General features: G+C 64.3%; 52 protein-coding genes. 9 read left to right on the plus strand and 43 right to left on the minus strand.

Annotated features, from left to right (window positions below):
• The 3 genes from GJ698_RS27095 to GJ698_RS27105 form a co-directional block, all read right to left on the minus strand.
• Positions 1 to 5,582 (minus strand): two-partner secretion domain-containing protein (locus GJ698_RS27095; protein ID WP_154360982.1); only part of this gene is annotated, 5,582 nt, incomplete at its 3' end.
• A gap of 209 nt (positions 5,583 to 5,791) precedes the next feature.
• On the minus strand, positions 5,792 to 8,056 hold the full coding sequence (locus GJ698_RS27100; RefSeq protein WP_371865451.1) for a CHASE2 domain-containing protein: 2,265 nt from the start codon (positions 8,054 to 8,056) through the stop codon (positions 5,792 to 5,794).
• Positions 8,037 to 9,677, minus strand: coding sequence for an HD family phosphohydrolase (locus GJ698_RS27105; protein ID WP_154360983.1), 1,641 nt, complete (start codon positions 9,675 to 9,677; stop codon positions 8,037 to 8,039). The genes GJ698_RS27100 and GJ698_RS27105 overlap by 20 nt, the downstream gene beginning before the upstream one ends.
• A gap of 221 nt (positions 9,678 to 9,898) precedes the next feature.
• Here GJ698_RS27105 and GJ698_RS27110 point away from each other — a divergent pair, with 221 nt between their 5' ends.
• Entirely contained in the window at positions 9,899 to 10,795 is an 897-nt protein-coding gene (locus tag GJ698_RS27110; protein ID WP_154360984.1) for an MBL fold metallo-hydrolase, read from the plus strand.
• On the opposite strand, the gene GJ698_RS27115 is transcribed toward GJ698_RS27110, so the two are convergent.
• The 19 genes from GJ698_RS27115 to rpsF all read right to left on the minus strand — a co-directional run bounded on the left by GJ698_RS27115 (position 10,787) and on the right by rpsF (position 24,049).
• Positions 10,787 to 11,335, minus strand: coding sequence for a hypothetical protein (locus GJ698_RS27115; protein ID WP_154360985.1), 549 nt, complete (start codon positions 11,333 to 11,335; stop codon positions 10,787 to 10,789). The two genes, GJ698_RS27110 and GJ698_RS27115, sit on opposite strands and share 9 nt — an antisense overlap.
• A gap of 70 nt (positions 11,336 to 11,405) precedes the next feature.
• Positions 11,406 to 12,314, minus strand: coding sequence for an alpha/beta hydrolase (locus GJ698_RS27120; protein WP_154360986.1), 909 nt, complete (start codon positions 12,312 to 12,314; stop codon positions 11,406 to 11,408).
• Positions 12,311 to 12,769, minus strand: a complete 459-nt coding sequence (locus tag GJ698_RS27125; RefSeq protein WP_154360987.1) for a GNAT family N-acetyltransferase — start codon at positions 12,767 to 12,769, stop codon at positions 12,311 to 12,313. Before GJ698_RS27125 ends, GJ698_RS27120 begins: the two co-directional genes overlap by 4 nt.
• 8 nt (positions 12,770 to 12,777) lie before the next feature.
• The gene (locus GJ698_RS27130; RefSeq protein WP_229260193.1) at positions 12,778 to 13,584 is read right to left on the minus strand and encodes a metallophosphoesterase; all 807 of its coding nucleotides are present in this window, start codon (positions 13,582 to 13,584) and stop codon (positions 12,778 to 12,780) included.
• A gap of 114 nt (positions 13,585 to 13,698) precedes the next feature.
• On the minus strand, positions 13,699 to 14,058 hold the full coding sequence (locus GJ698_RS27135) for a DsrE family protein (protein ID WP_154360989.1): 360 nt from the start codon (positions 14,056 to 14,058) through the stop codon (positions 13,699 to 13,701).
• Complete coding sequence (locus GJ698_RS27140; RefSeq protein ID WP_154360990.1) at positions 14,048 to 15,574, minus strand: 5-methyltetrahydropteroyltriglutamate--homocysteine methyltransferase; 1,527 nt, start codon at positions 15,572 to 15,574, stop codon at positions 14,048 to 14,050. Before GJ698_RS27140 ends, GJ698_RS27135 begins: the two co-directional genes overlap by 11 nt.
• Positions 15,575 to 15,591: 17 nt before the next feature.
• A complete protein-coding gene (phnC, locus tag GJ698_RS27145) occupies positions 15,592 to 16,350 on the minus strand; it encodes a phosphonate ABC transporter ATP-binding protein (protein WP_154360991.1) in 759 nt (252 codons plus the stop codon).
• Positions 16,347 to 17,186, minus strand: coding sequence for a phosphonate ABC transporter, permease protein PhnE (phnE, locus tag GJ698_RS27150; RefSeq protein WP_371865452.1), 840 nt, complete (start codon positions 17,184 to 17,186; stop codon positions 16,347 to 16,349). Before phnE ends, phnC begins: the two co-directional genes overlap by 4 nt.
• A gap of 2 nt (positions 17,187 to 17,188) precedes the next feature.
• Positions 17,189 to 18,076, minus strand: coding sequence for a phosphate/phosphite/phosphonate ABC transporter substrate-binding protein (locus GJ698_RS27155; protein WP_154360992.1), 888 nt, complete (start codon positions 18,074 to 18,076; stop codon positions 17,189 to 17,191).
• Between the two features lie 15 nt (positions 18,077 to 18,091).
• Positions 18,092 to 18,457: a DsrE family protein gene (locus tag GJ698_RS27160; RefSeq protein ID WP_154360993.1), complete on the minus strand. Its 366-nt coding sequence runs from the start codon at positions 18,455 to 18,457 to the stop codon at positions 18,092 to 18,094.
• Positions 18,458 to 18,490: 33 nt separating this feature from the next.
• Positions 18,491 to 18,727: a sulfurtransferase TusA family protein gene (locus tag GJ698_RS27165; protein ID WP_154360994.1), complete on the minus strand. Its 237-nt coding sequence runs from the start codon at positions 18,725 to 18,727 to the stop codon at positions 18,491 to 18,493.
• Between the two features lie 95 nt (positions 18,728 to 18,822).
• Entirely contained in the window at positions 18,823 to 19,206 is a 384-nt protein-coding gene (locus tag GJ698_RS27170) for a hypothetical protein (RefSeq protein WP_229260194.1), read from the minus strand.
• Between the two features lie 131 nt (positions 19,207 to 19,337).
• Positions 19,338 to 20,348, minus strand: coding sequence for an inorganic phosphate transporter (locus GJ698_RS27175; protein ID WP_154360996.1), 1,011 nt, complete (start codon positions 20,346 to 20,348; stop codon positions 19,338 to 19,340).
• A gap of 14 nt (positions 20,349 to 20,362) precedes the next feature.
• A complete protein-coding gene (locus tag GJ698_RS27180; RefSeq protein ID WP_154360997.1) occupies positions 20,363 to 20,989 on the minus strand; it encodes a DUF47 domain-containing protein in 627 nt (208 codons plus the stop codon).
• A gap of 57 nt (positions 20,990 to 21,046) precedes the next feature.
• Positions 21,047 to 22,432: a replicative DNA helicase gene (locus GJ698_RS27185; protein ID WP_154360998.1), complete on the minus strand. Its 1,386-nt coding sequence runs from the start codon at positions 22,430 to 22,432 to the stop codon at positions 21,047 to 21,049.
• A 120-nt stretch (positions 22,433 to 22,552) separates the two neighbouring features.
• Positions 22,553 to 23,005 (minus strand): 50S ribosomal protein L9, encoded by a 453-nt coding sequence (rplI, locus tag GJ698_RS27190; protein ID WP_154360999.1) that lies wholly within the window; start codon positions 23,003 to 23,005, stop codon positions 22,553 to 22,555.
• A gap of 27 nt (positions 23,006 to 23,032) precedes the next feature.
• Positions 23,033 to 23,323, minus strand: coding sequence for a 30S ribosomal protein S18 (rpsR, locus tag GJ698_RS27195; RefSeq protein ID WP_090176193.1), 291 nt, complete (start codon positions 23,321 to 23,323; stop codon positions 23,033 to 23,035).
• Between the two features lie 15 nt (positions 23,324 to 23,338).
• Positions 23,339 to 23,644 (minus strand): primosomal replication protein N, encoded by a 306-nt coding sequence (priB, locus tag GJ698_RS27200; protein WP_154361000.1) that lies wholly within the window; start codon positions 23,642 to 23,644, stop codon positions 23,339 to 23,341.
• A 21-nt stretch (positions 23,645 to 23,665) separates the two neighbouring features.
• Positions 23,666 to 24,049 carry a 30S ribosomal protein S6 gene (gene rpsF / locus GJ698_RS27205; protein ID WP_154361001.1) on the minus strand — a complete coding sequence of 128 codons (384 nt, stop codon included), beginning with the start codon at positions 24,047 to 24,049 and terminating at the stop codon, positions 23,666 to 23,668.
• A gap of 160 nt (positions 24,050 to 24,209) precedes the next feature.
• Here rpsF and GJ698_RS27210 point away from each other — a divergent pair, with 160 nt between their 5' ends.
• Together GJ698_RS27210 and lexA are read left to right on the plus strand one after the other, a co-directional pair.
• On the plus strand, positions 24,210 to 25,004 hold the full coding sequence (locus tag GJ698_RS27210) for a DUF5695 domain-containing protein (protein WP_154361002.1): 795 nt from the start codon (positions 24,210 to 24,212) through the stop codon (positions 25,002 to 25,004).
• A gap of 110 nt (positions 25,005 to 25,114) precedes the next feature.
• Positions 25,115 to 25,753, plus strand: a complete 639-nt coding sequence (gene lexA / locus GJ698_RS27215; protein ID WP_154361003.1) for a transcriptional repressor LexA — start codon at positions 25,115 to 25,117, stop codon at positions 25,751 to 25,753.
• On the opposite strand, the gene GJ698_RS27220 is transcribed toward lexA, so the two are convergent.
• The 21 genes from GJ698_RS27220 to GJ698_RS27320 form a co-directional block, all read right to left on the minus strand.
• Positions 25,750 to 26,535 (minus strand): SEL1-like repeat protein, encoded by a 786-nt coding sequence (locus GJ698_RS27220; protein ID WP_154361004.1) that lies wholly within the window; start codon positions 26,533 to 26,535, stop codon positions 25,750 to 25,752. The two genes, lexA and GJ698_RS27220, sit on opposite strands and share 4 nt — an antisense overlap.
• A 105-nt stretch (positions 26,536 to 26,640) precedes the next feature.
• On the minus strand, positions 26,641 to 27,885 hold the full coding sequence (locus GJ698_RS27225; RefSeq protein WP_154361005.1) for a cystathionine gamma-synthase family protein: 1,245 nt from the start codon (positions 27,883 to 27,885) through the stop codon (positions 26,641 to 26,643).
• A 2-nt stretch (positions 27,886 to 27,887) separates the two neighbouring features.
• Positions 27,888 to 29,414 (minus strand): amidophosphoribosyltransferase, encoded by a 1,527-nt coding sequence (gene purF / locus GJ698_RS27230; RefSeq protein ID WP_154361006.1) that lies wholly within the window; start codon positions 29,412 to 29,414, stop codon positions 27,888 to 27,890.
• Between the two features lie 50 nt (positions 29,415 to 29,464).
• Entirely contained in the window at positions 29,465 to 29,953 is a 489-nt protein-coding gene (locus GJ698_RS27235; protein ID WP_371865453.1) for a CvpA family protein, read from the minus strand.
• A gap of 13 nt (positions 29,954 to 29,966) precedes the next feature.
• Complete coding sequence (locus tag GJ698_RS27240; RefSeq protein ID WP_307766674.1) at positions 29,967 to 30,896, minus strand: SPOR domain-containing protein; 930 nt, start codon at positions 30,894 to 30,896, stop codon at positions 29,967 to 29,969.
• Between the two features lie 109 nt (positions 30,897 to 31,005).
• Positions 31,006 to 32,295, minus strand: a complete 1,290-nt coding sequence (gene folC / locus GJ698_RS27245; RefSeq protein ID WP_154361008.1) for a bifunctional tetrahydrofolate synthase/dihydrofolate synthase — start codon at positions 32,293 to 32,295, stop codon at positions 31,006 to 31,008.
• A gap of 80 nt (positions 32,296 to 32,375) precedes the next feature.
• On the minus strand, positions 32,376 to 33,248 hold the full coding sequence (gene accD / locus GJ698_RS27250; RefSeq protein WP_154361009.1) for an acetyl-CoA carboxylase, carboxyltransferase subunit beta: 873 nt from the start codon (positions 33,246 to 33,248) through the stop codon (positions 32,376 to 32,378).
• Between the two features lie 123 nt (positions 33,249 to 33,371).
• Positions 33,372 to 33,653 (minus strand): antitoxin, encoded by a 282-nt coding sequence (locus GJ698_RS30700; RefSeq protein WP_208023889.1) that lies wholly within the window; start codon positions 33,651 to 33,653, stop codon positions 33,372 to 33,374.
• A gap of 5 nt (positions 33,654 to 33,658) precedes the next feature.
• A complete protein-coding gene (locus GJ698_RS27260; RefSeq protein WP_371865454.1) occupies positions 33,659 to 33,937 on the minus strand; it encodes a BrnT family toxin in 279 nt (92 codons plus the stop codon).
• A gap of 69 nt (positions 33,938 to 34,006) precedes the next feature.
• Positions 34,007 to 34,804 (minus strand): tryptophan synthase subunit alpha, encoded by a 798-nt coding sequence (trpA, locus tag GJ698_RS27265; RefSeq protein WP_154361010.1) that lies wholly within the window; start codon positions 34,802 to 34,804, stop codon positions 34,007 to 34,009.
• Between the two features lie 11 nt (positions 34,805 to 34,815).
• Positions 34,816 to 36,036 carry a tryptophan synthase subunit beta gene (gene trpB / locus GJ698_RS27270; RefSeq protein WP_154361011.1) on the minus strand — a complete coding sequence of 407 codons (1,221 nt, stop codon included), beginning with the start codon at positions 36,034 to 36,036 and terminating at the stop codon, positions 34,816 to 34,818.
• Entirely contained in the window at positions 35,996 to 36,715 is a 720-nt protein-coding gene (locus GJ698_RS27275) for a phosphoribosylanthranilate isomerase (protein ID WP_154361012.1), read from the minus strand. The genes trpB and GJ698_RS27275 overlap by 41 nt, the downstream gene beginning before the upstream one ends.
• Positions 36,716 to 36,718: 3 nt before the next feature.
• Positions 36,719 to 37,522: a tRNA pseudouridine(38-40) synthase TruA gene (truA, locus tag GJ698_RS27280; RefSeq protein WP_371865455.1), complete on the minus strand. Its 804-nt coding sequence runs from the start codon at positions 37,520 to 37,522 to the stop codon at positions 36,719 to 36,721.
• Between the two features lie 49 nt (positions 37,523 to 37,571).
• Positions 37,572 to 40,217, minus strand: coding sequence for a motility hub landmark protein FimV (locus tag GJ698_RS27285; protein ID WP_307766675.1), 2,646 nt, complete (start codon positions 40,215 to 40,217; stop codon positions 37,572 to 37,574).
• 228 nt (positions 40,218 to 40,445) lie between these two features.
• Positions 40,446 to 41,573: an aspartate-semialdehyde dehydrogenase gene (gene asd / locus GJ698_RS27290; RefSeq protein ID WP_154361015.1), complete on the minus strand. Its 1,128-nt coding sequence runs from the start codon at positions 41,571 to 41,573 to the stop codon at positions 40,446 to 40,448.
• Between the two features lie 25 nt (positions 41,574 to 41,598).
• Complete coding sequence (gene leuB / locus GJ698_RS27295) at positions 41,599 to 42,669, minus strand: 3-isopropylmalate dehydrogenase (RefSeq protein ID WP_154361016.1); 1,071 nt, start codon at positions 42,667 to 42,669, stop codon at positions 41,599 to 41,601.
• A gap of 11 nt (positions 42,670 to 42,680) precedes the next feature.
• A complete protein-coding gene (leuD, locus tag GJ698_RS27300; protein ID WP_154361017.1) occupies positions 42,681 to 43,328 on the minus strand; it encodes a 3-isopropylmalate dehydratase small subunit in 648 nt (215 codons plus the stop codon).
• 50 nt (positions 43,329 to 43,378) lie between these two features.
• Entirely contained in the window at positions 43,379 to 43,501 is a 123-nt protein-coding gene (locus GJ698_RS27305) for an entericidin A/B family lipoprotein (RefSeq protein ID WP_154361018.1), read from the minus strand.
• Between the two features lie 25 nt (positions 43,502 to 43,526).
• On the minus strand, positions 43,527 to 44,930 hold the full coding sequence (gene leuC, locus GJ698_RS27310) for a 3-isopropylmalate dehydratase large subunit (RefSeq protein ID WP_371865456.1): 1,404 nt from the start codon (positions 44,928 to 44,930) through the stop codon (positions 43,527 to 43,529).
• Positions 44,931 to 45,130: 200 nt separating this feature from the next.
• On the minus strand, positions 45,131 to 46,996 hold the full coding sequence (locus tag GJ698_RS27315) for a chemotaxis protein CheA (RefSeq protein ID WP_154361020.1): 1,866 nt from the start codon (positions 46,994 to 46,996) through the stop codon (positions 45,131 to 45,133).
• Positions 46,996 to 47,829, minus strand: a complete 834-nt coding sequence (locus tag GJ698_RS27320) for a protein phosphatase CheZ (RefSeq protein ID WP_154361021.1) — start codon at positions 47,827 to 47,829, stop codon at positions 46,996 to 46,998. Before GJ698_RS27320 ends, GJ698_RS27315 begins: the two co-directional genes overlap by 1 nt.
• A 266-nt stretch (positions 47,830 to 48,095) precedes the next feature.
• Here GJ698_RS27320 and GJ698_RS27325 point away from each other — a divergent pair, with 266 nt between their 5' ends.
• The 6 genes from GJ698_RS27325 (at position 48,096) to GJ698_RS27350 (ending at position 52,423) form a co-directional block, all read left to right on the plus strand.
• Positions 48,096 to 48,563: a universal stress protein gene (locus tag GJ698_RS27325; RefSeq protein ID WP_154361022.1), complete on the plus strand. Its 468-nt coding sequence runs from the start codon at positions 48,096 to 48,098 to the stop codon at positions 48,561 to 48,563.
• Between the two features lie 90 nt (positions 48,564 to 48,653).
• Complete coding sequence (locus GJ698_RS27330; RefSeq protein WP_090176109.1) at positions 48,654 to 49,298, plus strand: response regulator; 645 nt, start codon at positions 48,654 to 48,656, stop codon at positions 49,296 to 49,298.
• Between the two features lie 202 nt (positions 49,299 to 49,500).
• Complete coding sequence (locus GJ698_RS27335) at positions 49,501 to 50,295, plus strand: Crp/Fnr family transcriptional regulator (RefSeq protein WP_154361029.1); 795 nt, start codon at positions 49,501 to 49,503, stop codon at positions 50,293 to 50,295.
• A gap of 182 nt (positions 50,296 to 50,477) precedes the next feature.
• On the plus strand, positions 50,478 to 50,675 hold the full coding sequence (locus GJ698_RS27340) for a hemin uptake protein HemP (RefSeq protein ID WP_208023386.1): 198 nt from the start codon (positions 50,478 to 50,480) through the stop codon (positions 50,673 to 50,675).
• Positions 50,676 to 50,779: 104 nt separating this feature from the next.
• Entirely contained in the window at positions 50,780 to 51,112 is a 333-nt protein-coding gene (locus tag GJ698_RS27345) for a hypothetical protein (RefSeq protein WP_154361023.1), read from the plus strand.
• Between the two features lie 15 nt (positions 51,113 to 51,127).
• The gene (locus GJ698_RS27350) at positions 51,128 to 52,423 is read left to right on the plus strand and encodes a DUF2325 domain-containing protein (protein WP_154361024.1); all 1,296 of its coding nucleotides are present in this window, start codon (positions 51,128 to 51,130) and stop codon (positions 52,421 to 52,423) included.
• Positions 52,424 to 52,505 lie beyond the last annotated feature (82 nt).

Genomic DNA, 52,505 nt, shown 5'->3' on the forward strand with positions numbered 1-52,505 from the left:
GCCGCCTTGGCGGCCGCATCGGCGGCGGCCTGGGCTGCTGCGGCGGCGGCCGCAGCCGCAGCGGCCGCCGGGCTTTGATTAATCACCGGTACCGTGCCCCCGCCGAACGTACCGCCTTGCGTATTCACCGTACCGTTCGGCGCCGACAGCGACACCGGCGACCCGGCGCTGTTGATCACCGTGCCGTTGCTGGTGGAAATATTGCCGCTGGTGGCCACGGCGCTGATGCTGCCGCCCGACGGCACCGTCAACAGCCCGCCCAGCACAATATTGCTGCCGGCGGTCAAGCCGATCGAGTGGCCGGAAAGCAGCTGCGAGCTGCCGTTCAGCGTGATGTCCGTGCTGGCGGCCAGCTGGATATCGACGCCGCTGATCGTATCGTTGATGGTCACAGGACTGTGCGCGGTGATCGACACCAGCCCGCCGCTCGCAATCGTGCCGGCGGTATGGATGCCGCCGTGATTGTCGATGATGATATTGCCCGACGCAGTCAATGCCCCCAGTTCCAGCTCGCCGCTGAGGACCGTGTTGGTCAGCGCGATATTGCCCGAGTCGGAAGCACCGGCGGAAAACGCGCCAACCTGGTTGCTGTTGGTGAGCGTGATGTCGCCGTGGGCGTTCGCATTCACCGTATCGGCCACCAGCTGGGTGCCGCTGTTCTGCGTGATGGAACCGGTCAGCCCCGTGTTCAGCAACAGGCTGTGCGCATGGATATTGCCGAGCGTGATATTGCCGCTGCTGCCGATACTGACCGCACCGGCGCTGTCGATCACGCCGCCGGTCTGGGTCAGGTTGTTGGTTTCCAGCTGGCTGTAGCTGCCGATGCCTTTCAACACGCCGCTGGTCAATACCAGCGTCTCGGCGCGCAAGTGGCCCACCACATCCAGGCCGCCGCCGTTTTGCGTCAGCGTGCCGGCAAAGCTGGAGAGCGCGTCGCCGCTGCCGGTCAGCGTCAGCTTGCCGCCGGTCAGCGTCAAGGGCGCGCCCGTCGAGGTCAACGTCATCAGCGTGGTGTTGCCGGCCGTGCCATCATAGGTGATCAGGCCGGCGCTGCTGCCCAGCGCGGCCGCCAGCACATTGGCGCCCTCGGGGACGATGCCATTCAGCCAGTTGCTGCTCGCACTCCACAGGCCGGGACCGGTGCCGGTCCAGGTGGCCAGCGGCGCCGCCGTGATGGTGCCGCTGCCCGTGACGCCGCTCAACACGTAATTGCCGTAGTCGTTGTTGGTCAGGACCGCGTCGGTGACCGTGAGCGTTTTGTTGCTGCCGACGTTCTTGTTATCGAATTGGACCTGTCCATGCGCACCCAGCGTGTCCGTACCGACCAGGCCGCTGAAGGTGTAGCTGGCCTGCCCTTCCAGGAAGGTATTGCCGTCGTAGACCTTGCTGGCGCTGACGGTGGCCGTCACCGGGCGTGGATTGATGATCAGCTGCGCCGAGGTCGCGCCGGTGTAGCTGATATCGTAAACCGTGGACCACAGGCCGCCCACGCCATAGGTGCCGACGTTGACGGCGCCATCGAAGCCCACGCTGCCGTTGATGCCGGCCGGCAGCGTGCCGGCCGTGCCACCGAACGCGGCGGATAGACCGTCATAGGTTTTGTTGACGCTGTCGCCGCCGGTCACGGTCACCTGGTACGGCGTCAGGAAATGCTTCAGCAACGGCGTGGTGTGGCCATCGTAAATGCGCCAGGTCGATTCCATGTCGAAGCCGGCATAGCTGCTGCCGAGCTTCATCTGGTCCGAGGTGAGGCCAACGGCGCCGGCCGAGTCGCTGCTGGTGCTGGCCGTGTCGAGGTTGAAGTAGCCATGGGTCAGCGAGCCGCCTTCCTGCGAACCCACCGCGCCATACACGCCGCTGTAGAAGCCGGAGCGGTTGACCACGCCGGTGCTGTAGACATTGCTGACGCTGCCACCAAACAGATCGCCGATCAGGCCACCTATATTCTGATGGTTGACGCTGTAGTCGTTGAAATTGCCGCTGACGTCGCCGGTCGCATAGGCATTGCTGATGGAGGCGGAGTCCGTATTCCGTCCCGCCAGTCCGCCGACATTGCGGCCGCCGACGACGCTGCCGGTGGCATACGACAGGCTGACGCTGGCGTAGTTGTTGTTGTCGCCCACCAGGCCGCCAATGATTTCGCCGGAGCTGTTGACCGAGCCGCTGGCGAACGAGCGCAACACCTGGCCGCTGCCGGTATTGCTGCCCACCAGTCCGCCGGTATAGCCCTGGCCAAGGCTGACGACATCGGCGCTCGACCACGAGTCGGCCACCTGGTTGGTATTGCGGCCCACCAGCCCGCCAATATTGGACGCGCCGTTGGCACTGCTCAGTCCGTTCACGCTGCCGCTGCTGCTGGAACCGGTAATCAGGCCGCCATTGTTGCCGATCAAGCCGCCGGTGTTGCCGATGCCCTTGACCAGGCCGCTGACATTGACGTTGCTGATGGAGCCCACGCCTTGCGACACGTAGCCGGCCAGCGCGCCGACATTGCTGGCGCCGGTAACGTTGACGCCGCTAAGCGTCAGATCGCGGATGGTGCCGGTATCCACTTGCGAGAACAGGCCGACGTTGTTGTCGCCGGAACGGCTGATCTTCAACCCGGAGATGGCATTTCCGGCACCGTCGAACACGCCGGTGTAGCCGCCGGACGTGGCGATCGGCCTGAAGCCCGCGCCGCCGTTCCAGCCGTTGGTGCCGCTGGCGTCGATATCGCCGTTCAGCAGGTAGGACTTGGATGTCAGCAGCGTCGCCGCGCCTTGCAGGCCGTAGATATCGGCCAGCTGGTATGGCAGCGACAGGCTGCCGTCGCCGCCCTGCACGCGCAGGAAGCTGCCGCCGGTCAGGCGGAAATCGGTGGCGCTGAACGCCGGCAGCGTGCCGCTGTTCTGGCTCCAGCTGCCGTTCGCCAGTTCAAACACGCCGCTCACCGCGACGTCGCCGGTGGCGCTGATGCTGCCGGGCGTGCTCAGGCGCAGGCCACCGCTGTTCAGCGACGATTGCAGCGCGATATTGCGTTGCGCCGTCAGGTTGAGATTGGGCGCTACCGAAATCGGCGCGCTGACGACGATGTCGCCCGTCGGGTTGCCGCTGTTGACCGACACGTACAGATTGGATGCGCTGCCGGCGCTGGCCAGGTCGGCGTTGGTCAAGGCCAGCGTATTGGCCGGATTGCCGGTCGCGCCGAGGTTGATCTGGTTGACGCTTTCCAGGCTGACCGAAGGCGCGCTCAGCGCACCGCCGGCCAGCGTCATCGTGCCTGCGAAGATATTGATGCCAGAGTTAGAACTGACCGTACCGGCATTGGTCACGCGATGATCGCCGCTGGTCAGCGTCTGCAAGCTGATGACGCCCGGCACGGTCAGCGCCGCACCGCTATTGATGTTGAGCGCGCCGGACTGGGTTTGCAGCAGCAGCCCGCCGCCGGACAGCGAACTATGCAGATCGAGGCTGCCGTCCACGGTCAGCGTGCCGGTGGCGGCGCTGTTATTGAACGAGGTGCCGATGGACAGCAAGGCGTTCGGCGCCAGGCTGATGTGCTGCAATTCCGTTTCACTCAAGCCCAGCACGCCGCTGCCGTCGGCCGCGCTGCTGCCGATGACGATGTTGACGGAGTCCTGGTTCGGCTGCATTTGTACCGAATGCTGGGTGCTGGCGCTGATGGCGCCGTTCAGCGTCATCTTGTCCGCCACCACCGAGATATTCCCGCCGGACGAACTTACCGCCTGGTTGATGGTCACCGCGCCGCCCGCCTTGTTGGACGACAGCACCACACCGCCGGCGCCGCTGATATTGCCGTTGACGACCAGATCGCCGTTATACGCGTTGGCGGTCAGCGTGCCGGCCGCCGAGCTGGCGCCGAGGTTGACGTTGACCGCCGTCAGGCTGGCGTTGCCGCCATTGCTGACCAGCGTGGCCACGCCGCCGATGGTGTTGCTGTTATTGTTCAGCGTAATATTGCCGGCCGCGATGGCGCTGACGCTGCTGACCGTCAGCGCGTCGATCGGACTGGTGGTTTGCGCGATGGCGCCGCCAGCCGTCATGTTCAGCGCGCCATTCAGACCGGAGATCGCGGACTTGAGCTGGATGTTGCCGTCTGCTTGCAAGTTCAGGTTGCGGTTGGTGACCCACAGCAGCGGGCTGAGTACATTGATGGCGCCGCTACCGGTGCCGCTGGCGTTGGCGGTGCTGACGGTGACATCGGTGGTCAGCAGCGCCGTTTGCAGCACGCTGGTCAGCAGCAGCGAATCCTTGACCGCGCCGGTGTCCAGGAACAGGTTGCCGTTCAGCGACAGGCTGCCGCTGTTCAGCATGCCGTTACTTGTTGCGGTGGAGAGGTCGAGCGCGATATAGACATCGCTCGGGTCCAGCAACAGCGAACCGCTGGCGCCCTTCGGCGCGCGCGTGTCGACCGTACCCTGCATGTTCAGATAATGGCCGGAGGTTTCGACCTGTCCGCCATTGCCGCCGCTGGCGCCGCCGCGCGCGGAGATCGCGCCGAACATCTGGGTAGCCTGGTCGCTCCACACCACCACCTTGCCGCCGTTGCCGCTGTCCGTGGCGTCGGCGCGCAGCACCGCATCCTTGCCCACGTAGGCCTGCTGGGCGTTCATCACCGCCGCGTTCCTGCCCTGGTAGTCGCCGCCGACCAGCACCGTGCCGCCGCCGGCCGCGCCGCTGGCGTCCACCACCGCGTTGCCGGTCACGCCCACCTGCTGGCCGAGCAGCAGGATGTCGCCGCCCGTATTCAGATTGCTGCCGCTGGCGCTGGTCACGCTGCCCGCCTCCACCAGCGTGGTGCCGCTCGACTTCAGCACGATCTTGCCGTTCTCGCCGCGCACCGCGCTGTTGGCATTGATGACGCCACGCTGATTGACCAGCGCGCCATACACGCCCACGCGTCCGCCGGCAGCGACAATGCTGCCCAGGTTCAGCGCCTGATCCGCCGGCGACGACACCACCACCTGCACGTTCGGATCCTTCGAGTCGAACAGCTGCACGCTGTGGCCGGCCGCCAGCACCACGTCGCCGTTCGGCGACGAGATGATGCCGCTGTTTTCCACCGCCGGCGCGATCAGGAAAATCTGCCCGCCGGACGGCGTCGTGATCGTGCCCTGGTTGCTGACCTTGCCCGCGCTGGCGGCGCCATCGAAGTTGTTTTTGCCGGCCAGGAAGTCGGCATTGGAAATATTCAGGCTGGACGCCACCAGGCCGTTGACGTCCACGCGCGCACCGGCGCCGAACACGATGCCGTTCGGATTAATCAGGAACACCTTGCCGTTCGATTGCAGCGAGCCGAGGATCTGCGTCGGGTCCTGTCCGGTGATGCGGTTCAGCACCCTGCTGTCGCTGCTCTGCTGCACGAAGCGCGTGATCTCGTCCGCGCCGATCGAAAAGCCCTGCCAGTTGATGATGGCGTTGGGCGTATTGGTGATCGTGTAGGTCTTGCCCTGCTGATTGAAGGTGGCCTGTCCCGCCACCACCACAGGGTTCACCGGCGCCGCGAAGGCGCTGCCATAACAGGCCGCCACCAGTACGGCGAGGGCTTTACGACGCAAATTGTGAGGGCGATTGGCTTTCATAACAACATCCTCTGGCTGAGACGGATTCTATTGACCGCCGGCGCCTGCGAGACGTCACGGACGGCGAACACTACGTTTTTTATGTGTAAGAAGCACAGGGCCTGGGTGCGGGGAGGCTGAAGTATAGCCGTCAGGAAACTAATGAATGAAGTTTAATCCGTGTTTGTTCAGTTCGCCACGAAAATCCGCTGCTTGTTATTTTTTTAGAATTATTTTGTCTCAAAGGTGGTAACACCGTCCCAGTTTTCGCCCGGCGGATGGGCGCGGTAATAGGCGATGCGTTCGACGTACAGCGTGTACAGGCCGCGCTGCGGCGACAAGGTTTGCAGTTCGGCCAGCAGGCTTTCCGCCTCGTCCCAGCGCTGGGCGCGGACGGCGGCCAGCGCCGCATGCCAGCGCTCCAGTTCGTGCAGCGTGGCGGCGTCGACATCCTGCACCAGCGCCACCGGCTCGAAGATGGCCACCGGCTCGTTCTTGCCCTTGACGCGCACCAGGTCCAGCTCGCGGTAAGCAAATTCCGGCGCCGCCGCACGCGTCACCTCGCCCACCGCGATGCCGACGCCGTAGACCTTGGTGATGCCCTCCAGCCGCGAACCAAGGTTGACGGCGTCGCCCATCACCGTATAGGCGCGGCGGATGTTGGAACCCATGTCGCCCACGTGCATCAGGCCGGAGTTGAGGCCGATGCCGATCTTCAGTTCCGGCCAGCCGCGCGCGATGAAGTCCTCGTTGAGGCGGCGCGCGCTGGCCTGCATCAGCAGCGAGGTGGCGACGCCACGGCGGGCGTGGTCGCTGAAGTGCACCGGCGCGCCCCAGAACGCCATCACGGCGTCGCCGATGTATTTGTCCAGCGTGCCCTGATGCGCGCTGCGGATGTCTTCCGACATGGCGGTCAGGTACAGGTTGATGTATTCGCGCAGCTGCTTCGGCGTCAGCCCTTCCGAGATGGTGGTGAAGCCGCGCACGTCGACGAACATCACGGTCAGTTCGCGGCTCTCGCCGTCCATGTTGTACTGCTCCGGATTCTCGGCCATCTGCGCCACCAGTTCCGGCGCCACATACTCGCCGAAGCGCGACACCAGCCCGCGGTTGCGGCGCACTTCGAAGAAGTAGCCCCAGGCCACGTTCAGCACGAACACGGCGGCGATCAGCACCAGCGTCATCGCCATCTTCAGCACCCAGTCCATCTCGGTATAGGTCCAGTAGTTGAAGCCGAACACGGCGCCCGCCATCGCCGCCGCCAGCAGGATCGACGGCAGCGGCGCCATCACGCCCAGCGCCAGCGCCAGCACCACGCCGACCACGCCGACCTGCAGCACCTCGACGCCGTCGGCATAATCCGGCCGCACCTTGAAGCGGCCGTCGAGGATGGACTTGATCATGTTGGCGTGCACTTCCACACCGGGATAGGCGCTGTTGACCGGCGTGGCGCGCAAGTCCAGCAGGCCCGGCGCAGTGGTGCCGATCAGCACGATGCGGTCGGCCAGCACCTCTTTCCTGACGCGGCCGGCCAGCACGTCGGCCGCCGACACATACGGGAAGGCGCCGCCTTTCGGCCCGCCGACGCCACGGAATTCGATCAGGTTGGACAGGTTTTCGCCGACCGGTATGCGCATCGGCGCTTTCTTCTGGCCGACGAACATCAGCAGCGTATCCAGGCCGCCGTTGGCGCGCTGGCGCGCCGACAGCTCGGCCACATTGGTTTCCCACAGCGGCGTGATGGCGCGCGCCTGCAAGGCCACCGCCGCCGTCGCCAGCGACAGCGTCGGATAGAAGCCGTCGCCGATCCGCATCAGCAGCGCCGTGTGGCGCAGGATGCCGTCCGGATCGGGCAAGGCGGTGAAGATGCCGCCGGTGGCCGCCGCCTCCTGCAGGCGGTCGAGGTTGGCCAGGTAGCCGTTGTAGGTAATGGCCGGCAGCTCGCGGCCGTTCAGCGTGTCGGTATTGAAAAAGGGATCGGGCAGCTTGCCCTTGCGCTGGTCCTCGGCCACGTTATAGCCCAGCACCACCGGCTGGTCTTCCAGCGCCTTGACCAGCAGGCCGTCGTAGTCGAGCGCTTCCTTCATGCCGGCGACGCGGGCGCCGAAGCCGCCGACGTCCTTCATCTCGCGCTGCGCCAGCTGTTCCAGCACGTCGTAACCCGAGGTGTTGTCGGCTTCGGCAAACACCACGTCGAAGCCGGCCGAGGCCACGCCGTAATGCTCGGTCAGCTGCGTGACCAGTTGGGCGACGATCTTGCGGTTCCAGGGAAAGTGACCGACTTCGGCAATGCTTTTTTCATCGATGTCGACCACCACGATGCGCGGGTCCAGCTCCGGCTTGACCAGGCGCATGCGCAGGTCGGCAAAGAAGGTGTCCATGCGCTCGATGGCGTCGATACGCAGCGCGCCCGACACCTGCAACACGGCGACGGCGGTCAGCAGCAAGCCGAGCGCCCAGCGCAGGCCGTACTTTTTAAGTGTTTTGATCCGCACGATAGCCCGGAATCTGGGATTCGTCGATGGCGTCGATCTGTTTTTCGTCCATGTTCTTGTGGGCGAATTCCAGATAGATCTTGTTGCGGATGAAGATGTCGAACAGGTCCGGGTCGATGTGGCCGTTGAGCGAGAAATGGCCGAGGATGCGCAGCGACTCGGACAGCATCTTGCCCTTCTTGTACGGGCGGTCCTTGGCGGTCAGCGCCTCGAAGATGTCGGCGATCGCCATCACCCGCGCCTGCACCGACATCTGGTCCTTGGTCAGGCCGCGCGGATAGCCCTTGCCGTCCATGCGCTCGTGGTGGCCGCCGGCGTATTCCGGCACGTTCTTCAGGTGCTTCGGCCACGGTAGCGCTTCCAGCATCTTGATGGTCATCGAGATGTGGTTGTTGATCTCCTTGCGCTCCGGCTCGGTCAGGGTGCCGAACTTGATGGTCAGGTTGGTCAGCTCGTCGTTGTCGAGGAAGGCTTGTTCGGCGCCGTCCGGGCCGGTCCAGCGATATTGGGCGATCTGGCGCACGCGCTCCTGGTCTTCCGGCTTCATGCCCTCGCCGCCGACGTTGGCATAGCGGATGAAGTCGCGCTCGTCGCGCAGCGCGGCCTGCTGCTGCGCCAGCTCGGCATCAATCGCAGCGATGGCAGAGTGGTCGGCGCCGGCTTCCAGCTTGCGCTTGAGGGCGGCGATTTCGGCGTCGCGCAGCAGCACTTCGAAACGCGTGTCCACCAGCGCGATGCGGTCGAAAATGGTTTCCAGCTTGGTGGCCTTGTCCACCACGTGCACCGGCGTGGTGATCTTGCCGCAGTCGTGCAGCAGGCCGGCCAGCCACAGTTCCTTGCGGTCGGCGTCGGTCATCTGGAAATCGGCCAGCGGGCCGGTGTCCGTGTTGTGCACCGCCTCGGCCAGCATCATGGTCAGCTCGGGCACGAACTGGCAATGGCGGCCGGTGTACGGCGACTTTTCATCGATGCCGATGTTGATCAGGTTGACCAGCGATTCCAGCAGCTCTTCCAACTGGGCGATCAGGCGCTGGTGGGTCAGCGCCACCGCCGCCTGCGCCGCCAGGGCTTCGATGAAGCGCTGGTCGGTCTGGGTGAACGCGCGGATCTGGCCGGTTTCGGTGTCCTTGGAGTTGATCAGCTGCAGCACGCCCACCAGTTCGCCTTCGTGGTCGCTCATCGGCACCGTCAGGAAGGACTGCGAGTGGTAGTTGCGCATCTGGTCGAACTTGACCATGCCGGAGAAGTTGAACACGTCGGCCTTGTACACATCCTCGATGTTGACCGACAGGCCGAAGTGCGCGGCATAGGCCGCCACCGCCGACAGGTTTTTCTCGCCGTTGTCGTTGAACAGCGGCACGCTGCCGGCCGTCACCGGCTGGCCGCTGGAGCCGCCCTGGTGGGTGTTGAGCGTGTCGTTGATGAGGATGTGGAAATTCAGCTGCCGCTTGTCTTCACTCGGGCGGTACAGCGTGCCGCCGTCGGCATTGGTCATGCTCTTGGCGACAATGAGTATGCGCTCCAGCAACGAGTCGGTATCGTGACTGCTGCCCAGCTGGACGCTCAGCTCGGTCAGCTGGTCCAGTCGCTCGGCGATTTGCGTTTGATTCAACTCTTGCATGGTTGTTTTTTCGATACCTGTAGGGACGGAACGCAGCCTTGCACAATTGACAGGCGCAGTGTGGGAGTGTAGCTGTAGTGCAAGCTGTTGTACATCGAGAAATGATGAATGAGACAAAATTGCAGCGGCTTTTTCCCTGTGCCGTGAAAAAAAAGCTATCATCGGCCGTAGGCAATGCGGCAACACACATAGCAATAAAAAGAGCACACCAGGGATCGCGTATGAAATTCAAATTTTGGGGGGTCCGTGGATCCATCCCCTCGCCCGGGCCGCGCACTGCGCGCTACGGCGGCAACACCACCTGCATCGAAGTCCGTACCGACAACGACACCCTGATCATCATCGACGGCGGCACCGGCCTGTTCTCGCTGGCGCAGTCGCTGATCCAGCACAAAACCCGCCCTATCCACGCCAATATTTTCATCACCCACAGTCACTGGGACCATATCCACGGCCTGCCCTTCTTCACGCCGCTGTTCATCCGCGACAGCCGCGTGCGGCTGCACGGCGTGACCGATCCGGTGACCGGCAACGGCATCGAGCACGTGATGGGCGTGCAGCTGCAAAACAGCTACTTCCCGGTCAGCGAGACGCAGATGGACGCGACCATCGAATACCGTACCTTGGAAGTGGATGTGCCGATCGAGGTGGGCGACGCCACCGTCAGCAATGTGGTGATGAACCACCCGGTTACCGACCTCGGCTACCGCGTCGAATGCAACGGCCGCTCGCTGTTCTTCACCGGCGACCATGAGCCGCACTACAACATCCATCCGGCGGATCATCCGGAACATGCGGCCTATGCGGCATGGATGGCCGAGCGCGACGCCGCCATCGACGCCACCGTGCGCGGCGTCGATGCGCTGATCGTCGATTGCTCCTACACGCGCGAGGAATACCCCGCCAAGCAGGGCTGGGGTCATGGCACTTTCGATTCCGCCTTCGCGCTGGCGCTGCGCACCGGCGCCAAGGCGCTGTACTGCACCCACCACGAGCCGACCCGCAGCGACGACGAGCTGGAAGCCGTGTTCGCCGAAGTCATGGCACGCCACGCGCCGCTGCTGGGCGGGCTGCAGGTGTTCCTGGCTTACGAGGGCATGGAGATCGAGTTAGCTTAAGCGCGGCGCCAGGAATGGCGCGGCGAAAGTCCGTTTCGGGATGACGGACGCCAGCAGGGTGCGGGCGGTTTGCATCAGCGTGCCGCGCGGCTTGCTGCGGCGGTCGGCCAGTGCGCGCAGACGCGCCAGGCCGGCCTTGACGTTGAACGAGCGGCCGGCCAGCATGGCGTTGACCAGCTGGGTCGCCATGGCCAGCGTCGGCGCGGCGGCGCTTTGCGCGTTATACGGCAGCACCATGCGATAGCGTCCCGGCATGCCCGGCACCACGCCGACAAAGCCCAGCGTCACTTCATTCAGCGCCAGGCGGCGCAATTCCAGCGCGGTCTGCTGCACCAGTTCCACCACGGCCGGGATTTGGTCGGCTCGCTTGCCGACCAGGCCGTGCAGGCGGCGCAGGCCCGGCAGAGCGGCGTACAGGCGTTGTTGCAATTGTTCAGTTGCCGCTTCGGTCACCGGTTCGAGTTCCAGGATGCCGAGCAGGCATGGTTGGGTGGAGTAGCGGTTGCCGCTGTCCAGATAGCGTTGATCGATGATTTTCATAGGCAGTATTGTGACGCCTGCCGGCCGCGTCCGGAACCAGCGCCGGGCGCGGCTCCTTGTAAGACGATACTTACATGAGTTTCGCCGCGAACACAGCGTCCAGGCTGGCAAGGAAAGTTTCCACAGCACTAGTGTAAGTCCCGGCCTGCCCCAGCGTCGCATTGATTTCACGGTGGCTGAGGTTTTGCGGCAGCACCTGCACCCGCATGCCCAGCGCGTTGGCGCGCGCCGCATAGCCTTCGGCCTGCGAACAGGAATCCTGGCGGCGCGACGAGCACACGGCCAGCAGCGGCATGCCGCCCGCTGTCAGCTGCGCCAGCGGCGACACCGTGCGCCAGTAGGCCGCGTCGCCGCCGAAAACGGCGTCGTAAAACGGAAAATGCCGCTGCGCCATCAGCGCCGGCACATCCATCGCCGCGCTGTCCAGCGCCACCGTGCCCAGCCAGGGCGTGACGCCGGCCGGCACCGGCGCCGACGCCAGCAAGGCCACCAGGTGCGCGCCGGCCGAGTGTCCCATCAGCACGAACTTGCCGCGATCGCCGCCCCAGCCGGCGGCCTTGCCCTGCACCGCCGCCAGCGCGCCGGCAACATCGGCCGCCTGCGCCGCCACGCTGGCGCCGGGCAGCAAGCGGTAATTGACCGACACCACGATGATGCCGCGCGCGGTCCAGCGCCGCACCTTGTTCTGCACCACCGCCGCGCTGGCCTTGTCGCCCGTGCGCCAGGCGCCGCCGTGCACCATGAAGATCACCGGCGCCCGCTCGGCGTTGGCCGGCAGGTAGACGTCATAGCGCTGCTGGCGATGCGCGCCGTAGGGCTGGTCGGCCAGCAGCCTGACGCCGTCCGGCAGCGCGAACGGCGCGGCGCCCTCCTCCTCCATCTCGCTGCGCATGGCGGCGAGGCGGTCGCGCAGCGGACCGGCCGCCGGCAGATTCGACGTCAGCATCAATGCCAAGGTCAGGGCGATATAGCGCTTCATGACAGCTGCTTTTCAAAACAGACGGCCAGCGGGTTGCCGATGTACTTGCCGTAGTTGGCGATCCGCGCGTAGCCGCGCGCCTCGTAAAAGGCCACCGCGCGGCGGTTGACCAGCCGCGTCTCCAGCCAGATGGCCTGGTAGCCCAGCGCCTGCGCCTCGTCCTCCAGGTAGCGCAGCACGGCGCTGCCGACACCCTGGGTGCCGTGGCGCGCATACATGCGCTTGATTTCCGCCACGCCCGGCTCCAGCGGCCGGAACGCGCCGCAGCCAAGCGCCGCGCCGTCGCCGCCGCGCGCCACGACAAAGCAGGCCAGCGGGCCGCGCACGTCATCGACGTCGAACGAGGCCCGGCCGCTGTCGCCGGTGATCGCTTCGAGCGCGGTCGACAGCTCCGCCATCAGCAGGGCCGACTCGGGCGCAGCAGGATCTTCTTCAATCAAATGGATGGGATGCATGGTGCAGATTATTGCACAGTGCAGATGACCAGCTCCGGATCGGCGTTGATGCGTACCGGAATGCCGCCGCAACCGTCGCCACGGCTGACCACCAGATCGCCATTGTCGCTTACCGGGAAGCGGCCGTAGTAGAACGGCCGCGACAGCGGGCCCTGCGGCATCACCAGCGGCGTGCCGTTCGGCAAGGCGATCTGGCCGCCGTGGGTGTGGCCGGCAAAGCCGATGTCGTAGCGCTGGCCATCTAGCATCAGCAGGCCGTCCGGCGCGTGCATCAGCAGCACGCGGGTGGCGGCGGCGCCGGCGAAGGTGGACTTGGCGTCGGGCGCGCCGGTCCACGGATCGTCCATGCCGCAGATGGAAACGCTGTCGAACGGCGCCGGCAGCGTCACGGCGCGGTTGATCAGCGTGCGCACGCCGGCCGAGGCGAACATGCGGATCAGCAGCCCATCGTCGGTGGACAGGTCGTGGTTGCCGAGCACCGCGAACTTGCCCAGCGGCGGCCGGCAGGCCGCCAGACCGGGACACAGCACCGCCGCGTTGCGCGCGTGGCCGGTGACGTAGTCGCCGCCCAGCAGCAGCACGTCCGGCTGCTCTTCCTTGATGCGGGCGAACAGGTCGTCGAAGATGGCCGGATGGGTGGGTCGGCCGGCGTGGAAATCGGAAGCAAAAGCGATCTTCAGCGGCTGCGGCAGGCGCTGCTCGTCAGGCAGCGTCAGCGCGTAGCGCGTCACGCCCATGCGGCCGTGCAACCCGCAGTGGTAGCTCAAGGCGCTCACCAGCCCGCCCAGCATGGCCCAGTCCAGCAGGACCTCCATACCGTGTTGGATTCGGGAGTAACGCTTGTTGCGGGGAGGATTCATGGGACTCGGGAACGACTGAAGAGCCGCGATGATAGCCTATCCCGGCGGCAGCCGGTGAATCCCCGTGCTTCAGAAGACCATGAAGCGGCCGCCCGGCGCCATGCCGGCCGCCAGCAGCGACGCGGCGCCGCGCACGGTGACGCCATCGGCCAGGTCGCCTTCCGTCATGTCGTGCGCCGCCAGCGCCTGCGGACAGGCAAACCACGCCACGCCCAGTTCCAGCGACTGCGCCAGCGCGGCATGCCAGGTGGAATTATCGGCTTCGGCGCCGCGCCGCAGCAGCGCCACCGCGGCGCCGACCGCATGCACTTCCACCGCCATGTCCATGGCGGCGGTCGTGCTGGCGTAGCGCAGCGCCGACAGCACCTCCTGCGCCGTCGCCGCGCGTTCCAGTACCACCACCAGCTTGCCCGCGATGTCAGACGCCATGGCGTTCCCGCAGGATGCGCGCGGCCTGCGCCAGCACCGCCAGCTTGGCTTCCGCCGTGGCGCTGGAATTGAGCGGATTGTCGGCGAAGGTGGCAAAGCCGCAATCCGGCGTCAGCAGCACGCGCTGCGCGCCGAACAGCTGGATCGCGTGTTCGGCGTGCGCCACCACGTGGTCCACGGTTTCCACGTGCGCGTGCTTCTGGTTGCAGGCGCCGACGCCAATGCGGATGTCGTCCGGCAGCGAGCGCAGAATTTCCATCTCGCCGGCGCGCGGCGTGGCCAGTTCCAGGAACAGCGTGCCGACCCGCATCTGGCCCAGCGTGTCGACCAGCGGCTGGTAGTTGCCCGACAGCGCCTTGCTTTCATCGGCGGTCCAGTTGCCGCGGCACATATGCAGGGCAATGCGCTCGCGCGGGAAGCCCTGCGTGACGGCGTTGACCAGGTCGCGCGCGAACGCCAGTTCGGTCGGCGTGTCGCCCTTGGCGCCCAGCGCGCCGCACATGAAGCTGCGCTGGTTGGCCGGACCGCTGAACACCACTTCCGACAGCACCGGCTCGTCCAGCTGCACCAGCGCCGCGCCGGACGCCAGCAGGCAGGCGATTTCCTCGCGCAGTACGCGCACGATGTCGCGCGCCAGGTCTTCGCGGTTCTCGTAGGCGCGGTCGGAGATGCACTCCATCCACATGGTGCGCGTCAGCAGGTAAGGCCCCGGCAGCGCCACCTTGACCGGCGCCGTGGTCAGCGCCCGCGCGTAGTCGACTTCATGCACGGCGATGCCCCGGCTGCGGCCCAGCGGACCGAATACGGCGGGATGGCGCACGTCGCCGGCCGGCACGTCCAGCGCGCGCAGCTCGCGTTCGAATTCCTCGGGATCGTCCACCAGCGGCAGCAGGTCGGTCAGCGGAATCAGCTGGCAATTGTCCAGGCGCGAGGCGACGAAGCTGGAATAGCTGTCACGCCGCTGTTCGCCATCGCTGACCACATCGGCGCCGGCGCGCAGCTGGGCGTTGATGGCCAGGCTGACGGCATCGTCGGCGGTGGCGTGGAAGGCGGCGTCATCGAGCCGGCCCTCCATGTGCTCGTGCACCGCCTGCAGCATCCAGCGCGGACGCGGCCAGCTGCCGATGCCCATCACCGACAGGGGCCGGATCGACGGCGCGGTGGCCGGCGCCGGATACACCGTCAGCGGCTTGACCGCCACCAGCTCGATGCCGCCGCGCTGCTGCGGCGGCTGGGCCGGCGCGGCGCGGCGTTCGGCCAGTTGGCCCTTGCAGACCAGGAAGCTGCGCTGCCTGCCCTCCTTGATGAAGGACACCAGCTCGTTGCCGGTCATCCGGCACCAGGCCGGCAGGTCTTCGTCGACCGAGATTTCGGTGGAGCGGATTTCCAGCAGACCGCCCCGGTCGAGCGGATCGATGTGGCGGCGGATCAGCAGCAACAGGCCGTTGCCGCAGTCGAGATCGCCACCGTCGAAGCTGACGTCGGGCTGCTGCGGGTGGTTGAAGGATGCGGTCATGGTGTTTCTCCGGTGATTCACGCGGCGGGCGCCAGCGGCGCCGCGCCGTACAGTTGCTCCAGCGCGGCGTCGGCGCAGTCGGCGGCCGCCACGTCCAGCACGATGCGGCCCTGGCGCAGACCGACCACGCGGTCGGCGTAGCGGCGCGCCAGTTCCGGCTGGTGCAGGCTGCAGATGACGGCGATGCCGCCCTCGCCTTCGTGGCAGATCGACGACAGCAAGGCCATCACGCCGGCTCCGGTGTGCGGATCGAGGCTGGCCACCGGTTCGTCGGCGATGATCAGGTCAGGCTGCTGCGCCAGCGCGCGGGCGATCGCCACGCGCTGCTGCTGGCCGCCGGACAGCTCATCGGCGCGCTGGTCGGCATGCTCCAGCAGCCCGACCCGTTCCAGGCATTCCAGCGCCAGGCGGATGTCGTCCGGCCCGAAACGGCGCAGCCAGCCGCGCCAGGCCGGCACATGGCCGAGCCGTCCGGCCAGCACGTTGTCCAGCGCGCTCAGGCGGTTGACCAAGTTGAACTGCTGGAACACCACGGCGATCTTGCGGCGCTGGCGGCCGCGCAACTGGGCGACGTCGCCGCCATGCAGCAGCGCGGCGCCGCCGTCGAGCGGCGCCAGGCCGGCCAGGCAGCGGAACAGCGTGCTCTTGCCGGCGCCGCTGGGGCCCAGCACTGCCAGCATCTGGCCGCGCGCGATCTGGAAGCTGGCGTCGTCCAGCGCCACCAGCGCGCCATAGGTCTTGCGCGCGGCGCGCACTGCGAACAGCGGCGCGCTCATACCAGGCGCTTCCGCAGCCAGCCGCTCAGTTGGTCGAGCAGCGTCACCACCACCAGGATCAGCGCGATGATGGTGAACAGACGCGAGAAGTCCAGCAGGTCCATGCTGTTCTTCAGCTCCAGGCCGATGCCCCCGGCGCCGACCACGCCCAGCACGGTGGAGGCGCGCACGTTGAACTCCCACCAGAACAAGGTGGTCGACAGCAGCACCGGCAGCAGGTCCGGCAGCAAGGCGTAGACGATGGCCGTGCCGCGCCCGGCGCCGGTGGTGCGCACCGCTTCCAGCGGGCCGATGCCGGCGTTCTCGATATGGTCGGCAAACAGCTTGGCGGCGCTGCCCCAGGTGTGCAGCGCGATGCCCAGCACGCCGGCGAACGGCCCCAGGCCCACCGCCGCCACGAACAGCAGCGCGAAGACAAAGGAATCGATGCCGCGCAAGGCGTTCAGCAGCCAGCGCGCAGGATAGTAGAGTTTGGGGAACGGCGTGATGTTGCGGCTGGCCAGCACCGCCATCGGCAGCGCCAGCAGCGCGGCGGCCGTGGTGCCCAGCGCCGCCATCGCCATGGTCTCGCCCATGCGCTGCGCGAACAGCGGCAGCTCGGCCAGGTCGGGCGGCCAGGCCTGCGCCAGCCAGTGGCCCAGCTTGGGCAGGCCGTCGGCCAGTTTGACCAGGTCGACCTGCGCCAGTTGCCAGCACAGGCCGTACAACACGATCAGCACCACCACCAGCGCTGCCCGCCGCAGCCGGCGGGCCGGACTGGCGCGGCTGGCCAGCTGGCGCGCCAGCGCGGCCTGCACCGCTGTCACGCTGACACGCGCGCTTGGTGGCGTGCTCACACTTATGCCTTCTTGAGTTTGCCCAGCGTCAGCCCGGCTTTTTCAATCGACGCGTAGTCGGCATGGGTGGCGGCGACGAAACCGGTGTAATGGTTCGGCAGCAGCGTCTTGGCCTGTTCGACCGTGATCGAGGTCAGGATCTTCTGGATCTGCGCCACCAGCGCCGGCGAGGCGCCTTTCGGCACGGCGATGGCGTCGTTCGGCAGCGGCGCCGAGGTCCACAGGATCTTGTTGCTGTCCGGCTTGACCTTGCCCGATTCGATCATGGCGTTGCGGTTGCGGTCGAAGTCGGTGGCCATGTCGGCCTGGCCCGCCTGCACCGCCATTTCATTGGCGGCGTGGGTCGCGCCTTCGCTGTATTTCCAGTAGCTCTTCGGATCGATCTTCCACACTTCCTTGGCGTACCAGCTGGGAATCAGCCAGCCCGAGGTGGAGCCGACGTCGGCGAACGAGATGGTCAGGCCCTTGGTGTCTTCAGGGAACTTGTTGACCTTCAGGTCCGGCTTGCCGATGATGATGGCGTGGTACACCGGCTTCTCGTCGTACTTGACAGTGGCCAGCGCAGTGCAGCCGGTGCTGTTGTTGGCGATGATGTAGCCCCACGGGCCCATCCACGCCAGGTCGAGCTGGCCCGACCCCATGGCGACGGCCATGCCGGCCCAGTCGGTGGTGGCGTGCAATTCGAAATCGGCGTTCAGTTCCTTGGCCAGGTGGGCGAAGAAGGCGTTGTAGGCTTTCTTGGTGTCCTCGGCGGTCGGCAGCAGCGGGCCGACGCCGAAGCGCAGCTTGCGCTTGGTCTGCGCCAGCACCGGGGCGGCGGCGCCCAGCGCCACGGCGCCGGCAGCGAGCGCGCCGGCCTGGATGAGTTGACGGCGTTTAGATGCGGTCATGGGTATCCTTGTTGGTTAGTAGCTGACGCTAGGGCATTCGCTGGTGGTCATGAACTCGACCAGCTTGGCGCCGCCAACCACGGCCGCGCCGGGCACCAGGGCGTTCTCGTCCAGCGCGCGCTTCTTGAAGCACGGCGAGCAGACGAACATGCGGCCGCCGGCGGCGGCGAAGTTGTCCATCAGTTCCTTCAGCGGCGCGAAGCCTTCTTCATGGACCGAGTCGGCCACGCCTTGTTGCGACAGGCGCACGGCTTCGGTGGACAGGAACACGATCACTTCCTTGTCGGAGGCGACGGCGGCGTTGGCGACCACGAACGCGACGGTGGCCTTGTCGGTGTTATCGAGGCCGCTGGTGAGGTTGACGAGGAATTTTCCGGACATGATGGCTCCTTGGTTGAGTACAGCGGTGGTGGATCAGGACTTGGCGCGTATCCAGTAGGTCTGGGCGGCGCTGTCCTGGGCGATAAGTTGGTGGCCGGTCATGCCGCACCAGGCCGGCAGGTCGGCCGGCGCGCCGGGATCGCGGGCGATCAGCTTGAAGACCTTGCCCGGTTCGGCACGCACGCGGCGGCGCAGTTCGAGCACCAGGTCGCCGCAGGCAAGATCGCCGGCGTCCCATTCGAGGTCGTGGGCGGGAGGAGTGTCGGCCATTTATTAGCTGCCAATATTGATAATTGGTTAGTCTAAGGTCGGGACGACAATCACGCAATAGCCGGCGGCCGGCCCCAAGCTTTTGAGGGAGCGCGTTACAGCGCGGCGTCCACCAGCAGCTGCGGCTGCAGGGCGCGGATGCGCACCTCGGTGAAGTAGCCGCCGCCCTCGGTGTAGCGCAGGTAGAGGCGACTGCATTTCACGCAGCGCAGAACCTGGCTCAGATTGGCAGGATAGTAACGCGGCGCGATGGGGGCGTCGTCGCTTTGCAGCCGGGTGCCGGCGGGATGGTATTCCTCGAACGTCGGTTCGTCATACGGATTTTCCACCAGCGTGCCGGTTTCTTCGAACTGATCCAGTTCCAGCGTCAGCGGCATCTGCTGCCAGGACCATGCCTGCGCGTCGTTGCAGCTGCAGGATTGCGTCACAGCGGCGGACTGCTCCGCCATCTGCTTCAGGGTTGCGAAATCGATAGCCATTCTCTCGTTCATCCAAACACGACAAACAGGCACTATACCTAAAGTTTCTTTTCTTCGTGGGCGAGGAGGCTGATCGTTCAATTTGCGCAAGATCAGAAGGAAGAAAAAAGGGAGCCGCAGCTCCCTTGGTGTTACATGATGTGGTGACCGACCCACCAGGCCAGCGCGGCCACGAAGGCCGAGGCGGGGATGGTGAACACCCAGGCCCAGACGATGTTGCCGGCCACGCCCCAGCGCACCGCCGACATCTTCTGCGCCGAACCGACGCCGACGATCGCGCCGGTGATGGTGTGCGTGGTCGAGACCGGTACACCGAAGTGCGAGGCGATCAGCAGGGTGATGGCGCCGCCACTCTCGGCGCAGAAACCGCCCACCGGCTTCAGCTTGGTGATCTTCTGGCCCATGGTCTTGACAATGCGCCAGCCGCCGAACAGCGTGCCGAACGAGATCGCGCCATAGCAGCAGACGATCACCCACAGCGGCGGCGCTTCGCCGCCGGCCGGCACCTGGCCGACCGCGATCAGCAGCATCCAGATGATGCCGATGGTCTTCTGCGCATCATTGCCGCCGTGGCCCAGGCTGTACGACGCGGCAGACACCAGCTGCAGGCGGCGGAACCACTTGTCGACCCGGCGCGGCGTCGAGCGCACGAAGATCCACGACACGATCAGCATGATGATGGAGCCGAACACAAAGCCCATCAGCGGCGAGATGACGATCCACTTGACGGTGCTCCACAGGCCGTCGCCGACCAGCGCGCTGGTGCCGGACTTGGCCACCGCGGCGCCGACCAGGCCGCCGATCAGCGCGTGCGAGGACGACGACGGAATGCCGTAGTACCAGGTAAACAGGTTCCACACGATGGCGCCCACCAGCGCGCCGAAGATGACGTACTGGTCGACGATGCCGGGATCGATGGTGCCCTTGCCCACCGTGCCGGCCACGTGCAGGCCCACCACGAAGATCGCCACGAAGTTGAACAGCGCGGCCATGGCCACCGCCGTCTGCGGCTTCAGCACGCCGGTCGAGACCACGGTCGCGATGGCGTTGGCGGCGTCATGGAAGCCGTTCATGAAGTCAAATATCAACGCCAGGGCGATCAGCAGGCCCAGCACGTAGATACTGATTTGGATGGTATGCATGTCTGGTCTTTGTCTTAAGCGTTTTCGACGATGATGCCTTCGATGATGTTGGCCACATCTTCGCAACGGTCGGTCACAGTTTCCAGGATTTCGTAGATGGCTTTCATCTTGATCAGGTTGCGCACGTCCGGTTCGTCGCGGAACAGCTTGGACATGGCGGCGCGCATCACGTGGTCGGCGTCCGACTCCAGGCGGTCGATCTCTTCGCAGATGGCGACGATCTGGCGCGAGTTGTCCATGTTATGCAGCAGCGCCACCGCTTCCTTGACTTTCTCGGCGCAGGCCAGCACCAGCTCGGCCAGGCGCTTGGCTTCCGGCGTCACCGAATGCAGGTCGTACAGCGACACGGTCTGGGCCGCGTCTTCCAGCAGGTCGAGGATGTCGTCCTGGCGGGTGATCAGCTTGTGGATGTCGTCGCGGTCGATCGGCGTGATGAAGGTCTTGTGCAGCAGGTCGACCGTGGCGTAGGTGATCTTGTCGGCCTGTTTTTCGATGCTCTCGATCGCGTGCACGCGGTTTTCCAGGTCGTCGAAATTGGACATCAGGCCCACCATCTCTTTTGCGCCCTTGACGCACAGCTCGGCGTGCTGGTTGAACAGGTCAAAGAATTTGCCCTCGGAGGGCATCAAACGTCCAAACATATTTTTCTCCGTTTTATTACTACTGCAGATCGCCGGCAGCGTATGCCGGCGCAAAGATTAGTCGCCCTGGTAAATACCCAAGCTACCAGAGTAATTGCCAAACTTGGTGTACTGGCCGATCCAGGTCAGGCGCACCGCGCCGATCGGGCCGTTACGCTGCTTACCGATAATGATTTCAGCGGTTCCCTTGTCGGGCGAGTCCGGATTGTAGACCTCGTCGCGATACAGGAAGATGATGACGTCCGCATCCTGCTCGATAGCGCCGGATTCGCGCAAGTCGGACATGACGGGACGCTTGTTGGGGCGCTGCTCCAGCGAGCGGTTCAGCTGCGACAGCGCGATCACCGGGCAGCCCAGCTCCTTGGCCAGGCCTTTCAGCGAACGCGAAATCTCCGAGATCTCGGAGGCGCGGTTGTCGCCCGGCTTGGAGCCCTGCATCAGCTGCAGGTAGTCGACGATGATCAGGCCGAGCTTGCCGCACTGGCGCGCCAGGCGGCGCGCGCGGGCGCGCATCTCGATCGGGTTCAGCGCCGGGGTTTCGTCGATGAACACCTGGGCGTCGTTCATCTTCTGGATGGCGTGCGTCAGGCGCGGCCAGTCCTCGTCGTTCAGGCGGCCGGTGCGCAGGCGGTGCTGGTCGAGCTGGCCGACCGAACCCAGCATACGCATCGCCAGCTGGGCGCCGCCCATCTCCATCGAGAAGATCGCCACCGGCAGGCCGGCTTCGATGGCGACGTTTTCACCGATATTGACCGAGAACGCGGTCTTGCCCATCGACGGGCGGCCGGCCACGATGACCAGGTCGCCGCCCTGCAGGCCCGAGGTCATGCGGTCGAGGTCGATGAAGCCGGTCGGGACGCCGGTAATTTCCGATTGGTTTTCGCGCGAGTACAGCTCGTCGATACGTTCGACCACCTGGGTCAGCAGCGGCTGCACCGCCAGCCAGCCGGCGGCGCCGCGGGCGCCCTGCTCGGCGATGGCGAAGATGCGCGACTCGGCCTCGTCGAGGATTTCCTTGGTTTCCTTGCCCTGCGGGCTGAACGCCTGACCGGAAATGTCGTCGGCCACCGTGATCAGCTGGCGCAGCACCGAGCGGTCGCGCACGATCTCGGCGTAGCGGCGGATGTTGGCGGCCGACGGCGTGTTCTGCGCCATCGCGTTCAGGTAGGTCAGGCCGCCGACGTCGTCGGCCTTGCCCAGCTGGGTCAGGTTCTCGAAGACGGTGATCACGTCGGCCGGCTTGGAGCCGTTGATCATCTTGACGATCTGCTCGAAGATGATGCGGTGATCGTAGCGGTAGAAGTCTTCCGGCTGCATCATGTCGGCAATACGGTCGAACGCCGCATTATCGCGCAGCAGGCCGCCGATGACGGACTGTTCTGCTTCGATGGAGTGCGGCGGGACGCGGAGCGAATCGACTTGCGGATCGGAGGGGGCGTTCATGGCGCGAATTATACCTGCTTGTGCCGTACTACAAAATTATGACGAGAAAAAAGCCGGGGCTCAGCCCGGCTTTTTTCAAGGGTGTTGCAAACCAGCGGGGCGTTGCCGCCCGACCAGTTCTTAGGCAGCTTCGCCCACAACAGCAACGGTCACTTCCGCCAGCACGTCGGTGTGCAGCGAAACGGTGACTGGGAACTCGCCCGTGGTCTTCAGCGGACCGGTCGGCAGGCGCACGGCAGCTTTTTCCACTGCGAAGCCAGCTTTGGTCAGCGCTTCAGCGATGTCGAAGTTGGTTACCGAGCCGAACAGACGGCCGTCAACGCCGGCTTTCTGCGATACGGTCACGGTCATGCCGTTCAGTTTTTCGCCTTGGGCTTGTGCAGCGGCCAGCTTGGCGGCAGCAGCTTTTTCCAGTTCAGCGCGCTTGGCTTCGAATTCCGCGATAGCCGACGTGGTAGCACGGCGGGCCATTTTTTGCGGGATCAGGAAGTTACGTGCGTAGCCGTCTTTAACTTTAACGACTTCACCCAGGTTGCCCAGATTGACAACTTTTTCCAACAGAATGATTTGCATAGTTCTTCTCCAGTTACTCTGCCGCGATTAAGCGTTGTGCAGATCGGTGTACGGCAGCAGGGCCAGATAGCGAGCGCGCTTGATTGCAGTGTCAACTTGACGCTGGTAGTGCGCTTTGGTGCCGGTCAGACGTGCTGGCATGATTTTGCCGTTTTCCTGGACGAAGTCTTTCAGGGTGTCTACGTCTTTGTAGTCTACTTGCTCAACGCCAGCGGCGGTGAAGCGGCAGAACTTCTTGCGCTTGAACAGTGGGTTTTGTTGCTTGCGCTTTTCTTTCAGCTTGAGCTTGTTTTTGTCGAACTTTTTACCGAATGCCATTTTAGGCTCCTGTATCTAAATTGAGCTGTCTGCGACAGCACTAAAATCAATGATGTGAAACACCAGGCTTTTGCTATTGCGGCTTTTCTTGTTGAGAAAACCGGTGAACTGGTACAGCCCTGCCAGCGGCGTCTGACTGAAGCGGCCTGAAATCTCGCCCGCGGCAATCGCGGAAATTTCAAACTCGCTCAATCGGGCGATGCCCGCCTCCATCTGCTGCGACCGGTGCTGGAGTACAGCATTCACGATCGGCATGCCGGCCGGGGTGTAACGCATGGCGTCCCGTTCGGCGATGAGGGCGATGAACTGGAGCTGGTTCAGCGCGGTTCCTTCTCAGAACAATTAAGCAGCGGCTGGAGCAGCGGCCGGGGCTTCAGTGCGATGCGATTTCGCTGCATCTTCGCGTTGTACCGACTTCATCATTGGCGAAGGAGCGGTTTCCGCTTTCTTCATCTTGACGGTCAGGTGACGCAGAACGGCATCATTGAATTTGAATGCGGTTTCCAGCTCGACCAGGGTCTCGTTGTCGCATTCGATGTTCAGGCAGATGTAGTGTGCTTTGGCCAGTTTCTGGATCGAGTAAGCCATTTGACGACGGCCCCAATCTTCAACACGGTGCACGGCGCCGCCGCGGGTCGTTACGGTGGTTTTGTAACGTTCGATCATCGCGGGCACTTGCTCGCTCTGGTCCGGGTGGACGATAAATACGATTTCGTAGTGACGCATGTATAACTCCCTTAAGGACTTTAAAAAATAGCCCACCCTGGCGTCAAGACAGGTGTGGGAAGAGGTAAGCCCGCGACTATATCAGCTTTTCAAGCGGAACGCCAGCGCGGCGTGGCCGGTGCTACAGTAGGGCTTGCTTGCTTTTACAACAGGATTGCCCATGAAGCCATACATTGCATTCAGCGTGGCGCTGGCCGCCGCCGGCCCCGCCCTCGCCCTCGCCACCGACTACCCCGCCATCCAGACCCGGGCCTACAGCACGCCGCAACTACTGTTCGCGCTGCGCACCGACACCCAGACGCTGGCGCGGCTGACGCCGGTGGCCGATCCCAGCTTCGACTTCACGCCCGGCCCGCGCGAGGCGGAACGGCAGTTCGACGGCTACCGCCACATCGGCGACCTGAGCCTCAAGCTGCGCCTGCCGGGCGGCGCCTGGCAACACTACGACAGCTACTCGGCGCGCCAGCCGGTGCGGGTGCTGCCGGCGGTGCGGGTGCTGGCCGCCGCCGACCTCGGCCCCACCATGGGCGCCGGCCTGCCGCTGACGGTGGAGCGCCGCTGGCTCAACGACAAGGGCACGCTGGTGCTGCGCTACACGCTGGTCAACCGCGGCAGCCAGGCGGTCGAGGTGGGCGAAGCGGCGATGCCGATGGTGTTCGACAACATGATCGCCGGCCGCGCGCCGGACGAGGCCCAGGCCAGCGCCAGCACGGTCAAGCCGCACGTCGGCGACAAGGGCCTGGTCGAGGTGACGCGCCTGAACGGCCAGCCGCCAGCGCTGCGCGTGCTGCCCGACGGCCGCACGCCGCTGAGCAGCTGGCAGCCGCCGGCCGAGCAGCGCGCCGCCAACGAGGACTACGCCAGCTGGGTCACCGCCGGCTTCACGCTCAAGCCGGGCGCCCGGCGCGACATTGGTTTGCGCTTTGTGATCCGCCCGCAGGGGGCGACGCGCTAAAAAAGGGCAACTTTTTTCACATTATTTCGTTCAAAGCAATAAATTCCCTTGCATTACGGCGCGCACTGTACAAAAATACAGACTGTCTATATACACAGCCCAACGTACCCATGCTCAAGCTCACCGCACGCCAGGAACAAATCCTGAATCTGATCAAGGACGCCATCGAAAACACCGGCTTCCCGCCGACGCGCGCCGAGATCGCCAACGAACTGGGCTTCAAGTCCGCCAACGCCGCCGAGGAGCATTTGCAGGCACTGGCGCGCAAGGGCGCGATTGAAATCGCCGCCGGCACCTCGCGCGGCATCCGCCTGCTGGGCGTGCACGCGGAACCGGCCGCGCCGAAGGTCCCGGCCGCGCTGATGATGTCGCTGCCGCTGATCGGCCGCGTGGCGGCCGGCTCGCCGATCCTGGCGCAGGAAAACCTGGAAGCCAGCTACAGCGTCGATCCGGCCATGTTTGCCTCCCGCCCCGACTACCTGCTGAAGGTGCGCGGCGAATCGATGCGCGACGCCGGCATCATGGACGGCGACCTGCTGGCGGTGAAGAAGGTCGACAGCGCCAAGAACGGCCAGATCGTGGTGGCCCGCATCGGCAGCGAGGTGACGGTCAAGCGCTACCGCAAGACCGGCTCGACCATCGAACTGCTGCCGGAGAATCCCGACTTCAAGATCATCAAGGTCGATCCGGAAGCGGACGAGTTTGCCCTGGAAGGCCTAGCCGTCGGCCTGATGCGGACCTGGCATTAACGCTTGATATTGTTCGGCGCGACATCGCGCACCGAGCCCGAAGCGGTCGCGAAGTCCAGCATTTCGCGGTCGCGCATTTCCTTGTGGCGGGCGGCCCGATCGTTTTCCGTGTTGACGTACTCGTTGGTGCCCGCTTGCCAGGCGGTGCGCGAGGCAACGATCTTGTCCGCCTGGCGGCGGGCATCCTGAATCACGGCGGTATAGGCGCGGTCCATCTGCGCTGACGCACGGCCGACTTCGGCGTCGGTCATCAGATTGGCCAGGTCGGCAGGAATCGCCTTCCCGGCCGGCAGCAAGTCCTGCAGCTTCTGCACGAAGCCGTTGTAACAGGCCATCCAGGCATCGATGCCATCGCCGACACCCTTGATTTCCTGCTTGTTGGTCGAGCGCGCCGGAATGTCCGGCGTGACGCATTTGGCATTGGACAGGGCCACATCGGCGCCGTCATAGCCCTGCACGTAATAGTCGATGTCTTTTTGACGCGCCTGGCGTTGCGCGCTCAGCGTCAGTGCGGCTTTCGCCTCGGCGTAACCGGCGGCGTCCGCCTTGCGGAACCACTCGTCGCCCTTGGCGGTGTCGGCAGGCACGCCTTCGCCATACCAATAGATTTCCCCCAGACGGAACTGCGCGGCGGCGTTGCCGGACGATGCCAGCTTCACATACAGCGGCATCGCGCCGGTGTAATTCTTGGCTTCCATCAGCTTGTTCGCATCGGCCAGCTCGTCAGCCTGCGCCAGATTGCCCACGGCCAGTGCGGCCATCAGTACCAAAGCTGCTTTCATGATTACCTCGACTTGGGTGCAAAAAAATCAAGTCTATCTAAAAAGGTAACCCGGGGCAAACTAAACACATCGCCCGTTGGTTATTCACCACCGGGCGACCGGCTGTCAGCAGCCTTCGAGGGCGGTGCAGAAGTCGTCCAGCAGGTCGGCCGTGTCTTCGATGCCGACCGAGACGCGGATCAGCGATTCGGCGATGCCCATCGAGGCGCGGCGCTCGGCGCCCATCTCGAAGAAGATGGTGTGCGCGACCGGGATGATCAGCGTGCGGTTGTCGCCCAGGTTGGAGGCCGGGATCGCCAGCTGCAGGCGGTTCAGGAAGTCGAAGCAGTCCAGGCCGTCCTTCAGTTCAAAACTCAGCAGCGAGCCGTGCGCGCGGAACAGTTCCGCGCTGATGGCGTGCTGCGGGTGCGACGGCAGGCCCGGGTAGTAGACGGCGGCGACGCGCTCGTCCTTCTCCAGCATCTCGGCCAGCGCCAGCGCATTGGCGGTGGTGCGCTGCATGCGCAGCGCCAGCGTTTCGGCGCCGACGGCGATGTGGTGCGCGGCGTCCGGCGCCAGCGAGGAACCGAAATCGCGCAGCGCCTTGGCGCGGATCTGCGCCAGGCCCCATTGCAGCGGCGCGGCTTTCTTGTAGTTCTCGTAGATGTTCGGGAAGCGCGTCCAGTCGTAGGCGCCGGTGTCGGTCAGGCTGCCGCCCAGCGCGTTGCCATGGCCGCCGATCGACTTGGTCAGGGCGTTGACCACCAGGCCCGCGCCAACTTCCTTCGGCAGGAACAGGTAGGGCGTGGTCATGGTGTTGTCCACCACGTACAGGATGCCGCGCGCCTGGCACAGTGCGCCGATGCGCTTCAGGTCCGCCACTTGCGTGCGCGGATTGGCAATGGTCTCGACAAACACCACGCGGGTGTTCTCGGTGATGGCCGCTTCGACATTGGCGACGTCGGTGGCGTCGACAAACGACACGCCGATGCCCTGGCTCATGGCGGTCTGCCACAGGCTGTTGGTGTTGCCGAACAAGAAGGCCGACGACACCACGTGGTCGCCGGTGCGCAGCAGCGCCTGCACCACGGCGCCGATGGCGCCCATGCCGGTGGCGAAGCAGATCGTGCCGACGCCCTGCTCCATCTTGTTGACCTTGTCTTCCAGGGCCGAGATGGTCGGATTGCCCTGGCGGCCGTAGCGGAAGCCCGGCTCCTTGCCCTGGAACACCGACGCCAGCTGGCGCGCATCCGCATAGCCGAACGCCACCGAAGTGTGGATCGGCTTGTGCAGCGAACCGTGCTCGATGCCTTTCAGGCGGTCGTTGTGCAGGATGGTGGTGGTGAAACCGTAGTTCTTCTTGTCGCTCATGGTTACGCTTCGCTGGCGGCCAGGTTCAGGTTCAGCTGCGAACGGCCGGCGTCTTCCGGCGCCGCGGCCTTGGTCGGGTGGTGGCGTTCGTATTCCAGCTTGTCCAGGTATTCGCGGGTGACGTCGCCGGTGACGTACACGCCGTCGAAGCACGAGGCCTCGAAGCTGGTCAGCGCCGGATTGACGTCCGAGATGGCGCGCTTCAGCGCGTCGATGTCCTGGTACACAAGGGCGTCGGCGGTGATCTCGCGGCACACCTCTTCCACGGTGCGGCCGTGGGCGATCAGCTCGTCGCGGGTCGGCATGTCGATGCCATACACGTTCGGGTAGATCACCGGCGGCGCGGCCGAGGCGAAGATCACTTTCTTGGCGCCCGAGTCGCGCGCCATCTGCACGATCTCGCGGCTGGTGGTGCCGCGCACGATGGAGTCATCCACCAGCAGCACGACCTTGTCCTTGAACTCGTCCGGAATCGCGTTCAGCTTCTGGCGCACGGATTTCTTGCGCGCGGCCTGGCCCGGCATGATGAAGGTGCGGCCGATGTAACGGTTCTTGATGAAGCCTTCGCGGTATTCCACGTTCAGCGCCAGCGCCAGCTGGATCGCGGCCGGACGCGAGGAATCCGGAATCGGCATGACGACGTCGATCTTCATGTCCTTCAGCTCGCGCTTGATTTTCTCGGCCAGGTACTCGCCCATTTTCAGGCGGGTGGCGTAGACCGAGGCGCCGTCGATGACCGAATCGGGACGCGCCAGGTAGACGAACTCGAACACGCAAGGGTTGAGGGTCGGATTGTCGGCGCACTGGCGCGCGTGCAGCTGCTTGTCGTTGTCGATGAACACCGCTTCGCCCGGCGCGATGTCGCGCACGAAGCGGAAGCCCATACCTTCCAGCGCCACCGATTCCGAGGCGATCAGGTATTCGGTGCCTTCCGGGGTTTCATTGATGCCCAGGCACAGCGGACGGATGCCGAACGGGTCGCGGAAGGCCAGCAGGCCGACGCCGGCGATCTGCGCCACGGCAGCATAGCCGCCGCGCACGCGGCGGTGCAGCACGGTCACGGCTTCAAAGATGGTGTCGGCGTCGATCGAGATGTCGACCGTGGCCTTCTGGATTTCGTGGGCCAGCACGTTCAGCAGCACTTCCGAATCGGAATCGGTGTTGATGTGGCGGCGGTCGTTCATGAACATCTCTTTTTTGAGCTGCTCCCAGTTGGTCAGGTTGCCGTTGTGGGCCAGCGTGATGCCGAACGGGGCGTTGACGTAGAACGGTTGCGCTTCTTCCTCGCTCGACGAGCCGGCGGTCGGATAACGGCAGTGGCCGATGCCGGAATTGCCTTGCAAGGTACGCATGTTACGGGTGCGGAACACGTCGCGCACCAGGCCATTGGCCTTGTGCATGGCGAACATGCTGCTGTGATTGGTCGCGATACCTGCCGCATCCTGGCCGCGGTGCTGCAGCAGCAGCAAGGCGTCATACAGCATTTGATTAACAGGTTGATGGGAAACGACGCCGACGATGCCACACATGATGGTGCTCCTGACAGGTACTAAAGATTAAAAACGCAGATTTAAAGAATTCAAAAGTTCACATGCTGCGCCATTGCAGCGGGAAGATAGGCCTTGACCATGCGGGCGCCGGTTTCGGCGGTGGGACTCAAGGCGGCATGCTTCCAAAAATCCTGCTGCGGCAACGAGGTCATCCCGCACAAGATGACGCCGGCCAGCACAATTACAAGGCCGCGGCACACGCCAAACGCCATGCCCAGCAGGCGGTCGAACAGGCTCAGGCCGCCCGCGTCGATCAGGGCGTCCAGCGCCATCGACAGCAGGCCCATCAAAATCCGCGCACCGATAAACAGTGCAATAAAGGCAAGGATCAGCCGCAGCACCTCGCCCGGCACCGCCGCCGGCAGCATCTGCGCCAGCGGCGCGGCGTAGGCGTTGGCGGCGACGAAGGCGACGATCCAGCCGGCCAGCGACAGCACTTCCTTGACCAGGCCGCGCACCACGCCGATGATGACCGACGTGGCCAGCACGAAGATCACCAGGTAGTCGAAAATCGTCACGTCGCGCTGCGGATCAGACGGTTTCCAGGCGGCCTTCCAGGCCCATGCTGCTCAGCTTTGCCTTCACCTTCTCGGCTTCTTCCTTGCTGCTGAACGGCCCCACGCGCACGCGCGTGATGCCGCTCGCGGTTTTCTGCGTGAAGGAGCTGATGCCGGCGTTTTTCAGCTTGGCGCGCAGTTCGTCGGCCTTGGCCTGGTCGCTCAGCGCAGCCACCTGCAGCACGAATTTCTGGCCGTCGGCGGCAGCGGGCGCGGCGCCCTTGCCTTCCAGGATGGCCAGCGCGCGCGCGTCTTCCGACTTGGTGTCCGGCTTGGTGTCCGGCTTGACTGCGGGCTTGGCGTCAGCCGGCTTGGCGGCCTTGGCTTCGGCCAGCTTGCGCTCGGCGTCCTGCTTTTCCTTCAGTTTGGCTTCGGCCTTGGCCTCGGCCAGCTTGCGTTCCTGTTCCTGCTTGTAGTCGGCGTCCTGGCGCGCTTTCAGCTCGCGGTCGGCCTGGGCCTTGGCTTGCGCTTCGGCGCGGGCTTCCGCCTTGGCCTTGGCCTCGTCGGCCTTGGTGGTGTCGACTGCGGCAACTACCGGCGCGGCGGCGGCCGGCGATGGCCTGGCGGCTGGCGCAGGCTTGACGTCGTCGACGATTTCTTCCTTGCTGTCCAGCGCGGCGGACGACGGCACGGCGGCAGGCGCCGGTGCGGGCGCATCGGCGGCGGACGACTTGTCCTTGGATGGGATCTTGATCTCGATATCGGACGACAGCGGCTTCGGCTCGGAATCGAGCAGCATCGGCAGGCCGACGGCGACGCCCAGCGCCAGCATGATGGCGCCCACCAGGCGGCGGCGCGCGCGTTTCTTTTCCGGCAACACCGGATCGTCCTCTTCGCGGTCGCGGCTGCGGCGCTTCGGACCATCGGACGACGAGGCGCGCTTGGAGCGGGCACGTTCGGTCATCGCCTGATCGTCTGCGCTGGTGTAATAACCGCTGTCTTGACCAGCGGTGTCTTGCTTGTTTTTACCGGATTTCGAGAACAAGCCCATGCGTGATTTCAGTCCTGTGCGTTCAGTGGAGTGAGGATTTTCGCGCCGCCATGACACCGGCGACGGTCAGGAAAGATCCAAAGACCACAATTCTATCATCCTCACCGGCCCGGCTGATGGCATTTGCGTACGCGGCGGCCGGATCGTCGAACACATTGATGGTGCGTTCGTCGCGCTCCGGCTGCACCAGTTGCACCTTGGCCGCCAGTTCCGACGCGCTGGCCGAACGCGGCGACGGCAGCGTCGCCAGGCACCAGTGGTCGATGTGCTCGGACATGGCGGCGATGACGCCGTCGATATCCTTGTCCTGCATCGAGCCGAACACGGCGTAGGTGTAGCGGTGGAAGCCCATGTTGCCGAGATTCTGGTTCAGCGCGGCGGCGGCGTGCGGGTTGTGGGCGACGTCGAGGATGATGGTCGGACGGCCCGGCAGCACCTGGAAGCGGCCCGGCAGCTCGACGGTCACCAGGCCGGTGCGCACTTCCTGCGCGCCAACCGGCAGTTCCAGCTTCAGCGCTTCCAGCGCGGCCAGGGCGGCGCAGGCGTTGAGGATCTGGTTGGCGCCGCGCAGGCTCGGGTAGGCCAGCGAATTGCGGCGCTGGCCGCGGCCGCCGTAGCTCCACTGCTGCTTGTCGCCGGAGTAATTGAAATCGCGGCCCATCAGCCACAGGTCGGCGCCGATGGCTTCGGCGTGGTCGATCAGCGACTGCGGCGGCACCGGGTCCGAGCAGATCGCGGTTTTGCCGGCGCGGAAGATGCCGGCCTTCTCGAAGCCGATCTTCTCGCGGGTGTCGCCCAGGTAGTCGGTGTGATCGATGTCGACGCTGGTGACGATGGAGACGTCGGCATCGACGATGTTGACCGCGTCCAGGCGGCCGCCCAGGCCCACCTCCAGGATGACCACGTCCATGCCGGCTTGCGACAGCAGCTTCATGATGGCCAGCGTGGTGAATTCGAAATAGGTCAGCGTGGTGTCGCCGCGCGCAGCCTCGACCGCGTTGAAGGCGGCCACCAGCACGTCATCGCTGGCCAGGTCGCCGTTGACGCGGGCGCGCTCGTTGAAATCGAGGAAGTGCGGCTTGATGTACAGGCCGACTTTATAGCCGGCGCGCAGCAGGATCGATTCCAGCATCGAGCAGGTCGAACCCTTGCCGTTAGTGCCGGCCACCATGATGACCGGGCAGCTGAAGCTCAGCTGCAAGCGTTCCTTGACGGCGAGAACGCGGTCCAGGCCCATGTTGATGACGGTTTCGGCGTGGCGCGATTCAAGCAGCGCAAGCCAGGCGGGCAAAGTAGTTGGGAGGTTCGACATGATGAGACTCTGAAATGAAAACGGCGCGCAGGCCGGATGATATCCGATTGCGCGCCGTAGCGTGTGAGCCGGGCCTGTTTTTAGGCGAGGACTTCCACTGGTTGGTTTTGCAGCAATGCCAGCAGGCGGGCGATTTCTTCGCGCATCTTGCGGCGGTCGACGATCATGTCGACCGCGCCCTTGGTAACCAGGAACTCGGCGCGCTGGAAGCCTTCCGGCAGTTTCTCGCGCACGGTGTTTTCGATCACGCGCGGGCCGGCAAAGCCGATCAGCGCCTTCGGCTCGGCGATCACGACGTCGCCCATGAACGCGAACGAGGCCGACACGCCGCCCATGGTCGGGTCGGTCAGCACGCTGATGAATGGCAGTTTCTTGTCCGACAGCTTGGTCAGCATGGCGGTGGTCTTGGCCATCTGCATCAGCGACAGCAGGCCCTCTTGCATGCGGGCGCCGCCGGTGGCGGTGATGCAAATGAACGGCACTTTCTGTTCCAGGGCCTGTTGCGCGCCGCGCACGAAGCGCTCGCCGACCACGGAACCCATGGAGCCGCCCATGAATTCGAATTCGAAGCACGCCACCACGACCGGCAGGCTCATGATGGAGCCGCCCATGACGATCAGCGCATCGGTCTCGCCGGTGGCTTCCATGGCTTGCTTGAGGCGGTCTGGGTATTTCTTGCTGTCCTTGAACTTCAGCGTATCGACCGGCAGGGTGTCCATGCCGATTTCATAGCGGCCGCCGGCGTCGAACAGGCTGTCGAGGCGTTCGCGGGCGCGGATGCGCATATGGTGGTCGCATTTCGGGCAAACGTGCAGGTTCGACTCCAGGTCGGTGCGGTACAGGACGGCTTCGCACGACGGGCATTTGACCCACAGGCCTTCCGGCATGGTCTTGCGCGCGGCAGCGTCGGAACGCTGGATTCTAGGGGGCAGCAGTTTTTCCAACCAACTCATAAATTCTCCTTGCAGCTAACTCGTGGGCCGAAGTGTAGCCGTTTCCCGCCGCCCTGTCGAACATTGCATTACATTAATTTTGACCTGCCGTCATGGAAAAGGCGGGCCTTTAGAGGTAAACCACTACCTTACGTCAGGCGGATCGTTTTGTTTTTCAAGGTACGTATCCAAATTGTTGCGTTCCTCCAGTGTGGGAAAGCCAATATTAAACTCTTCACCACTCCTGGCAAGCCTCTGTAGAGAAAGCTGGATGACTTTTTCCATTGAAAAACCGTATGACTTTGCAATCTTTTGAAAGTAGGCTATCGAATTAAAATCCAAACGAAAAGTCACCTCCTTACTGAGTTTCTCAAAATAAGGATTCGGGACCGGCTTAGCCTTGGAGAAGTCATATTCCTTACGCATTTCGCTTAATCCTCATAATATTGTTTCCGTTCAGATTTTGATGCTTGTCGGGCTGAGAAGATTCGCACGGCATCATTGCTCGGATAGCAATGGATCACCAATAGCAGCACCTGCCGTAGTTGGCTCTGGGCCAAGAGTTGATATCGATCTTCCGAGCCGGAGTGCTCGGGGTCCACCCATAATTTGGCATATGGATTCTGAAAGGCATCCATAGCCTCATTGAAGCTCACGCCATGCTTGCGCAGGTTGGCTTTGGCTTTGCGGGGATCCCAGGTGAAGCGCACGACCGCTCCCTTTCAACATAGCGAGTACTTAACTATGTATCAAGGTGAGCAGTCGGGATTTGCAGGACGTCAGGCGTCGAGGGCGGTGCGGATGGAGGTGGTGAAGGCTTGGACTGCGGCCACTGCGCCGTCTTTGCCGGCGCTTTCGATTTCCTGGATGATGCGGCTGCCGATGACGACCGCGTCAGCCACTTCGGCCACGGCGCGCGCCGTGGCGCCGTCGCGGATGCCGAAGCCTACGCCGACCGGCAATTTCACGTGCTTGCGGATCGCCGTCAGGCGCTGCGCCACATCGACCACGTCGATATTGCCGGCGCCCGTCACGCCCTTCAGCGAGACGTAGTAGCTGAAGCCGCCGCCCACCTTGGCCACCTGCGAAATGCGTTCCTCGGTCGAGGTCGGCGCCAGCAGGAAGATCAGGTCCAGCTCGGCCGCGCGCATGGCGGCGGCGAACTCTTCGCATTCTTCCGGCGGATAATCCACCACGATCGCGCCATCCGCCCCCACCGCCACCGATTGCTCGATGAAGGCCTGCGGGCCGATACGCTCGATCGGATTCGCATAGCCCATCAGCACCACCGGCGTGGTCTGGTTGGTCTTGCGGAACTCCGCCACGTAGCCGAACACATCGCGGATGCCGACGCCGTTGGCCAGCGCCCGCTCGCAGGCGCGCTGGATCACCGGGCCTTCGGCCATCGGATCGGAAAACGGCACGCCCAGCTCGATGATGTCGGCGCCGCCGGCCACCAGCGCATGCATCAGCGGCACGGTCGATTCCTTGCCCGGATCGCCGGCGGTGATGAACGTGACGAGCGCGGTCTTGTTGTGCGCCTTCAGGGCGCTGAAAGTTGCTGCAATCTTGGACATTGTCGGTTTCCTTAGTTGAAGTTCAGACCCATACGCTCTGCGACCGTATGCATGTCCTTGTCACCGCGGCCCGACAGGTTGGCCAATACAATCTTATCTTTCGGCAGCGTGGCCGCCAGCTTGGCCGCATAGGCCAGGGCGTGCGAAGACTCCAGCGCCGGAATGATGCCCTCGATATGGCAGCAATCGTGGAAAGCCTGCAGCGCTTCCTCGTCCGTGATCGACACGTACTGGGCGCGGCCGCTGTCCTTCAGGTAGGAGTGCTCCGGCCCCACGCCCGGATAATCCAGGCCTGCCGACACCGAATGCGTCTCGATGATCTGGCCGTTCTCGTCCTGCAGCAGATAGGTGCGGTTGCCGTGCAACACGCCCGGATAACCCTTGGTCAGCGAGGCCGCGTGCTTGTCGCCGTCCAGCCCCTCGCCCGCCGCTTCCACGCCAATCAGCTTCACATCCTTCTGGTCGATATACGGATAGAAGATGCCCATGGCGTTGGAACCGCCGCCGATGCAGGCCAGCACATAGTCCGGCTGACGGCCAGTCATCTCCGGCATCTGCACCAGGCATTCCTCGCCGATCACCGACTGGAAGTCGCGCACCAGCATCGGATACGGATGCGGGCCGGCCACGGTGCCGATGATGTAGAAGGTGTTTTCAATATTGGTGACCCAGTCGCGCATCGCTTCGTTGAGCGCGTCCTTCAAGGTCTTGGAGCCGGATTCGACCGGCACAACGGTCGCGCCCAGCAGCTTCATGCGGTAGACGTTCTGCGCCTGGCGCTTGACGTCCTCGCTGCCCATGTACACCACGCACTCCAGGCCGAAGCGCGCGCAGATGGTCGCGGTGGCCACGCCGTGCTGGCCGGCGCCGGTCTCGGCGATGATGCGCGGCTTGCCCATGCGCTTGGCCAGCAAGGCCTGGCCGATGACGTTGTTGATCTTGTGCGCGCCGGTGTGGTTCAGGTCTTCGCGCTTGAAGTAGATCTGTGCGCCGCCAGCCTGTTCGGACCAGCGCTTGGCGTGGTAGATCGGCGACGGCCGGCCGACAAAGTGCTTCAGCTCGTAGCGGAATTCTTCGAGGAATTCGGGATCTTTGCTGTAGCGCTCGTAGGCCTCGTTGAGCTCGGCCAGCGCGTAGGTCAGCGTTTCGGCGACGAAGCTGCCGCCGTAAGGGCCAAAGTGACCTTTGGCGTCAGGAAGTGGGTAGTCCTTGGCGTGAAACAGAGGTTTCATGGATGTGTTCTCTTTCGATAGTGGTATCGCCTGCCCGCACCGCCGCGACAAAGTCGGCGATCTTGCGGGCATCCTTGATCCCCTTGGCCGCTTCGACACCGGAACTGATGTCGACAGCGTAGGGGCGTACACCGACCACCGCGTCAGTCGCGTTGTGTACGCTCAAGCCACCACTTAAAACGACCCGAGGCGCGAGATCTTTTGGAATGAGAGACCAATCAAAACCCTTTCCTGCGCCACCGTAGGCGTCCACGTAAGTATCCAGCAACAGGCGGGTGAACAATGGACTGGCGGCGCGGTTTGCCTGCTCGTATTCTAGCAGTTCATCCGGGGCTGTGTCAGGTTTGACGCGGAACACTTTCAGGAACTGGCGGTTGGCGGCGGCGGCAATGGCGGCAGCTTCGTTGATCGTTTCATCGCCGTGCAGTTGTATTAACGACACGGGGGCGATGCGCACCACGGCCGCGACTTCTTCCGGCGTGGCGTTGACAAACAGGCCGACCGTGGTGATGAATGGCGGCACGGTGCGGATCAGTTCGGCGGCGCGTTCGGGCGTGACGTAGCGCGGGCTTTTTGGATAGAACACGAAACCAATCGCATCCGCGCCGGAGGCCACGACGGCCTGCACGTCTTCCTCGCGGGTCAGGCCGCAGATTTTGATACGGGTACGCATGCTCATCCTTTAAAACCAGGGCAAGGCGCTGGTGGTTTCCAGCGGCAGTCCCCATTTTTCGTCGTAGTCGATTTTAGCCAGGTATAACCCGTCCGGCATGAAGGTTGGCGCGGCCAGTTGGCGGTTCTTTGCTTCCAGCAGTTCGCCCATCCAGCTGACGTCTTCCCGCCCCTGGCCAATATAAACCAATGACCCGACCAGGTTGCGCACCATGTGGTGCAGGAAGGCGTTGGCCTTCAGCGTGAACACGATCAGCTCGCCATGGCGGCGGATCTGGATGTCGTGCATCAGCTTGACCGGCGACTTGGCCTGGCAATGCGCGGCGCGGAAGGTGGTGAAGTCCTGCCAGCCCAGCAGCGGCTTGACCGCCTCCTGCATGCGCGCCACATCCAGCGGGCGATGGTAGAAACCGGCCCGCCCGTTCAGCAGCGGCGAACGCGTATGGTGGTTGTACAGCACGTAGTGATAGGTGCGGGCGCGGGCGCTGAAGCGGGCGTGGAAGAAATCGTCCACGGCGGGATCGCCTTCCAGCTCCTTGGCCCAGCGCACGCCGATCGACGGCGGCAGGAAGGCGTTGATGCCGCGCACCCAGGCATGCGGCAAACGGTCGAGGTCGGTATCGAAGTGCACCACCTGCTCGGAGGCGTGCACGCCGGCGTCGGTGCGGCCGGCGCAGGTGGTGGCCAGCGGCACGGTGGCGAACTCCAGCAGCGCCTGCTCCAGCTTGTCCTGCACCGTCAGGCCATGGTCCTGCTTCTGGTAGCCATGCCATGCCTGGCCGTCGTACTGGAGACCGATTGCTATCCGTTTCACTACTGCCCAATCCAAAAGTCTGAATCGGCCATTATATAACGGCCGGACCTTATCCCAGCTGGGCCTTCATGGCATTGGCCTTGGCAACCTGCTCGTCGTTACCGCCGCGCAGCACTTCGTCCAGCAGCTCGCGCGCACCTTCCTTGTCGCCGATTTCCTGGTAGGCCACCGCCAGGTCCAGCTTGGTATCCATCTCCATGTGCAGGGCCGACAGCGGTTCGTTGCTGGCCGGCGCGGCGGCGGCCGGCGCTTCGGTGTCGGCGCCGAAGCTGCCGAGGTCGAGGTCGATGCTGGACAGGTCGAATTCCTGTGCGGCCGGGGCCGGCGCTGGGGCGATGGTTTCAACGTCGCCCGGCAGGTCCAGCGTGGTCTCGAAGTCCAGCGGCGTCGCTTCCTTCGGCGGCTCGGTGAAGGCCGGCACTTCCGGAATGTCGAAGCCGGCCAGGTCCAGGTCGAGCGGATCGCTGACGGCGGTCAGTTCCTGGGCTGCGGCCGGCGCAGGCGCCGGGGCCGGGCTAGGCAGGTCGAGGCCGAAGTCCATGCTCATGTCGTCGGCTTCCGCTGCCGGCGCCGGCATTTCAATCGCCGGCGATGGCGCGGCGACCGGCTCGAAGCTCAGGCCGCCCAGGTCGAAGTCCATCAAGTTGTTGTCGGCGGCAACCGACGCTGGCGACACGCTGGCGTCCGCCGCTTGCGGCAGCGCGGTTTCCTGATCGGCCGCGCCAAAATCGGCGCCGAAGTCCGGGCTGTGGGAGATCGGCGCGGAACGCACCGCATCCTGGCTCAGGTCGAAGTCCAGCGGCGCCGGTGCGGCCGGCGCCTCGGCGGCGAAGGTGTTGCCGTAGTCGCTGCCGAAGTCCGATGCGGCGGCGGCACCCGCGGCCACGGCGGCGGTGGCCACCGGCGCGGTGGCGAAGCCTTCCTGCGGGCCTTCGCTATACAGCGGATTGGTCGGGTCCAGCGCCTTGCCCATGGCGGCGGCCTGCTCCCACTCGTCGCCCTGGCCGCGCGTTTGCGCGTACAGCTCGGAAGCCTGGGTTTCAAAGGCGCGCGCATCCTTGCGGGCCGAGTAGATTTCCAGCAGTTTCAGGCGGACGGCGTGGCGCTCCGGATGGGTGCGCAGCGCTTCTTTCAGGATTTCTTCCGCCTGGGCATCGCGGCCGTAGGCGATGTAGACGTCGGCTTCCGCCACCGGATCGACTTCATTGGTGTCCAGCTGGCTGGCCGACGGCGCGAAGTTGGAGTTGAACACGCTGTTGTTGGTGTCGATGCTCTGGCCGCCCGCTTCGGCGATCAGCGGCTGCGGCGGCGGCATGGCGGTATCGCCCAGGATCGACGGCTCGTACTGCGGCACCACGAATTTCTTGCGGCGGCGCGAGGACATGATGCCCAGCGCGCCGGCCAGCACCGCCACGGCGGCCAGGCCGACGTAGGTGATGTTGTCCATCAGCGTTTCGAACAGGCTAGGCTCGGCGATACGCTTCGGCGGCAGCACCGGCGTGCGTTTCGGCTTGTCGGCGACCGGCGCCGGGACCGACGCTGCGGCCGATGCCGATGCCGAAGCCGAGGCAGCAGGCTTTTTCACCTCGGACGCCGTCTTGCTCTTCAACGCCATCAGCTTTTCCAGGTCGTTGACGTTCTTTTCCAGTTCCTTGACGCGGGCGGCCGCCTCGTCCACCTGCTTCTGTTTGGCGATCTTGTCTTCTTCCGCCGCCACGCCGGTCTTGCCGGCCTGCGGCGCGGCGGTGGTGCCCTTGGACAGCGTCAGCTTGTCGGTGGCGGTGTTGGCGGCGTTCGGTTTTTCTTCCACCTTGGCGGTGATCTTGCCCGACACGTTCTGCGTCGGATCGGCTTCCTTGGCCGGCGTTGCGGCGGCCACCTGGCCGGCCAGCTTGGCGCGGTAGGCGTTGAAGTCGGCCGCGTGCGCGACCACCACGCCGTGCGCCTCGCTCTCGCTGCCGACAGCACGGATCTGCTCGCTATCCGGCACGGCCAGGATCTGGCCCGATTTCAGGCGATTCATGTTCTTGCCGCTAAAGGCTTCCGGATTGGCGCGGTACAAGGCAACCAGCATGGTATCCAGCGACACGTCGACCGGCTTGACCTGGCTGGCGATGCGGGTCAGGTTGTCGCCGCGCTTGACGGTGTATTCCTCGGCGCTGGCCTTGGCCGGTGCGGCCGCTGCGGCTGGCGCGGCGGCAGGCGCACGCGTCGGCGCAGGCTGGGCGGCGGCAGGCGCTGGCGCTGCGGCCGGCGCGCGGTTGCTGACATCCACCGGCGCCGTCACTTGCGGCGCCTGCGTGGCGCGCAGGTCCGGCGGGTCCAGCAGGAAGGTATATTCGCGCACCAGGCGACCGCCGTTCCAGGTCAGTTCCAGCAGCATGTCGACGAAGGGCTCGTTGATGGCCTGGCTGGAGCTGACCTTGATGATCTGGCGGCCGTTGCGCTGCTCGACGTCAAAACGCAACGCCGACAGCGCCGGATTGAAGTCGATATTGGCGCTGCGGAAGGCGTCGGCCGGCGCCAGCTTGGCCACCAGGCCGTTGGCTTCTTCGGCGGAGACGGCGGTCAATTCGATTTCCGCCCGCAGCGGCTGGCCCAGCGAGGACAGGACGGTCAGCTTGCCCAATCCGGCCGCATTGGCCGTGGCGGCCATCAGCACCGCGCTGGCGACTGCGCTGGTGAGAGTTTTCAACGCAAACGAAACAACGCGGGGGCGATTTTGTACAGGCATAGTGGGGCGGTTCTTATGGTTGTCAGTTGGAAAATGTTACTTTCCCAGATATATCAACATAACATCCTGCACAAGCGCGTGCAAGCTTTACACTACTTTAAACGTAAAAAAGGGATTTCTCCTATGAGAACACATAGGAAAATCCCCTTCTCTTACAACGATGCCGCTGCCGGAATCGTCGTCTGAAGCTTACTGGTCCAGCACGATGCGCAGCATGCGGCGCAGCGGTTCGGCCGCGCCCCACAGCAGCTGGTCGCCCACGGTGAAGGCCGACAGGTACTCCGGTCCCATGCTCATCTTGCGCAGGCGGCCGACCGGAATCGTCAGGCTGCCGGTGACGGCGGCCGGCGACAGGTCCTTGACCGACGCTTCACGCGTGTTCGGCACCACCTTGGCCCACTGGTTGGCCGAGGCGATGATGTCGGTGATCTCGTCCAGCGGCACATCCTTGTTCAGCTTGATGGTCAGCGCCTGCGAGTGGCAGCGCATGGCGCCGATGCGCACGCACAGGCCGTCGACCGGAATCGCCTTGGAACCGAAGTCCGCGCCCAGGCCGAGGATCTTGTTGGTCTCGGCGCCGCCCTTCCATTCTTCCTTCGACTGACCGTTGCCCAGGTCCTTGTCGATCCACGGGATCAGGTTGCCGGCCAGCGGCGCGCCGAACTGCTTGATCTCTTCCGGCGACAGGCCGTGCTGGGTGGCCAGCACCTGGCGGTCGATTTCCAGGATGGCCGAGGCCGGGTCGTCCAGCAGCGGCTTGACGGCGGCGTTGATGGTGCCGAACTGGGTCAGCAGTTCGCGCATGTGCTGCGCGCCGCCGCCCGAGGCGGCCTGATAGGTCATCGAGGTCATCCAGTCGACCAGGCCGTGCTGGAACAGGCCGCCCAGGCCGATCAGCATGCAGGACACGGTGCAGTTACCGCCGATGAAGTTCTTCACGCCCTTGCCCAGCGCGTCCTTGATGACGTGCATATTGACCGGGTCCAGCACGATGACCGCGTCTTTTTCCATGCGCAGGGTCGATGCGGCATCGATCCAGTAGCCGTTCCAGCCGGCCGCGCGCAGTTTCGGGAACACTTCGGTGGTGTAGTCGCCGCCCTGGCACGAGATGATGATCTCGCACTTTTTCAGTTCGTCGATATCGGTGGCGCTTTTCAGCTTGGTTTCGTTCTTGGCCATTGCCGGCGCGTTGCCGCCCGGATTAGACGTCGTGAAGAACACCGGTTCGATGTGGGCGAAATCACCCTCTTCCTGCATGCGCTGCATCAGGACCGAACCCACCATACCGCGCCAACCTACCAGACCTACGAGTTTCATTTTGCTCTTCCTTGTCTATGAATTTTTATGCGAGTGCCTTGACGACCGCGTTGCCCATCTCTTCGGTGCCCACCTTGGTGGTGCCCTCTTCGTAGATGTCGACGGTGCGCAGGCCCTGGGCCAGCACTTTCTTGACGGCGTTCTCGATGCGGTTCGCCTGTTCCTGCTTGTTCAGCGAATAGCGCAGCATCATCGCGGCCGACAGGATGGTCGCCAGCGGATTGGCGATGCCCTTGCCGGCGATGTCCGGCGCCGAACCGTGCGACGGCTCGTACAGGCCCTTGTTGTTGGCGTCCAGCGAGGCCGACGGCAACATGCCGATCGAACCGGTCAGCATGGCCGCCGCGTCGGACAGGATGTCGCCGAACATATTGCCGGTGACGATGACGTCGAATTTCTTCGGCGCGCGCACCAGCTGCATGGCGGCGTTGTCGACGTACATGTGGTCCAGCGCGACGTCCGGGTATTCCTTGTGCACGTCGGTGACGATGTCCTTCCAGAACTGGAAGGTCTCCAGCACGTTGGCCTTGTCGACCGAGGTCAGGCGCTTGTCGCGCTTTTGCGCGGCCTGGAACGCCACGTGGGCGATGCGACGGATTTCACCTTCGGCATAGCGCATGGTGTCGAAACCTTCGCGCTGGCCTTTGAACGGGCCGTCCGGGCATTCGCGCACGCCGCGCGGCTGGCCGAAGTAGATGTCGCCGGTCAGTTCGCGCACGATCAGGATGTCCAGGCCGGAAACGATTTCCGGCTTCAGGGTCGAGGCGTTGGCCAGTTCCGGATACAGGATGGCCGGGCGCAGGTTGCCGAACAGGCCGAGGTTCTTGCGCAGGCCCAGGATGGCCTGCTCGGGACGCAGCGGCCGCTCCAGCGTGTCGTACTTCCAGTCGCCGACGGCGCCGAACAGCACGGCGTCCGCTTCCTTGGCCAGCTTCAGCGTGGCGTCCGGCAGCGGATGGCCGCTGGCCTCGTAGCCGGCGCCGCCGACCGGCGCGGTTTCCATTTCAAATGATTCGCCCAGCACATTCAGGACCTTGACGGCCTGTGCGACGATTTCCGGGCCGATGCCGTCGCCCGGGAGGATTGCGATTTTCATGTCTTTTATCTTTAGATGACGTTAGCCAACCATGGTTGGGTTGCCAGATGACGCGCTTCGTATTCGCGGATGGTGTCGGCGTGACGCAGCGTCAGGCCGATATCGTCGAGGCCGTTCATCAGGCAGTATTTGCGGAAGGCGTCGATCTCGAAGGGATAGGAGACGCTGCCGTTGCTGGTGGAAATGCGCTGCTGCTCAAGGTCGACCACCAGTTTGTATCCGGGGAAGGCCTTGACTTCGTTGAACAGATGATCGATCTGCGCTTCAGTTAAGACGATGGGCAGCAAGCCGCTCTTGAAACAGTTGTTGAAGAAGATGTCGGCAAACGACGGCGCCACCACGGCGCGGAAGCCGTACTGGTCCAGCGCCCACGGCGCGTGCTCACGCGAGGAGCCGCAGCCGAAGTTCTTGCGGGTCAGCAGGATCGAGGCGCCCTGGTAGCGCGGCTCGTTCAGCACGAAGTCCGGATTCAGCGGACGCTTGCTATTGTCCATGCCCGGTTCGCCGTGGTCCAGGTAACGCCATTCGTCGAACAGGTTGGGGCCGAAGCCGGTGCGGTGGATGGACTTCAGGAACTGCTTCGGAATGATGGCGTCGGTATCGACATTCGCGCGGTCCAGCGGCGCGACCAGTCCTTCATAAATCGTAAATTTTTCCATGATGCTTCATAAGTGTGCCGCGCGGCGTGGCCGCGCGGCCGGGTCAGGTCTCAATGGCCCGCGGCGCCCTGCACCGCCTGGCCGGCTTTCTGTACATCCTTGCCCATGCCGGCGATGGTGTTGCAGCCGGTGATAGCGATAGCGAGGAGAGTCAGAGCGAACAGTTTTTTCATGGTGGTTCCCGATGGATAATGGGTGTTAGTGCAATGCGCGCACGTCAACGAAATGGCCGGCGATACCGGCTGCCGCGGCCATGGCGGGAGACACCAGATGGGTGCGTCCGCCCTGGCCTTGGCGTCCTTCAAAATTACGGTTGGAAGTCGAGGCGCAGCGCTCGCCCGGTTCCAGGCGGTCGGCGTTCATCGCCAGGCACATCGAGCAGCCCGGCTCGCGCCATTCGAAACCGGCATCCTTGAAGATGCGGTCCAGGCCTTCACGTTCGGCCTGCTCCTTGACCAGGCCGGAGCCCGGCACCACCAGCGCCAGCTTGACGTTGGAGGCGCGCTGCTTGCCGCGCACCACGGCGGCGGCGGCGCGCAGGTCTTCGATACGCGAGTTGGTGCAGGAGCCGATGAACACCTTGTCGATGCGGATGTCTTCGATGGCCGTGTTCGGCTTCAGGTCCATATACACCAGCGCCTTTTCCATGGCGCTGCGCTTGACGCTGTCCTTCTCGTGGTCCGGGTCCGGCACGCGGCCGTCGACCGGCAGCACCATCTCGGGCGAGGTGCCCCAGGTGACCTGCGGCTTGATCTCGGCGGCGTTCAGCGTCACCACCAGGTCGAACTTGGCGCCCGGATCGGTGTGCAGCGTGCGCCAGTAGGCCACCGCCATGTCCCAGTGCGGACCGGCCGGCGAGAACGGACGGCCCTTGACGTAGTTGATGGTGGTGTCGTCGACGCCGATGATGCCGGCGCGCGCGCCGGCCTCGATCGCCATGTTACAGACGGTCATGCGGCCTTCCATCGACAGCGCGCGGATGGCCGAGCCGCCGAACTCCATACAGTAGCCGGTGCCGCCGGCGGTACCGATCTTGCCGATGATGGCCAGCACGATGTCCTTGGCGGTGACGCCGGCCGGCAGCGCGCCGTTGACTTCGACCAGCATGGCTTTCGATTTCTTCTGCAGCAGCGTCTGGGTGGCCAGCACGTGCTCCACTTCCGAGGTGCCGATGCCGTGCGCCAGCGCGCCGAAGGCGCCGTGGGTCGAGGTGTGAGAGTCGCCGCAGACCACGGTCATGCCCGGCAGGGTCGCGCCCTGCTCCGGGCCGATCACGTGGACGATGCCCTGGCGCTTGTCGTTCATGTTGAAGTAGGTCAGGCCGTAGGACTTGGCGTTCTTGTCCAGCGTTTCGACCTGCAGGCGCGAGACCGGATCGGCGATGCCGTCGGCGCGCGAAGTGGTCGGCACGTTGTGGTCGGCGACCGCCAGGTTGGCCGACAGGCGCCATGGCTGGCGGTTGGCGGCGCGCAGGCCGTCGAAGGCCTGCGGGCTGGTGACTTCGTGCACCAGGTGACGGTCAATATACAGGATGGTGGTGCCGTCCTCTTCGGTACGGACCACATGGGATTCCCAGAGTTTGTCGTAAAGCGTCTTCATGATGTCTTTTTGGTACTGCTACTATTATCCAACTTGATTATGCCATATTGTGCAATGCAATAGCAGCCACCGCGGTCCAGCCTCTTGAGCCCGACGCCTTCTGCCCATCCATCCACTTGGTACGGCCCCTGTATTCTGTACTGCGAAAAAAAAGCCTGCGTGAACGCAGGCTTTTGGTCTTTCTGGTCCGAGTCTGCTGAGACTCAGGCCGCCATGCGTACACTACCTCGACAACCGTCCATTAGGAACGATAGGCCCACCACTAGCACCAGCTCGCCCTCGGCGGAGCGCGCCGTGCCGGTAATGCCCTCGACGGTAATCGCGGTCATCGGCTTGATCACCAGGTCGGCCGTGCCATCGACCGCTTCCACGGCCAGGATGTACGGCTGTGGCGCCGAGACAACAATCCCCACCTTCTCGCGGCAGCTGTCGTAGCCCAGCGAGTCGGCCAGCGAACGCACCGGCAGCGGACGGCCCTGGTCTTTCAGCACCGGGGCGCCGCCCACTTCCATGAACACTTCCGGCAGCTCGACCACGCGCTGCACCACGGCCATCGGCAGCGCCAGCGCGGCGCCCGAGGTCGAGACCAGCATGGTCGGCACGATCGACAGCTCGATCGGCAGGCGGATCGAAAACTTGGTGCCCTTGCCCAGCTCGGACTCGATCTGGATCGCGCCGCGGTTTTTCTCCACGGCGGTCTTCACCACATCCATGCCGACGCCGCGGCCGGACACGCTCGATGCCACTTCCTTGGTCGAGAAACCCGGCAAGAATACCAGCTGCAGGCAATCGTCGGTGGACAACTGCGCCGATTCCGAGATCAGGCCTTTCTGCAGCGCCTTCTGGCGCAGGCGTACCGGGTCCATGCCCTTGCCGTCATCCTGCAGCACGATCATGACGCTGTTGGCTTCCTGCCATGCCTTGAGCTGGATGAAGGACTTGATCGGCTTGCCGGCAATCGCGCGTTCTTCCGGCGTTTCGACGCCGTGGTCCAGCGAGTTGCGCAGCATGTGCACCAGCGGATCGTACAGCGAATCCACAACCACGCGGTCGACTTCGGTTTCCGCGCCTTCGATGTCCAGTTCGACTTCCTTGCCGAGGTCGCGCGCCAGTTCGCGCACCAGGCGCGGGAATTTCTGGAACAGGCGGCCGACCGGCTGCATGCGGGTCGCCAGGGTGGCGCGCTGCAGTTCGGTGGAGTAGCGCGACGCGCGTTCCAGCGTTTCCGCCAGCGTCGCCATCAGCGTCTGGGCCTGGCCTTCGAATTTGAATTGCAGCAGGCGCTCCAGCAGCACGGCGGCCTGGTTGGCGGCCTGCACCGATTCGCCGGCCACTTCCAGCAACGCGTCCAGCTTGACGGCGTCGATACGGATCGACTCTTCCTTGGCCGGCGCGCTTTGCGGACGTTCTTCGCGTTTCTCGGCGGCTTCGCGCGGTTTCGGCGCCACCTGCACGGCGGCGGCCACGGCGGCGATTTCAGCGGCCGGCACCGGCGCCGACGGCGCGGCGGACGGCGCCGGCGCGGAGCGGGTGTAGCTACCGGCCGGCATCACGGCTTCGTACATGCCTTCCCAGTCCAGGCCGTCCGGCGACGACACCGCCGCGGCCACCGCGACCGGTGCGGCAGCGACGGCGGCCGGCGCTGGCGCCGGGGCGGCGGCCGGCTTGGCCGGCGCCGAATCGGTCTTGCCGGCGATGGCGTCGTTCAGCAGGGTTTCCAGGCTGGCCGGCAGCGCCGGCAGGCTGCTCGGCTCGGCGCCGTTGTTCAGTTCGGCCAACTGGTCGGCCACGAAGCCCGAGGCCTGCAGCGCCGCTTCGATCGACAGCGGGGTCACCGGCGCGGCGCCGGTGCGCAGGGCGTCGAACAGATTTTCGGTCAGGTGGCAGGCGGTGACCATCGCCGGCAGGCCCATGAAACCGGCGCCGCCCTTGATGGTATGGAAGGAGCGGAACACCGCATTCAGCGTTTCTTTATTGTCCGGGTCGCGTTCGAGGCGCAGCAGGTGCTCCTCGACATTGACCGCCAGATCCATCGCCTCGACGACGAAATCCTTCAGCATATCGTCCATTAGAACCCCAGATCGGCAAGAAGATCGTCAACACTATCCTGATTCAGCGCCACGGTCGGAGCCGACGGGCCGGACATCAGGGACACTTCTTTCTGTGCGATCTTCTCCTTGACCGCCGGCGGCGCATTGTCGCGCAGCAGCGTCGCCAGTTCACTCTCGACAGTCTTGGTGATGTTCACGACTTTCTTGATCAGCTGACCGGTGATGTCCTGGAAGTCCTGCGCCATCATGATGTCCAGCAGGCGGGCTTTTTCGGTCTCGGTCGCGGCCGACACGGCAATGGCGAACTGCTGCGCGTCGCCGGCCAGCTGCTTGAACTGATCCAGACTGAGTTTGCCCGCGAACAGGTCGGCCCAGCGGTTTTCCATGTCCTTCGACTGCTTCGACAAGGTGTCTTGGTCGGGCATCGCCTCGTCCAGCGTGTTGAGCACCTTGTTGGCGGCCTGCTCGGTCAGCGTGGCGACGTATTCCAGTCGGTCCTGGGCGTCGTTGATCTGGGTCGACGCCTCGGTCAGCGCCTTGTCGTAGCCCAGTTCGCGCAGCGAGTCGTGCAGCAGACGCACGATGCCGCCCAGGCGTTCGAACATGGCCTTGTCTTCCTTCGGCTCGCCGTCGCCGTCACCCTCGGCCGCGGCAGCGGCGGGTGCGGCACTGGCGGCGGTCGGCGCGGCGTCGGCCGGGCGCGCGGCGGCGACTTCTTCAAACAGGCTTTCCAGGTCATCTTCTGCACTGGCGGCCGGGGCTGGCGCAGCCGCTGGAGCAGGCGCTGCGGTCTTGCTCTGAGCGGACACTTCTTCAAATAAGGCGTCGAAATCGTCAGCGGCGTTAGTCATAATCCCTGCTTCTCCATATTGATAAATTTACTGCCCTAAACTTGCTGTATTTGGAGATACTAACATTGGATAGATCGCCGGGGGACGGTCCATGACACAAAAGTAGTGCTTTAGTGCAAAAAAAAGGTGTAAAACGCATAAAAGCCCACACCCTGCCGCACGGGATAAAGCGCTTTTATTTGATAAACATCAAGTCTTTCTATACTGTCAATAATGTAAATCGGGACTACAATGAAGCACGGAGTTGATCTGAAAGGAGGTTCATCATGTACCGCAAAATCCTGATCACCACCGACGGTTCGGCCGTCTCCAGCAAGACCGCCTGCGCCGGCGTGCAGTTCGCCGAACAGCTCGGCGCCGAGGTGCTGGCGCTGTTCGTGGCGCCCGAATACCAGTACCCGATCTACGTCGAAATCATCCCGCCCAGCTATCCCAGCGAAACCGAATACCGCGCCGCCATGCAGCGCGCCGGCAAGCAGCACACCCAGGACGTGGCCGACTCCTGCGCCCGGCGCGGCGTGCGCTGCGAGGCGCTGACCGCCTTCCACGAAAGTGCCGCGCTGAAAATCGTCGACGTCGCGCAACAGCATGGCTGCGACCTGATCTTCATGGGATCGCACGGCCGCAGCGGCTGGGGCCAGCTGCTGCTGGGCAGCGTCACCAACAAGGTGTTGCAACACTCCAAAATTCCGGTGCTGGTGCACCGCCTGATCAAGGAACCTGGCAGCAAATAACATCCCATGGGCCGCACTTTGTAGTAAGATCATAAGGTTGATTCAAAAATAATAATACTTACTATTAATCATTTTTGGAGCGGCCCCTCCATGATACGAATCGTGATTGCGGATGACCACACCATTATGCGCGAAGGCCTCAAGCGCATCCTCGACGGCGCGCCCGACATCGACATCGTCGGCGAAGCGATCGACGGTTTCGAAGTTCTCGGCCACGTACGCCAGGGCGGCTTCGACCTGCTGCTGCTGGACCTGTCCATGCCGGGCCGCAGTGGCGTCGACCTGATCCGCCAGATCAAGGCCGAGGCGCCCAAGCTGGCGATCCTGATCCTCACCATGCACGAGGAGGAGCAGTACGCGGTGCGCGCCATCCGCGCCGGCGCCCAGGGCTATCTGACCAAGGAAAGCGCCGGCACCCAGCTGGTGGGGGCGATCCGCAAGGTGGCTTCCGGCCGCCCCTACATCAGCACCGAGGTGGCCGAGCAGCTGGCCCTGAACATCATGATGCCGCACGAATCGCTGCTGCATAAACAGCTGTCGGACCGCGAGTTCGAAGTGTTCTCGCTGCTGGTGGCGGGCCGCTCGATCACCGAGATCGCCAACAGCCTGCATCTGAGCGTGAAGACCGTCAGCACCCACAAAACCCGCATCATGCAGAAAATGGGCATGAGCTCGCTGTCGGAAATGGTGCAATACGCGGTCGCGCACCGGCTGCTGTCCCCTTTCAAGACCTGATAACAGGCTCGTGAGTAGGACTACTCCTACAAAGATTAGCCCGGCTCCTACCTTTAGATTCAGCCATTGCTGATATCTATCCGCTCACTGTGTTGGCATACTGAAACCATACCGTCCAGATACCTGCCCACAGGAGACCACCATGCTGTCTACGCAAACGTCTGAAATTCGCCCGGCCACGACGACGCTGCAATCGTCGTCGATGGAAGCCGGCCGCCAGCGTCAAGGGCGGCTCTGGTCGAACCTCAAGGAAGTCTGCGACCTGCTGCACATTCCGGCGGCCAATTCCATCGCCAACGAGGAACTGCTGTTCCAGCACGTGCAGTTCAAGACCGGCCAGCGCATCCACACCATCGGCCAGCCGTTCGACACGCTGTACATCGTCAACTCCGGCTTCCTGAAAACCGTGCTGATCGACGAATACGGCAACGAGCAGGTGCTCAGCTTCCCGATGAAGGGCGACATGCTGGGCGTGGACGGCATCCACACCCGCCACTATTCGTCGGAGGCGGTGGCGCTGTCCGATTGCGACCTGATCCTGCTGCCATTCAAGAAGCTGACCGCGCTCGGCCGCATCCACCTGGAGCTGGAAAACATGATGTACGGCGTCATGAGCCGCGAGCTGGTGCGCGAGCAGGCGATGATCGGCATGCTGGGTGCGCTCAGCGCCGAAGCCCGCGTGGCGCGCTTCCTGGTGGCGCTGGCCGAGCGCTTCGCCCAGATGGGCTATTCCAGCAAGCTGTTCAACCTGCGCATGACGCGCCACGAGATCGGCAGCTACCTGGGCCTGACGCTGGAAACCGTCAGCCGCACGCTGTCGGCGTTCAACGAGATCGGCCTGATCAGCGTCGACCAGCGCACCATCGGCATCAAGGATCCCGAAGCCCTGAAAACCTTGCGCCGCCTGCCGCCATCGCGCACGCGGGGCAAGCCCGCCACCGGCAAGTCCAAGGGTGGCGACACCGTACCGTCCGGCCAGTTGCTGGCGGCTTTGTAGTAACTTTGTAGTCACTACCTCCCGCATTACCCAGCCTTGGGCCCGGTTTATGACCGGGCCGTTTTTTTATCTTTTTTATCTCCGTTACAACGAAAAACCGCAGAAAAACGCTTGCATTCCATCGCGCCTTCCACAATAATGAATGCAAATACGAATCATTCTTATTTATGGAGAACCAGACGATGATCACCACTACCCCTGCAATGCCGCCAGCCATCGCTGCCCACCCTGTCAACGCCGCCGTGCAGGCGGTCAAGCCGGTCAAGCGCGTCAGCAGCGCCGGCCTGATGGATGGCGGCCGCGAGCTGGAAATCGAACATGGCGGCCGCGTGTATCGCCTGCGTATCACCCAGCTCAACAAACTGATTCTGACCGCGTAAGCAACGATTAACTGTGCGTTAAAGGGCGCCGCCGCGCCCACTCTCCCCCTGAGTAGCCAGCCATGCCGCCAGCCAAACTCTCTTTACCGAACCAGGAGCGTCTGATGGCCATCGAACATAGCAACCCGATTTTCCTCGCCCCATCGCATGGCGGCCACAATCCCGAACTGATGCTGTCGGCCGTGCTGCATCTGATGTCGCACTACACCGCCGGCAGCGACGACGCGGGCGGCTGCGTCAAGCTGGCCTCGGTCATCGAGCGTCACCTGAAGGCGCTGGCCAGCCTGCCCGACCTGGCGCCGGTGCTGAGCGCCACCTGCGCGCAGCTGTCGGAACAGTGGGCCAGCGAGGTGGAGCGCAATATCCACGAGCAGGAAAAAACCAACTTCCTCAGCCGCATCATGGCGCGTGCGCGCACCGTGCCGTCGGTGGCCTGAGCGGAGTTGTCGACCATGTGCGAGAAACACGATCCCTTGGCGGCCATCATCGCCGCCGCCATGCCGCAAGTGGCCGGACCGGTGGCCAGCCCGAGCCCGCGTCCGGCCGAACCGTCCAAGCAGGTCATCAAACCGGTGATCAACAACGTCATGAGCGTGCTGGGCGGCCAGGATGCGCAAGCGTCGCGCCGCCGCCGGCTGTGGGAACTGGGCCATGCCTGCCACTGCCCGCTGGTCGGCGTCGGCTTCCCGCTGGGCGTGCTGCGCAAGCTGGTCGACAAGGTCACCAACGGCAAGGTAGTGGCGGACGACTATGAAGTGCACGTCGGCGCGGTGACCGAATGCGCCAGCCGCAACCGCCTGTCCGAAGCGCTGCAAAAGGAGCTGGAGCGCCGCTATGCGCCGGTGCTGCTGCGCTTCCGCAACGCCAAGAGCACCGAACAGGTGGCCGACCTGTGGCGCACGGCCGTCAACAACGGCGACGTCGCCGGCGCCTTCTGGGCCGGCCTGACGCATCCGCGCTGCACCTCCGAGCTGGAAGAACAGATGTGCCGCGACCTGCACATGGTGCAGCACCAGGCCGGCGCCTGCGTGCGTGCCGACATCACCAAATTCAACGCCACGCTGGAAGAAAACAAGCGCCTGGCGCACGACCTGGCCAAGAGCCAGCAACGCGCCGCCGCGCTGATGGCGGAAAAAACCGCCGACGCCGAAAGGCACGCCGCCCAGCTGATGCAGCTGCGCGCGCAAGTGGTGGGCAAGGACAGCATGATCGACTCCGTCAAGGTCGAGCTGGAACAGCTGAGGCTGTCGATCCCCGGCCTGGAATCGCGCGCCAAGCTGGCCGACCGTCTGGGCCAGATGGAAGAGCGCGAACGCGCGATGCGCAACCAGATCGCCGAGCTGAAGCTGGAACTGGCGCGCGCCGCCGAAGCGCCGGCCGCCGCGCCGCCGCAGGAAGCGGCCCGCCAGGTGGTCGAACATGTGATGAAAATGCCGCTGCGCCTGAGCGACCGCGCGGTGCTGTGTGTGGGCGGACGCAACGGCAACGTCGCCAGCTACCGCGAGCTGATCGAGCGCGAAGGCGCGCAATTCGCGCACCACGATGGCGGGCTGGAAGACAACGCCAACCGCCTCGAAGCGAGCCTGGCCGCGGCGGACCTGGTGATTTGCCAGACCGGCTGCATCAGCCACAGCGCCTACTGGCGCGTCAAGGACTACTGCAAGCGCAACGGCAAGCGCTGCGTCTTCATCGACAACCCAAGCATCTCCAGCCTCGCCCGAGGCCTGGAACAAGCCGGCGCCGAATAACTCCGGGGTCAGTTCTGCCAATCGCACACGAGCCCTGCCGTAGCGGCTGCTACGGCAGGGCTCGTGTGCGATTGGCAGAACT

This window comes from Duganella aquatilis (assembly GCF_009674565.1).
Taxonomy (GTDB): domain Bacteria; phylum Pseudomonadota; class Gammaproteobacteria; order Burkholderiales; family Burkholderiaceae_D; genus Rugamonas; species Rugamonas aquatilis.

Bases quoted from the DNA above. Each gene is read 5' to 3' on its own strand.
- GJ698_RS27105 (WP_154360983.1), bottom strand. From the start codon at position 9,677: ATGCAAGAGTTGAATCAAACGCAAATCGCCGAGCGACTGGACCAGCTG.
- GJ698_RS27110 (WP_154360984.1), top strand. From the start codon at position 9,899: ATGAAATTCAAATTTTGGGGGGTCCGTGGATCCATCCCCTCGCCCGGG.
- GJ698_RS27115 (WP_154360985.1), bottom strand. From the start codon at position 11,335: ATGAAAATCATCGATCAACGCTATCTGGACAGCGGCAACCGCTACTCC.
- GJ698_RS27120 (WP_154360986.1), bottom strand. From the start codon at position 12,314: ATGAAGCGCTATATCGCCCTGACCTTGGCATTGATGCTGACGTCGAAT.
- GJ698_RS27125 (WP_154360987.1), bottom strand. From the start codon at position 12,769: ATGCATCCCATCCATTTGATTGAAGAAGATCCTGCTGCGCCCGAGTCG.
- GJ698_RS27130 (WP_229260193.1), bottom strand. From the start codon at position 13,584: ATGGAGGTCCTGCTGGACTGGGCCATGCTGGGCGGGCTGGTGAGCGCC.
- GJ698_RS27135 (WP_154360989.1), bottom strand. From the start codon at position 14,058: ATGGCGTCTGACATCGCGGGCAAGCTGGTGGTGGTACTGGAACGCGCG.
- GJ698_RS27140 (WP_154360990.1), bottom strand. From the start codon at position 15,574: ATGACCGCATCCTTCAACCACCCGCAGCAGCCCGACGTCAGCTTCGAC.
- phnC (WP_154360991.1), bottom strand. From the start codon at position 16,350: ATGAGCGCGCCGCTGTTCGCAGTGCGCGCCGCGCGCAAGACCTATGGC.
- GJ698_RS27155 (WP_154360992.1), bottom strand. From the start codon at position 18,076: ATGACCGCATCTAAACGCCGTCAACTCATCCAGGCCGGCGCGCTCGCT.
- GJ698_RS27160 (WP_154360993.1), bottom strand. From the start codon at position 18,457: ATGTCCGGAAAATTCCTCGTCAACCTCACCAGCGGCCTCGATAACACC.
- GJ698_RS27165 (WP_154360994.1), bottom strand. From the start codon at position 18,727: ATGGCCGACACTCCTCCCGCCCACGACCTCGAATGGGACGCCGGCGAT.
- GJ698_RS27170 (WP_229260194.1), bottom strand. From the start codon at position 19,206: ATGGCTATCGATTTCGCAACCCTGAAGCAGATGGCGGAGCAGTCCGCC.
- GJ698_RS27175 (WP_154360996.1), bottom strand. From the start codon at position 20,348: ATGCATACCATCCAAATCAGTATCTACGTGCTGGGCCTGCTGATCGCC.
- GJ698_RS27180 (WP_154360997.1), bottom strand. From the start codon at position 20,989: ATGTTTGGACGTTTGATGCCCTCCGAGGGCAAATTCTTTGACCTGTTC.
- GJ698_RS27185 (WP_154360998.1), bottom strand. From the start codon at position 22,432: ATGAACGCCCCCTCCGATCCGCAAGTCGATTCGCTCCGCGTCCCGCCG.
- rplI (WP_154360999.1), bottom strand. From the start codon at position 23,005: ATGCAAATCATTCTGTTGGAAAAAGTTGTCAATCTGGGCAACCTGGGT.
- rpsR (WP_090176193.1), bottom strand. From the start codon at position 23,323: ATGGCATTCGGTAAAAAGTTCGACAAAAACAAGCTCAAGCTGAAAGAA.
- rpsF (WP_154361001.1), bottom strand. From the start codon at position 24,049: ATGCGTCACTACGAAATCGTATTTATCGTCCACCCGGACCAGAGCGAG.
- GJ698_RS27210 (WP_154361002.1), top strand. From the start codon at position 24,210: ATGAAGCCATACATTGCATTCAGCGTGGCGCTGGCCGCCGCCGGCCCC.
- lexA (WP_154361003.1), top strand. From the start codon at position 25,115: ATGCTCAAGCTCACCGCACGCCAGGAACAAATCCTGAATCTGATCAAG.
- GJ698_RS27220 (WP_154361004.1), bottom strand. From the start codon at position 26,535: ATGAAAGCAGCTTTGGTACTGATGGCCGCACTGGCCGTGGGCAATCTG.
- GJ698_RS27225 (WP_154361005.1), bottom strand. From the start codon at position 27,885: ATGAGCGACAAGAAGAACTACGGTTTCACCACCACCATCCTGCACAAC.
- purF (WP_154361006.1), bottom strand. From the start codon at position 29,414: ATGTGTGGCATCGTCGGCGTCGTTTCCCATCAACCTGTTAATCAAATG.
- GJ698_RS27240 (WP_307766674.1), bottom strand. From the start codon at position 30,896: ATGACCGAACGTGCCCGCTCCAAGCGCGCCTCGTCGTCCGATGGTCCG.
- folC (WP_154361008.1), bottom strand. From the start codon at position 32,295: ATGTCGAACCTCCCAACTACTTTGCCCGCCTGGCTTGCGCTGCTTGAA.
- accD (WP_154361009.1), bottom strand. From the start codon at position 33,248: ATGAGTTGGTTGGAAAAACTGCTGCCCCCTAGAATCCAGCGTTCCGAC.
- GJ698_RS30700 (WP_208023889.1), bottom strand. From the start codon at position 33,653: ATGCGTAAGGAATATGACTTCTCCAAGGCTAAGCCGGTCCCGAATCCT.
- trpA (WP_154361010.1), bottom strand. From the start codon at position 34,804: ATGTCCAAGATTGCAGCAACTTTCAGCGCCCTGAAGGCGCACAACAAG.
- trpB (WP_154361011.1), bottom strand. From the start codon at position 36,036: ATGAAACCTCTGTTTCACGCCAAGGACTACCCACTTCCTGACGCCAAA.
- GJ698_RS27275 (WP_154361012.1), bottom strand. From the start codon at position 36,715: ATGAGCATGCGTACCCGTATCAAAATCTGCGGCCTGACCCGCGAGGAA.
- asd (WP_154361015.1), bottom strand. From the start codon at position 41,573: ATGAAACTCGTAGGTCTGGTAGGTTGGCGCGGTATGGTGGGTTCGGTC.
- leuB (WP_154361016.1), bottom strand. From the start codon at position 42,669: ATGAAAATCGCAATCCTCCCGGGCGACGGCATCGGCCCGGAAATCGTC.
- leuD (WP_154361017.1), bottom strand. From the start codon at position 43,328: ATGGAAAAATTTACGATTTATGAAGGACTGGTCGCGCCGCTGGACCGC.
- GJ698_RS27305 (WP_154361018.1), bottom strand. From the start codon at position 43,501: ATGAAAAAACTGTTCGCTCTGACTCTCCTCGCTATCGCTATCACCGGC.
- GJ698_RS27315 (WP_154361020.1), bottom strand. From the start codon at position 46,996: ATGGACGATATGCTGAAGGATTTCGTCGTCGAGGCGATGGATCTGGCG.
- GJ698_RS27320 (WP_154361021.1), bottom strand. From the start codon at position 47,829: ATGACTAACGCCGCTGACGATTTCGACGCCTTATTTGAAGAAGTGTCC.
- GJ698_RS27325 (WP_154361022.1), top strand. From the start codon at position 48,096: ATGTACCGCAAAATCCTGATCACCACCGACGGTTCGGCCGTCTCCAGC.
- GJ698_RS27330 (WP_090176109.1), top strand. From the start codon at position 48,654: ATGATACGAATCGTGATTGCGGATGACCACACCATTATGCGCGAAGGC.
- GJ698_RS27335 (WP_154361029.1), top strand. From the start codon at position 49,501: ATGGAAGCCGGCCGCCAGCGTCAAGGGCGGCTCTGGTCGAACCTCAAG.
- GJ698_RS27340 (WP_208023386.1), top strand. From the start codon at position 50,478: ATGATCACCACTACCCCTGCAATGCCGCCAGCCATCGCTGCCCACCCT.
- GJ698_RS27345 (WP_154361023.1), top strand. From the start codon at position 50,780: ATGGCCATCGAACATAGCAACCCGATTTTCCTCGCCCCATCGCATGGC.
- GJ698_RS27350 (WP_154361024.1), top strand. From the start codon at position 51,128: ATGTGCGAGAAACACGATCCCTTGGCGGCCATCATCGCCGCCGCCATG.